The sequence below is a fragment of the Micromonospora sp. NPDC005194 genome (assembly GCF_040608335.1).
Classification (GTDB): Bacteria; Actinomycetota; Actinomycetes; order Mycobacteriales; family Micromonosporaceae; genus Micromonospora.
The window spans coordinates 1-56,695 of sequence record NZ_JBEXIA010000012.1 but is presented as its reverse complement, the minus strand read 5'-3'; the positions used below and the strand labels follow the sequence as shown (position 1 = coordinate 56,695).

Annotated in this window: 55 protein-coding genes and 5 pseudogenes (1 of these 60 cut by a window edge); 36 read left to right on the top strand and 24 right to left on the bottom strand. The window is 70.1% G+C overall.

The features are described from left to right. Window positions 1–249, bottom strand: partial view of a sigma-70 family RNA polymerase sigma factor gene (locus ABZU53_RS13035; protein ID WP_354863117.1) — the start only. Its footprint begins 318 nt before the window's first position; only the first 249 of its 567 coding nucleotides appear in the window; it begins with the start codon at window positions 247–249; its stop codon lies off the left edge, out of view. Window positions 250–668: 419 nt separating this feature from the next. Between ABZU53_RS13035 and ABZU53_RS13030 the strand changes: the two genes are divergently transcribed. Continuing rightward, window positions 669–2,258, top strand: coding sequence for a ricin-type beta-trefoil lectin domain protein (locus ABZU53_RS13030; protein WP_355065864.1), 1,590 nt, complete (start codon window positions 669–671; stop codon window positions 2,256–2,258). 56 nt (window positions 2,259–2,314) lie between these two features. Here ABZU53_RS13030 and ABZU53_RS13025 read toward each other — a convergent pair whose 3' ends face one another. Further along, a complete protein-coding gene (locus ABZU53_RS13025) occupies window positions 2,315–3,805 on the bottom strand; it encodes a S8 family serine peptidase (protein ID WP_354863121.1) in 1,491 nt (496 codons plus the stop codon). A gap of 140 nt (window positions 3,806–3,945) precedes the next feature. Here ABZU53_RS13025 and ABZU53_RS13020 point away from each other — a divergent pair, with 140 nt between their 5' ends. Further along, window positions 3,946–6,060 (top strand): hypothetical protein, encoded by a 2,115-nt coding sequence (locus ABZU53_RS13020; protein ID WP_355065862.1) that lies wholly within the window; start codon window positions 3,946–3,948, stop codon window positions 6,058–6,060. Here the strand turns inward: ABZU53_RS13020 and ABZU53_RS13015 are convergent. Continuing rightward, entirely contained in the window at window positions 5,985–7,640 is a 1,656-nt protein-coding gene (locus ABZU53_RS13015; RefSeq protein ID WP_355065860.1) for a hypothetical protein, read from the bottom strand. The genes ABZU53_RS13020 and ABZU53_RS13015 overlap by 76 nt on opposite strands. Window positions 7,641–8,472: 832 nt before the next feature. Here ABZU53_RS13015 and ABZU53_RS13010 point away from each other — a divergent pair. Next, window positions 8,473–9,237, top strand: a complete 765-nt coding sequence (locus tag ABZU53_RS13010; protein ID WP_355065858.1) for a hypothetical protein — start codon at window positions 8,473–8,475, stop codon at window positions 9,235–9,237. Window positions 9,238–9,366: 129 nt separating this feature from the next. On the opposite strand, the gene ABZU53_RS13005 is transcribed toward ABZU53_RS13010, so the two are convergent. After that, the gene (locus ABZU53_RS13005; protein WP_355065856.1) at window positions 9,367–9,957 is read right to left on the bottom strand and encodes a hypothetical protein; all 591 of its coding nucleotides are present in this window, start codon (window positions 9,955–9,957) and stop codon (window positions 9,367–9,369) included. A 202-nt stretch (window positions 9,958–10,159) separates the two neighbouring features. Here ABZU53_RS13005 and ABZU53_RS13000 point away from each other — a divergent pair. The 7 genes and pseudogenes from ABZU53_RS13000 to ABZU53_RS12970 all read left to right on the top strand — a co-directional run. Beyond that, a pseudogene (locus ABZU53_RS13000) lies at window positions 10,160–10,414 on the top strand (RNA ligase RtcB family protein); the annotation flags it as partial. Between the two features lie 135 nt (window positions 10,415–10,549). Next, window positions 10,550–10,810, top strand: coding sequence for a hypothetical protein (locus tag ABZU53_RS12995; protein WP_355065855.1), 261 nt, complete (start codon window positions 10,550–10,552; stop codon window positions 10,808–10,810). Continuing rightward, window positions 10,786–11,199, top strand: coding sequence for a tripartite tricarboxylate transporter permease (locus ABZU53_RS12990; protein WP_355065853.1), 414 nt, complete (start codon window positions 10,786–10,788; stop codon window positions 11,197–11,199). The genes ABZU53_RS12995 and ABZU53_RS12990 overlap by 25 nt, the downstream gene beginning before the upstream one ends. 49 nt (window positions 11,200–11,248) lie before the next feature. After that, window positions 11,249–11,476: a hypothetical protein gene (locus ABZU53_RS12985; RefSeq protein ID WP_355065851.1), complete on the top strand. Its 228-nt coding sequence runs from the start codon at window positions 11,249–11,251 to the stop codon at window positions 11,474–11,476. 26 nt (window positions 11,477–11,502) lie between these two features. After that, window positions 11,503–12,528, top strand: coding sequence for a hypothetical protein (locus ABZU53_RS12980; protein WP_354859665.1), 1,026 nt, complete (start codon window positions 11,503–11,505; stop codon window positions 12,526–12,528). 333 nt (window positions 12,529–12,861) lie between these two features. Continuing rightward, window positions 12,862–15,561: an RICIN domain-containing protein gene (locus tag ABZU53_RS12975; protein WP_355065849.1), complete on the top strand. Its 2,700-nt coding sequence runs from the start codon at window positions 12,862–12,864 to the stop codon at window positions 15,559–15,561. 135 nt (window positions 15,562–15,696) lie between these two features. Further along, window positions 15,697–18,507 (top strand): glycoside hydrolase N-terminal domain-containing protein, encoded by a 2,811-nt coding sequence (locus ABZU53_RS12970; RefSeq protein ID WP_355065847.1) that lies wholly within the window; start codon window positions 15,697–15,699, stop codon window positions 18,505–18,507. Window positions 18,508–18,516: 9 nt separating this feature from the next. On the opposite strand, the gene ABZU53_RS12965 is transcribed toward ABZU53_RS12970, so the two are convergent. Continuing rightward, a complete protein-coding gene (locus ABZU53_RS12965) occupies window positions 18,517–18,732 on the bottom strand; it encodes a hypothetical protein (protein ID WP_354859672.1) in 216 nt (71 codons plus the stop codon). A 210-nt stretch (window positions 18,733–18,942) separates the two neighbouring features. Here ABZU53_RS12965 and ABZU53_RS12960 point away from each other — a divergent pair. The 5 genes and pseudogenes from ABZU53_RS12960 to ABZU53_RS12940 all read left to right on the top strand — a co-directional run. Continuing rightward, window positions 18,943–19,092, top strand: a pseudogene (locus tag ABZU53_RS12960) (IS6 family transposase); the annotation flags it as partial. A gap of 71 nt (window positions 19,093–19,163) precedes the next feature. Continuing rightward, window positions 19,164–19,316 (top strand): annotated as a pseudogene (locus tag ABZU53_RS12955) (IS5/IS1182 family transposase); the annotation flags it as partial. Next, window positions 19,313–19,648, top strand: a complete 336-nt coding sequence (locus ABZU53_RS12950) for a hypothetical protein (protein WP_355065845.1) — start codon at window positions 19,313–19,315, stop codon at window positions 19,646–19,648. The pseudogene ABZU53_RS12955 and the gene ABZU53_RS12950, both read left to right, overlap by 4 nt. A gap of 388 nt (window positions 19,649–20,036) precedes the next feature. After that, a pseudogene (locus ABZU53_RS12945) lies at window positions 20,037–20,309 on the top strand (transposase family protein); the annotation flags it as partial. 377 nt (window positions 20,310–20,686) lie between these two features. Then, entirely contained in the window at window positions 20,687–21,073 is a 387-nt protein-coding gene (locus ABZU53_RS12940) for a hypothetical protein (RefSeq protein WP_355066035.1), read from the top strand. Here the strand turns inward: ABZU53_RS12940 and ABZU53_RS12935 are convergent. Next, entirely contained in the window at window positions 21,063–21,803 is a 741-nt protein-coding gene (locus ABZU53_RS12935) for an MIP family channel protein (protein WP_355065843.1), read from the bottom strand. The genes ABZU53_RS12940 and ABZU53_RS12935 overlap by 11 nt on opposite strands. A 560-nt stretch (window positions 21,804–22,363) precedes the next feature. On the opposite strand from ABZU53_RS12935, the gene ABZU53_RS12930 reads away from it, so the two are divergent. Both ABZU53_RS12930 and ABZU53_RS12925 read left to right on the top strand, forming a co-directional pair. Then, entirely contained in the window at window positions 22,364–22,582 is a 219-nt protein-coding gene (locus tag ABZU53_RS12930) for an IS3 family transposase (RefSeq protein WP_355066032.1), read from the top strand. Between the two features lies 1 nt (window position 22,583). Next, window positions 22,584–22,757, top strand: a complete 174-nt coding sequence (locus tag ABZU53_RS12925) for a hypothetical protein (RefSeq protein WP_354859676.1) — start codon at window positions 22,584–22,586, stop codon at window positions 22,755–22,757. A 132-nt stretch (window positions 22,758–22,889) separates the two neighbouring features. On the opposite strand, the gene ABZU53_RS12920 is transcribed toward ABZU53_RS12925, so the two are convergent. After that, window positions 22,890–23,798 (bottom strand): oxidoreductase, encoded by a 909-nt coding sequence (locus tag ABZU53_RS12920; protein ID WP_355065841.1) that lies wholly within the window; start codon window positions 23,796–23,798, stop codon window positions 22,890–22,892. 217 nt (window positions 23,799–24,015) lie between these two features. On the opposite strand from ABZU53_RS12920, the gene ABZU53_RS12915 reads away from it, so the two are divergent. Further along, on the top strand, window positions 24,016–25,089 hold the full coding sequence (locus ABZU53_RS12915) for an alkene reductase (protein WP_355065840.1): 1,074 nt from the start codon (window positions 24,016–24,018) through the stop codon (window positions 25,087–25,089). Between the two features lie 98 nt (window positions 25,090–25,187). Here ABZU53_RS12915 and ABZU53_RS12910 read toward each other — a convergent pair whose 3' ends face one another. Then, window positions 25,188–25,373 carry a hypothetical protein gene (locus ABZU53_RS12910; RefSeq protein ID WP_354859720.1) on the bottom strand — a complete coding sequence of 62 codons (186 nt, stop codon included), beginning with the start codon at window positions 25,371–25,373 and terminating at the stop codon, window positions 25,188–25,190. Between the two features lie 725 nt (window positions 25,374–26,098). Here ABZU53_RS12910 and ABZU53_RS12905 point away from each other — a divergent pair. Then, window positions 26,099–26,402, top strand: a pseudogene (locus ABZU53_RS12905) (transposase); the annotation flags it as partial. A 7-nt stretch (window positions 26,403–26,409) separates the two neighbouring features. On the opposite strand, the gene ABZU53_RS12900 reads toward ABZU53_RS12905, so the two are convergent. Further along, window positions 26,410–26,745 (bottom strand): hypothetical protein, encoded by a 336-nt coding sequence (locus ABZU53_RS12900; protein ID WP_355065838.1) that lies wholly within the window; start codon window positions 26,743–26,745, stop codon window positions 26,410–26,412. Beyond that, window positions 26,742–27,752, bottom strand: a complete 1,011-nt coding sequence (locus ABZU53_RS12895; protein WP_355065836.1) for a hypothetical protein — start codon at window positions 27,750–27,752, stop codon at window positions 26,742–26,744. Before ABZU53_RS12895 ends, ABZU53_RS12900 begins: the two co-directional genes overlap by 4 nt. Before the next feature lie 32 nt (window positions 27,753–27,784). Between ABZU53_RS12895 and ABZU53_RS12890 the strand changes: the two genes are divergently transcribed. From ABZU53_RS12890 to ABZU53_RS12880, 3 genes are all read left to right on the top strand, one after another. Further along, the gene (locus ABZU53_RS12890; protein WP_355065834.1) at window positions 27,785–28,108 is read left to right on the top strand and encodes a transposase; all 324 of its coding nucleotides are present in this window, start codon (window positions 27,785–27,787) and stop codon (window positions 28,106–28,108) included. Then, a complete protein-coding gene (locus ABZU53_RS12885; protein ID WP_354863382.1) occupies window positions 28,105–29,001 on the top strand; it encodes an IS3 family transposase in 897 nt (298 codons plus the stop codon). Before ABZU53_RS12890 ends, ABZU53_RS12885 begins: the two co-directional genes overlap by 4 nt. Window positions 29,002–29,075: 74 nt before the next feature. Further along, the gene (locus ABZU53_RS12880; protein ID WP_355065832.1) at window positions 29,076–29,954 is read left to right on the top strand and encodes a hypothetical protein; all 879 of its coding nucleotides are present in this window, start codon (window positions 29,076–29,078) and stop codon (window positions 29,952–29,954) included. Here ABZU53_RS12880 and ABZU53_RS12875 read toward each other — a convergent pair. Continuing rightward, window positions 29,937–30,509, bottom strand: a complete 573-nt coding sequence (locus tag ABZU53_RS12875) for a GNAT family N-acetyltransferase (protein WP_355065830.1) — start codon at window positions 30,507–30,509, stop codon at window positions 29,937–29,939. The two genes, ABZU53_RS12880 and ABZU53_RS12875, sit on opposite strands and share 18 nt — an antisense overlap. A 310-nt stretch (window positions 30,510–30,819) precedes the next feature. On the opposite strand from ABZU53_RS12875, the gene ABZU53_RS12870 reads away from it, so the two are divergent. Then, the gene (locus ABZU53_RS12870; protein ID WP_355065828.1) at window positions 30,820–31,209 is read left to right on the top strand and encodes an OsmC family protein; all 390 of its coding nucleotides are present in this window, start codon (window positions 30,820–30,822) and stop codon (window positions 31,207–31,209) included. Between the two features lie 408 nt (window positions 31,210–31,617). Here the strand turns inward: ABZU53_RS12870 and ABZU53_RS12865 are convergent, their stop codons facing one another. From ABZU53_RS12865 to ABZU53_RS12810, 12 genes are all read right to left on the bottom strand, one after another. Beyond that, window positions 31,618–32,034: a hypothetical protein gene (locus ABZU53_RS12865; protein ID WP_355065826.1), complete on the bottom strand. Its 417-nt coding sequence runs from the start codon at window positions 32,032–32,034 to the stop codon at window positions 31,618–31,620. A gap of 729 nt (window positions 32,035–32,763) precedes the next feature. Then, on the bottom strand, window positions 32,764–33,216 hold the full coding sequence (locus tag ABZU53_RS12860) for a hypothetical protein (protein ID WP_355065824.1): 453 nt from the start codon (window positions 33,214–33,216) through the stop codon (window positions 32,764–32,766). Between the two features lie 107 nt (window positions 33,217–33,323). After that, the gene (locus ABZU53_RS12855; RefSeq protein WP_355065822.1) at window positions 33,324–34,406 is read right to left on the bottom strand and encodes a DUF4192 domain-containing protein; all 1,083 of its coding nucleotides are present in this window, start codon (window positions 34,404–34,406) and stop codon (window positions 33,324–33,326) included. Window positions 34,407–34,581: 175 nt separating this feature from the next. Next, window positions 34,582–35,760, bottom strand: a complete 1,179-nt coding sequence (locus ABZU53_RS12850; protein WP_355065820.1) for a hypothetical protein — start codon at window positions 35,758–35,760, stop codon at window positions 34,582–34,584. Next, window positions 35,757–36,002, bottom strand: a complete 246-nt coding sequence (locus ABZU53_RS12845; protein ID WP_355065818.1) for a hypothetical protein — start codon at window positions 36,000–36,002, stop codon at window positions 35,757–35,759. Before ABZU53_RS12845 ends, ABZU53_RS12850 begins: the two co-directional genes overlap by 4 nt. Window positions 36,003–36,270: 268 nt before the next feature. Then, window positions 36,271–37,572 (bottom strand): hypothetical protein, encoded by a 1,302-nt coding sequence (locus tag ABZU53_RS12840; RefSeq protein ID WP_355065816.1) that lies wholly within the window; start codon window positions 37,570–37,572, stop codon window positions 36,271–36,273. Beyond that, entirely contained in the window at window positions 37,569–38,273 is a 705-nt protein-coding gene (locus ABZU53_RS12835; RefSeq protein ID WP_355065814.1) for a GGDEF domain-containing protein, read from the bottom strand. Before ABZU53_RS12835 ends, ABZU53_RS12840 begins: the two co-directional genes overlap by 4 nt. A gap of 157 nt (window positions 38,274–38,430) precedes the next feature. Then, a complete protein-coding gene (locus tag ABZU53_RS12830) occupies window positions 38,431–39,045 on the bottom strand; it encodes a hypothetical protein (RefSeq protein ID WP_355065812.1) in 615 nt (204 codons plus the stop codon). Continuing rightward, window positions 39,038–39,454 (bottom strand): hypothetical protein, encoded by a 417-nt coding sequence (locus ABZU53_RS12825; RefSeq protein ID WP_355065810.1) that lies wholly within the window; start codon window positions 39,452–39,454, stop codon window positions 39,038–39,040. Before ABZU53_RS12825 ends, ABZU53_RS12830 begins: the two co-directional genes overlap by 8 nt. A gap of 110 nt (window positions 39,455–39,564) precedes the next feature. Continuing rightward, complete coding sequence (locus tag ABZU53_RS12820) at window positions 39,565–39,753, bottom strand: hypothetical protein (RefSeq protein WP_355065808.1); 189 nt, start codon at window positions 39,751–39,753, stop codon at window positions 39,565–39,567. 188 nt (window positions 39,754–39,941) lie between these two features. Further along, on the bottom strand, window positions 39,942–40,403 hold the full coding sequence (locus ABZU53_RS12815; protein WP_355065806.1) for a hypothetical protein: 462 nt from the start codon (window positions 40,401–40,403) through the stop codon (window positions 39,942–39,944). Window positions 40,404–41,051: 648 nt separating this feature from the next. Next, on the bottom strand, window positions 41,052–41,897 hold the full coding sequence (locus tag ABZU53_RS12810; RefSeq protein WP_355065804.1) for a DNA methyltransferase: 846 nt from the start codon (window positions 41,895–41,897) through the stop codon (window positions 41,052–41,054). Between the two features lie 152 nt (window positions 41,898–42,049). Between ABZU53_RS12810 and ABZU53_RS12805 the strand changes: the two genes are divergently transcribed. After that, complete coding sequence (locus ABZU53_RS12805) at window positions 42,050–42,958, top strand: alpha/beta hydrolase (protein ID WP_355065802.1); 909 nt, start codon at window positions 42,050–42,052, stop codon at window positions 42,956–42,958. Here ABZU53_RS12805 and ABZU53_RS12800 read toward each other — a convergent pair. Further along, entirely contained in the window at window positions 42,901–43,536 is a 636-nt protein-coding gene (locus ABZU53_RS12800) for a hypothetical protein (protein WP_355065800.1), read from the bottom strand. The genes ABZU53_RS12805 and ABZU53_RS12800 overlap by 58 nt on opposite strands. A 271-nt stretch (window positions 43,537–43,807) precedes the next feature. Here ABZU53_RS12800 and ABZU53_RS12795 point away from each other — a divergent pair, with 271 nt between their 5' ends. The 12 genes from ABZU53_RS12795 to ABZU53_RS12740 all read left to right on the top strand — a co-directional run bounded on the left by ABZU53_RS12795 (window position 43,808) and on the right by ABZU53_RS12740 (window position 56,586). After that, window positions 43,808–44,584 (top strand): hypothetical protein, encoded by a 777-nt coding sequence (locus ABZU53_RS12795; RefSeq protein ID WP_355065798.1) that lies wholly within the window; start codon window positions 43,808–43,810, stop codon window positions 44,582–44,584. Window positions 44,585–44,952: 368 nt separating this feature from the next. Next, window positions 44,953–45,255, top strand: a complete 303-nt coding sequence (locus ABZU53_RS12790; RefSeq protein WP_355065796.1) for a pilin — start codon at window positions 44,953–44,955, stop codon at window positions 45,253–45,255. A 29-nt stretch (window positions 45,256–45,284) separates the two neighbouring features. After that, the gene (locus ABZU53_RS12785) at window positions 45,285–46,187 is read left to right on the top strand and encodes a type IV secretion system protein (protein WP_355065794.1); all 903 of its coding nucleotides are present in this window, start codon (window positions 45,285–45,287) and stop codon (window positions 46,185–46,187) included. Further along, on the top strand, window positions 46,184–47,074 hold the full coding sequence (locus tag ABZU53_RS12780; protein WP_355065792.1) for a PrgI family protein: 891 nt from the start codon (window positions 46,184–46,186) through the stop codon (window positions 47,072–47,074). Before ABZU53_RS12785 ends, ABZU53_RS12780 begins: the two co-directional genes overlap by 4 nt. After that, on the top strand, window positions 47,071–48,819 hold the full coding sequence (locus tag ABZU53_RS12775; RefSeq protein WP_355065790.1) for a DUF87 domain-containing protein: 1,749 nt from the start codon (window positions 47,071–47,073) through the stop codon (window positions 48,817–48,819). The genes ABZU53_RS12780 and ABZU53_RS12775 overlap by 4 nt, the downstream gene beginning before the upstream one ends. Beyond that, window positions 48,816–51,278, top strand: a complete 2,463-nt coding sequence (locus ABZU53_RS12770) for a type IV secretion system DNA-binding domain-containing protein (RefSeq protein ID WP_355065788.1) — start codon at window positions 48,816–48,818, stop codon at window positions 51,276–51,278. Before ABZU53_RS12775 ends, ABZU53_RS12770 begins: the two co-directional genes overlap by 4 nt. A gap of 205 nt (window positions 51,279–51,483) precedes the next feature. After that, window positions 51,484–52,332, top strand: a complete 849-nt coding sequence (locus ABZU53_RS12765; protein ID WP_355065786.1) for a replication-relaxation family protein — start codon at window positions 51,484–51,486, stop codon at window positions 52,330–52,332. Between the two features lie 331 nt (window positions 52,333–52,663). Then, the gene (locus tag ABZU53_RS12760) at window positions 52,664–53,353 is read left to right on the top strand and encodes a hypothetical protein (RefSeq protein ID WP_355065784.1); all 690 of its coding nucleotides are present in this window, start codon (window positions 52,664–52,666) and stop codon (window positions 53,351–53,353) included. A 97-nt stretch (window positions 53,354–53,450) separates the two neighbouring features. Next, window positions 53,451–54,182, top strand: a complete 732-nt coding sequence (locus tag ABZU53_RS12755; RefSeq protein WP_355065782.1) for a hypothetical protein — start codon at window positions 53,451–53,453, stop codon at window positions 54,180–54,182. 13 nt (window positions 54,183–54,195) lie between these two features. Beyond that, the gene (locus ABZU53_RS12750; RefSeq protein ID WP_355065780.1) at window positions 54,196–54,786 is read left to right on the top strand and encodes a hypothetical protein; all 591 of its coding nucleotides are present in this window, start codon (window positions 54,196–54,198) and stop codon (window positions 54,784–54,786) included. 154 nt (window positions 54,787–54,940) lie between these two features. Continuing rightward, window positions 54,941–56,248, top strand: a complete 1,308-nt coding sequence (locus tag ABZU53_RS12745; protein ID WP_355065778.1) for a MarR family transcriptional regulator — start codon at window positions 54,941–54,943, stop codon at window positions 56,246–56,248. Between the two features lie 77 nt (window positions 56,249–56,325). Next, on the top strand, window positions 56,326–56,586 hold the full coding sequence (locus tag ABZU53_RS12740) for a hypothetical protein (RefSeq protein ID WP_355065776.1): 261 nt from the start codon (window positions 56,326–56,328) through the stop codon (window positions 56,584–56,586). Window positions 56,587–56,695: the final 109 nt, after the last annotated feature.

Here is a 56,695-nt window from a genome sequence, read left to right as displayed (position 1 = left end):
GTAGAGCCAGGGTGCGATCCGGCGCGGCTCCTCCGCCAACGTCCCCAGGTTCCGCCAGGCCCGCAGGAAGGTCTCCTGGACCAGGTCCTCGGCCAACTCCTGGCGGCCGAGGACGAGCCGGGTGATGAAGCGCAGCAGCGGTTCACGGTACTGCTCGTGGATCCAGCGCATGAGGCTCTCCGGCGAGCCCTGCCCGACGGTCTCGCCCGGCACTCCGGGTTCCACCGCCTCGTTGGGCACCGCCGACACGGAACGCCTCCCCCTGACGTGTGGGGCGTGCCCGCCCGCCCGGCCCGGCACGTCGGCGCCGAGCCCCTCTGAGGGAAAACAATAGCCGTACTGATCGGACGGTGCCGTGGGCCGGCGGACGGCGACCAGCGTGCCGGCGCTCATCGGACGCGGCCCGACCGGCGGCCCGAGGTCACCGTGCCCACGACGGCGCTGGTCGGGCCCGCGCCGGGCGGGTGGTGGCGAGTCGACATCGAACACTCCGATCGGCGATCCGGCAGCCGCGGATCGGTGCGCCCGGCGGCGGTCACGTTGACGGCTCGGTGTGCCGGTCGGTTCAATGGCGGCCGGACTGGAATCGGATCCGATTCCGGTCGGGTGAACCGAGGACGTCGCGCATCCGTCACGCCTGGCGACGTCATCACCGGAAGGGAAGTCCCGTGACACCCGATCTTCCTGGCCTCCGATCCCGGCTCGCTCGGATCCCGCGTCGTGTCGTCGCCGCCATCGCGGCCGGCCTCGCGGTGCTGTGCATGGTGGTCGCCTCCGTGAGCTGGGGCATCGCCACCGCCCGGGATGACAAGCTGACCGGCCGTACCGTCTCCGCCGAGCACCTGACCGCGATCCGGGCCGCGGCTCGGTCCTGCCCCACGCTGACCCCGGCCCGCCTGGCCGGGCAGCTGATGACCGAGTCCGGCCTGGACGGACGCGTGAAGAAGACCACCTCGGGCGGTCGCGGCTTCGCCGGGCTCGACGACGACCGGTGGAAGTCGTGGGCGCCGTGGCCGGGAGCGGACCGCACCGACACCGCCGCGAACATCCTCGCGCTGGCCCACCAGATGTGCGACCTCAGCGGGCAACTGCGGCTGGCCGGGATCCCCGGTGACCCGTGGCGGCTGTCCCTGGCCGCGTTCCACACCGGACTCGACCAGGTACGCGAGGCCAAGGGCGTGCCGTCGGCCGCGGTCGCGTACGTCGACGACGTCAGCCGCTACGCGGCGTACTACGGCGAGCTGACCGCGTTCGGCGGCGCCGGCACCGCCCGCCCGGACCCGGAGCGCCAGCAGCCCCGGGCGGTGCCGTCGAGCTACGTACGCCTGGTGGTGCGCGCCGGCTCGGTGTGCCCGGAGGTGCCGCCCGCGGCGGTGGCGGCGCAGCTCATGGCGATGTCCGGCTTCGACCCGAACCTGCTCGGCGACGACGGCCGGCGGGGAATCGCCCAGTTCCTGCCCGAGGTGTGGCGGGCGCACGGGCCGGCGGGCGCCTCGCCGTGGGACCCGCAGGTGGCCGTGCCGGCGGTCGGCGCCGCGGTCTGCGCGTTGCGGCGTGACCTCGCCGGCCTCGACGGCGACCCGGGCCTGCTGGCGCTGGCCGCCTACCGGAACGGACCTACCGCGGTCCGGCAGACCGGCGGCGAGCTGGACGACGCGACGCAGGCGTTCCTGCGGCAGGTGCGGGAGTTCACCGACTTCTACGCCCTCGACGGCCGGCTCCGGGTTCCCTCGGCCAGCCCGAGCCCGTCGCCCAAGCCCTCGTCGCCGTCGCCGACGCCGACGCCGACGGCCGCGTCCCCCGCGCCCCGGCCCAGCGCGACGCCGTCGGCCCGCCCGTCCGCCGAGCCGGAGAAGCCGGCCCCGCCGAAGCGCCCGAGCGGCGCGAAGCAGCTCGTCGGCAAGGAGACCGGTCTCTGTGCCACCGGCGGCACCGGCGATGGCGTACCCGTGGTCCTGCGGCCGTGCAAGGAGGACCGGCTGCAGTGGTGGACGTTCGGGTCCGACAAGACCGTCCGGGTCAACGGCCTCTGCCTCGATGTGGCCTGGGGCGAGAAGCGCGACGGCGCGCCGGTGCAGACCGCCAACTGCAGCGGCAACCCGGCCCAGAAGTGGGAGTGGATCGAGTATCAGGGCATCCGGTCGCTGTTCAACCGGGAGACCGACCGCTGCCTGGACGTGGACGGGCACGGCGACGGCGCTCCGCTGAACGCGTGGACCTGCGTGTTCAATCCGAAGCAGACCTGGTCGCTGCGGTAGCCGCCCGCCCCCGGTCACCCGCTCGGGATGACCGGGGGCGCCGGCCGTCGTGCGGGTCAGCCGGCGTACCGGCGGCGGCGCATCCGGAACACCAGGAAGCCGCCCGCGCCGAACGCCAGGGCGAGACCCAGGAGTACGGCGAACAGCGTGCCCCCGCCACCGCGGTTCGCCTGGGCGGCGGCCGGGTCCCGACCGCCCACGGAGGGCGCCACCGAGGCAGCGGGGTTGATCATGCCGGAGCCGTACCGGGAATCACCCTCGGCCACCTGCCCGCCGACCGGGTCGGCGGTGCCGCGGATGCGCTCCTTCACCTGCGCGGCGGTGAGATCGGGCTGGGCGGCCCGGATCAGCGCGGCCTCGCCGGCCACGAACGCCACCGCGAACTCGGTGCCGGTGTTGCCGACGACCTTGCCGCCGCCCACGCCGAGCGTCGCCACCTCGATGCCGGGGGCGACCACCTCGACCGAGCCGTCGAGATACTTCTCGGCGAGCTGGCCGCCCGCGCCGACGCCGCCGGTGAGCACCAACGCCCCGCCGCCGGATCCGCCGCGCGGCGACGGAAGCGTGGTGGGTTTGACCGGCGCACCCGCCACCACCACTACGTCGTGCTCCAGCGCGGTGGCCAGCGACGCCGCGACCGCCGGATCGGCCAGGTCGACCCGGGAGCCGAGCGCGACCACCGAGGCACCCGTGCTGACCGCCACCTCGATGGCCGTCGCCGCGTCGGCCGGCCGGGCGTCGCCCGAGGAGCGGACCATCCGCACCGGCACGATGGTCGCGTCCGGCGCGAGGCCCACCGGGCTGCCCTCGACGCTGTCGTCGGCGGCGATGATGCCGGCCATCGCCGTACCGGAACCCAGGCAGTCCTCGTCACCGCGCCCGTTGCCGACGGTGACGTCCGCGCCCACCGCGACCCGGCCGCTGAGCTGCTGGAGCCCGGCGTCGACCCCGCTGTCGACGACGGCGACCTTGACCCCGTTGCCACGGGTCAGGGTCCACGCGCTGTCGGCCGCCATCCGCAGTTGCGCCCACTCCGACCGGCCGCTCGACGCGGTCGTGGCGGTGCACCGCGCGGCCGGGCCGCCGCCACCGGGAGAGCGCGAGGCCGTGTGACTGGGGCTCGGCGACGGGCTGCCGTCCGGCCGTACGCTCGGCGAACGCGCCGGGGTGGGGCCGGCGGACGGCTTGCGGGGGGCCGGCAGCTGTCCGTACTCGACGCCCTGGCCGGCGGCGTCCCACGGCAGCACCAGGTACCACCCGGCCTTCAGGGCGGCCGGGTCGGTCAGCCGGCCCCCGTCCGGCTGGACCCGACCGGTGTTGAGCTGGTAGATCTCGGCGGACCGCTCGCCGCTGCCGAGGAAGCGCCGGGCGATCTCGGTGAGATTCTCCGGCTGGCCCTGGTAGCGCGCCGTGACCAGGTAGTACTTCACGTACGGCTCGGTGTCCGGCGCGGACCCGGCGGCCGAGGGCCGTGGCGCGGCCAGGATCGCGCAGCCGACCATCACCACCACGAGCAGTCGAGCAAGGATGGAGTGCTTCGCCAGCACCGGGTTCCCCTTCCGTCACCGCGGCCCAGACCGATCAGCCGTCACCGTCTATTGCGGATCAGCGGCGACTTCGTTCAAATCAATCTGAACCAGATTTCCATGGCGCCCGTCATGGAGAACGCCGAGGGTACCGGCCCTCGATGTCGGGCAGCTCCGGCCGCCGGTGGGGCGTCGGTGGAACGAAGGCGGGGACGGTGGTGACAGAGCTGGCGCAGGCCATGGACGGCCGGGGGATCGACCGGGTGCCGAGCACCCGCCGCTTCGACCCGCGCCGGCACCGGCGGGTGCCCGGCCTGCTGGATCTCTGGCTGGTCTGCGGTCCCCGGGGGCGGCCGGCGTTGCCGGGCGAACCGGACCGCCCGCTGGACGCGCCCGCCGTGGCGGACCTGGTGCGGCGCACCGGGGACGTCGCGGACGACGTGCGGATCCTCGCTGACGACGGCGCCCGCCACGCCGAACTGTTCACCGAGGTGGCCGGCCTGCTGGGGCACGACGTGCTGGTCAGCCCCGACGGCGCGGACATCCGGCAGGTGCTGGCCGGGCGCGCCCCCGACGCCGACGACGGCCCGCTGCACGCGCTGCCCCTGGACCGGGTCACCCGCCAACCGATGGACTGGCTGGTGCTGCAACCACCCGACCTGGCAACCCCGCTGCCCGGCTGGTTCGCCATGAAGGACGGTCTGGTCCGGCCCCGGACCGGGGTGGTCAACCTGCCGTTGGCTACCGGTGTGGCGTTGGCCACCCGGGCGGACTTCGTGGCCCGCCGAGCCACCGCCCACCGGCTCGGCGCCACCATGTCCGAGCTGGTCACGGTCTCGGTCACGGCCCGCTCCGGCGGCTTCCTGATCGGCGACTACAGCGGCACCCAGCAGGTACGCGACGCCGGGCACCTAGCCGCGCTCCTCGGCGACCTGCCGCTCTACGGCGCCGACCTGCGGCTGTGGCTCACCTGGCCGTCCGAGCCGGACGAGCAGGCGAAGCTCGTCACCCAGGCCGCCGAGCTGGCCGAAACCACCGGCGCCACGGTCTGGACCCCACCGCCGGGCGGCCGGGCGGAACTCGTCGGCGACCACCACGACCTGCGCGCGCTCGACGCGGCGGGTGGCGTGACGCAGTGGCAGGCCCACCGACCGCGCTACGCAGACAGCCCGCCGGCCGTCGACGCGACCCCCGACGGCCTGCTGGTGCCCCGCTCGTTGCGACAGCGCATCGTGGTGGCCGACGCTCCGGACGGCGACCGGCCGGTGGACACCGCGTCGGACGACACCGCTCCGTCCAGGGCCACGCGGGCCGGCACCCCGCCGGAACGACACGAGGCCGCCCGGCCGGCGCCCTCGGCCCGCCCGACGCTGGCCGCCGAGACCCGCCGCGCGGGCCGGTACGGGCCACCGTGGCTGCGCCCCGGCCAGCAGGTCAACGTCACCGCGTTCGAGGCGTTCGTGCCGGTCACCGGCGACCTGGAACGGGCGGCGACCGACGGCGTACCCAGCGCGGAGCTGTTCCTGGTCGCCCACCTCGACCCGCGGTCCGCGCCGCACCGGTCGGACCTCCTGCGCGTCCGGATCTCCCCGGGCGGCGCGATCCCGGTGCAGGTGCTGCGCTCCCACGTCCCGGCGCGCCTGCAGTATCTGCTCGGTGCCCCGGACACTTATCTGCTGCCGGCCGGCCGGCTGGAGCGGGCGCGCGTGCGGGACGGATTCCGGGCCACCGACGACGGCGGGCTCCAACCCGTCGACGGGCTGGACTGCGGGTCGCTGCGGATTCGGTCTGCGCCGGCGAGCGCGTCGAGCGGTGGGCTGCCGCACGACGTCAGCCGGTGGCCGGCGCACGGCACCCGGCGGGCGTACGCGCTGTTGCCGGCGCGGTCCCGCGGCCTGGCGCCGGGCTGGTTGCCGCTGTCCCGGCGGCGGCCGGCGGCGCGGGCCGGGCGGCTGCTCGTGGAGGTGCGGGTGCCGCGCGGCCGGACGGTCGACGTCGAGGCCACCGCCGACGCCCTCGCCGCCCTGCCGCTGGCCCGCGGTCGCGCGGAGCGGCTGCGGCAGGCGGGGGTCGACCTGATCCTCACCAGCCGCTCCTACGACCGGGTCCAGGTGGACCGGGTCCACCGGGCCCGGGACGGGGTCTGGGAGGCGGTGTCCGGGCTGGCGGGTGGACCGCTGCCGGTGGTGCTGCGGGGCGTTCAGTCCCCACCGCCCGCCTCCCCGTCCCCGTCCCCGTCCCCGTCCCCGTCCCCGTTGTCGTCCACGTCGAGCTGAAGCGACCAGCGGCCGGCCGGGACCGGACCGACCACCACCGGCACGCACCGCCCCCCGGTGGCGGCGGCGAGACCACGCGCCCCGGCCGGCGACGGGCCCTCGACGAACACCACGGACGGCTCCGGCAGCTCCTCGCCCGGCCCCGGCGGCTCGGGCAGGCCGGGCAGCCGGCGGCAGCCGGCTGCCATCCCGCCGCCGAGCGTCTCCCCCACGACCGCCACGCCGATTCCGGCGGCGGAGAGCCCTCCGGCCAGGGCTGCGGCCGCGCGGCCGCAGACCGCCACCGGACCGACGAGCGTGAACACGTCCGGCACCCGGGCGAGATCCACGTGCAGCCGCCACGGCCCACTGCGTCCCAGCACCAGCGGCAGCACCGCCGGCGGCGCCACCTCCCCCGGACCCAACCAGGCGTACGGCGGCGCGCCGCGCCCGGCCGCCACGCCGACCAGCCGGACCCGGGCCGGGCCGACGTCGGTGTCCAGGTCGGCGGTGAGGTACGGCGCCTCGTCCCCGGCCGGCAGCGGCGGGCGCGGCACATCCGTCGAGGCCTCCATCCGGGCCGGCGTGCCGGCCGGACGCGCCACGTCCGCCTCCGCCGGCGTGGCGCGCCGCTCGTTGTCGGAGGCCTGGACGACCCGTCCGCCCACCGATCGTCCGGTCGCGGCGGAGGGCCCAGGCGACTCGGCTACGGAGGCCGGCCGGGTTCGCGTGGCCACGGACGACGCCTCCACCGGGGACGGCTGCGGCGCCTCGTTCGCCGGGCCGGACGCCGTCGTGTCGTCCTGAAGGAATGAGGTGGCTGCTCCGTCCGTCGAGGACGGCGCGTTCGCGGGAAGCCCGTCCGGTGTCGCGGGCATGTCCGTGGCCGGCGCGGCAAGCGGCGCCCTCGCGGCGTCGGCGGGAGCGGGCGTGTGGTGCCGCTCAGGCGGCCACGGCCCGTCGTCGCCGGCCACCGGCAGGCCACGACCGGAGCGGCCCGGTCGCAGCAGCACGATCGCCGCCACCGCGAGCAGCACCGACAGGACGCCCGCGCCGACCCGGATCACCAGCGGGTCGAGGCCGGCCGGGGTCGTGGGTTCCTGCCGCCGGGGCGCGGCGACCTCCGTGGTGGCCGGAGGCCGGGCGGGCGCGGACGGCGGCACACTGCTCGGCGCGGCCGTGATACGGGGCGGCGCGGCCGTGGTGGGCGCCGAGGCGGACCGCTGGGCGGGCGGCGTCCTGGTCACCGGCGGGGTGGGGCGGGCCCGGGGCCGGGGCAGCGGGCCGATGCGTACCCCCTGGCCCTTGGCGTCCGGGGGCAGGACGAGCACCCAGCCCGGGTTGAGCACCAGGCCGTCGGTGAACGTCTCACCATCCGGCTGGGCCCGACCGGTGTTGAGGTCAACGATCTCCCGGTACCGGTTGCCGTTGCCGAGCGTACGCAACGCTATGGCATAAAGGTATTCCCGTTGCCCGTCGACCGGCGGGCCGACCACGTAGTACCGACCGGTCTCCGTCGGCGCGGCATGCGCCGGACCGGTCGGCACCAGCCAGATCCCGACCAGCACCAGCACCGCCTGAACGGCCCACCGCATCCGCACCCGTCGCCCTCCCTCTCCACCGACACCTCATCCTGCCGTCCCGGCTCACTACGGACCTGGCCGCCGGCGGTTCAACGGTGATCGCGCCCGGGCCGGCGGGCCGCCGTCACGGGGAGGTAGAGAAGCAGGTATCAACCCGAGCCAGCGACTGTTCACCGTCTGGCCCACGATCCTCGACCGTCTTCTCCCCGGAGCCCGGCACGTCCCAGGACCAGGTAAGGACAGGTCTTTCCGGCGCGACGAGGCGGACCTCGACAAGGCGCTGCTGCCCAAGCGGCCGGATGTGGCGCTCTGGCCAGGCCGGGAGTGGTTGCGCGGCCTGAGTCGGTGGTTGGACGCGTACGCCCCGCGCCCCAGCCTCTGCGATCGACTCATCTTGTGTCTGGGCTCCATGAGGCTGACTTTCACTCCCGCCGGGGCAGTCCAGCAGCGGTTTCGGGCACGGTGACATCCGGCGCGCTGGACACAGACGAGATCAGCGATGATGACAGGGCGGGCAGGTTCGCTTCGGACGATCAACAAGGCGTAGAGGAAGATCGAGGATCATCCGAGCTGTCATGCCAACCCCATCAAGCCGGACACGCCGCGACTTTGCCGGGGCCCTGGGTCCTACTTCGACCGCTTGCGGCGTCCGGGCCCACCGCGGTGATCCGGCGAACACGGCGGTGCCCACTGCGGCAGCGTCGACGTGGATGTGGACGCGGCCGGCCGTGCGAGTGTCACCCTCCTTCGCATGACACGACTGTAGGCGTCGAACAGGGTCGACCACAGACCCCAGGCCGTCGTCCGGGTCGACCACTGCACCCGGCTGGTGGCAATGCACACTGGAGTTATGTTGACATTCGTGGCGGCCATTGCGGCGTTCGCTGGCGGCGCGATAGCCGGCGTCATCGCCGACGCCGTGGTGGACAAAGCCCATCGCATGAGACGCTACGTGGCCGCGTTGATCGTGGCTCTCGTTGTCTTCGGCGGTATCCAGGCGGTAGCGCAGCTTCGGTCCCAACCGGATGCCGGCACTCCCCCCCAGGACGCGGGTCGGGCGATCCCACGGGGATCGACCACCCCACCTGCCAGCGCGACATCGACGCAGGCGACGCCATCTACGCCGGCGACCACGGAACCACCTCCGGTGATGGCTACCTCCCTGCTCGACTTGCCCGCCGTCGACGAAGACACCAACAGCAGCATCGACCTCGACGAGCCCGGCACGGTGGAAATCAACGGCACGACGTACGGCCACGCACTCATCTATCAATGCTCGCTCTACTGCGACGGATCTTCTCCGCAAGTACGCGAGGTGACTCTGGGTAAGAAATTCAGCCGATTCAGAACCACGGCGGCCGTCCTGGACACCAGCACCGGCAAGTACCGAATCGACATCACGCTGGACCGGCACCCGCCCAAGACGTATACCATCACGCCCGGGAACCCCGCATCGATCAACATCAGCGTGGCCGGCATCTCGCGATTGCGGATCCAGTTGTACGCCCCGGGAAAACTAAAAAGCCCGTTACAGGCGGGCGTCGACGTCGCTGGCGGCAATAACGGCGGCGGTCTGCCCGGCATCGGCCTCGGCGACCCGATTCTGCTCCCCTGAGCGCACCTACCGGGTACCCGGCGGCCCGACGTTCCGGCCGCCGTGGGCGAGCAGACCTGGTAGGCCCCTCAGCGCACGCTCGTGGCCGACGAGACGCATTACCCTCTGGGTCGTATCCCGGCGCTATGGCTACCTCTCGGGGGTCTCCCAGACCGTCACGTCGGCCAGATACGTGCCGCTCGCCCGGTCGAACTTCTTGACGGCGAGGTAGGCGAGTCGATCCGCCGCCGTCCTGACGCAGAAGCGGCTGTCGTCGGCGATCGGGAGCGTTTCGTTCCCCTGCGTGGAGATGAGGTCGGCGCACTGCTGGCGGGTGGGCCGCGGCGCTTCCTGCCAGGCGGCGATGCTGGGCTTCGTGGTGAAGAAGCCGCCGTTGAGGCCGTAGAGCACGTTTTCCGAGGTGCCGTAGTTGACCCAGACGCTCGCCTTGTCGTTGCCGCTCAGCACCTGGGCCGGGACCGAGTCGAGGTCGACAAAGGTCATCCGCACCGGATGCGCCCAGCGAACCTTGTCCGTCGAGGAGGAAGGTGCCCCACCCGGATCGGAGGGAGCGGAGCTTCCGCTGACGGTTCCCGCTCTGGGACCGGCCGGCAAACCTGCCGACGGGCTAGCGGTGTCCACCTTGGGTGCCGAGGCATTATCCGGAGGGGTGACGAGGGCGAACACACCGGCGATGACGGCGGCCACGATGGTGAAAACACCAGTGATGACGGCCGGCAACACCCCTGCCCGGTGCCCCTGTCGCCCTCCAGGTGCCGGCACTGGTGGGACGGACGTTTCCCCTCGTGGTAACTTCCCCATGGATCCTCCGGTCTGGCCCGATCGACGGGCGTCAGTGTATCGACCAGGCGCCCCTCGTTGTCCGGCGAACCGGTGCGGCTCGCGGCGACCGTGCGGCCGAAACTCGCTTGCCGCGCACCGTAGGCTCCGGTTCGCCGCCGACGACCTCCTCCTCGTCGTCCACAGTGGTCGCGGACTGGGCGAGCGGATCCTGCGGGCGCACACCGAGGTCCAGAGCGTGGGCACCACTCCCGATCCCGTCGCCTATCTGGCGATGCACGGCGCCGCCGTACGCTGGGGATCGCTCAACCGGCGGCTGATGACCGCCCGGGTCGCCCACGCACTGTCTGCCGAGCCCACCGAGCCGACCGTCAACCAGTGTCACGACCTGGTCGAAGCTGTAAAGACACACCGAGACGTGCTGCGGTTAGTACTCCAGCCGGGGTTGTTGACCTTGGCTGCGCTGCGGTTGGATGCGATGCGGGACTGAGGGCCAGCCGCCGTCGATCATGGATGGTTGTGTGGACTGACCATGATGCAGCGAGAATTGATCAAAAACCGGGAGGACCGCGAGTCGCTGGCCGTGCTGTCCTGGTTCGACTGCAGCCACGACCTGCTCGACCTGGCCCTGCTGGAGGCCGGCGAACTGGAGCAGGCGCGCGCCGCCGTCGATCCGCTCGACGAAGCCACGGTGGATTCGGGCCACCATGAAGTCGTCGTCGACCACCAGTACGTCGATCACCGGCTCGCCTCCAGCGCAGCCTCTTCGTGGGCAACCTGCTGCTGGTGTTGAACCTGCCGCTCGCGCCCGCGTGGGCGCGGCTGCTGCGGATCCCGCGACCGTACCTCTACGCCGGCATTCTCTTCTTCGCCTCGATGGGCGCGTACGCGGTCAACGCCCAGCCGTTCGACCTGTTCCTGCTGCTCACCCTCGGCCTACTCGGGCTCGGGATGCGCCGTTTCGGGCTGCCGATCCTGCCGCTGATCGTCGGGGTGATCCTCGGTCCACGTGCCGAGTTGCAGGGCCGGCGGGCGTTGCAGCTCTCCGGTGGCGAGCTGCACGGCCTGATCGGCGGCTGGGTCTCCTGGACCATCTACGCCACAATTCTGGTGGTAGTGCTCTGGCCGGTACTCCGCCGCTTCGTCGTGAGCGGAGTTCGGGGAAGGCTGATGCCGAGATGAGCGGCCGGGGCCGACCGTGGTCGGCCTGTCGCTGGGCTCCGCCTGTCTAATGCGCTTTCAACGCGGCACGGCCGAGAAACGCCGGGTGTACGAGGTGGAGCTGGCGCCACGGTCGGCGTACGTGCTGTGCGGGGCCGCCCGCTCCAACTGGCAGCACAGCATCCCGCCGGTGCCGGAGCTGCGGTACTCGGTCACCTTCCGGCAAGTTCGCCAGGGGGCAGGCAGAGGCAGGGGTGCCGAGGCCGGCGGCCTTCCCGGCGGAACCGGCCCGGGGTGACGGACAGCACCGCTAGCGTCGGGACCATGCCCGCCCGTCCGTCCCGCTGGTCGAGGCCGCTCCGGGTGCTGGAGGCGCCGTCGTACCTGCAGGCGTTCGTCCTCTCCGGCGCGGTCACGGTGCTGGTCACCCGCGCGTTCCTCCAGGCGGCCGGCTATCCGCAACTCGGCGAAGGTGGGCTGCACATCGCGCACGTGCTCTGGGGTGGTGTCCTGATGACCGCCGGCCTGGGGGTCGCGCTGGTCTTCCTCGGTAGCGCGGCGCGGATCCTCGGCGCGGTTCTGGGCGGGATCGGGTTCGGGCTGTTCATCGACGAGGTGGGCAAGTTCGTCACCGCCGGAACCGACTACTTCTACGCCCCGGCCGCCGGCATCATCTACGGCGCCTTCGCCCTGCTGGTGGTGATCACTCAGGCCCTCCGGGGGCGGGCCCGGCTCTCCGGCCCCGAGCGTACGGCGAACGCCCTGTACGGGGTGGTTGGTGGGCTCCGCACCGGCCTCACCGATGATCGTCGCGCGGCGGTCGCCCGGCTGGTCCGTGGGTGCGGTCCGGACGTCGAGGAGGGAGTGGCCCGGCTGCTCGACGCGGTGCCTCGACGCGAGCCAGCCGGCTCCCGGTTCTGGCAGCCGTGGCTCAGGTGGGGCCGCCGGGCCGTGGTCTGGCTGACCACCCAGCGGTGGGTGGTGGCGCTGGTGGTGCTCTATCTGGTCGGCGAGCCGTTCGTGGTCGTGGGGAACGTCTTTCTGGACGCGGTCACCGGCCAGCTCGACCACCAGCGGGAATGGCGCGCGGTGCTGGGGATCTCGGCCTCGGCGCTGATCACCGTGGTGCTCAGCATCCGTGGGGCGTCGCTGCTGCCCCGCGACCGGGTGCGGGCCTTCCGGCTGTTCAAGCTCGCGCTCCTGGTGGACCTGCTGTTCGGGCAGATCTTCAGTTTCACCGTCAACCAGTTCGGGGCGCTCTCCGCGCTCGCGGTGGACCTCTTCCTGCTCGCCGTGGTGACCGCCGAGTACCGCCGGCTCTGCCGGCAGGCTCCGTCGCCCGGCCGATGACGTCCGCTGACCATGGCGCCGGACGTAATCATCCCGCAGGCGCCTCAGTCGGAGGCCGGTGCGTCGACGGTGGCACCGACGGGTCTTTCGTCCTACCTTTGCTGCGGCTTTAGTCGGGATTGATGGAGTTTCAGACTTCGGCATAAGATAGATGAGTCCAAATCCTTGACTCAACTACCCGTGTTGCCGGTTAATCACATCTACGTGTCGACTGTGTTTACCCTCCCGGGCGGTCGACGACGTCGGCGCATCGTCGAATCGATTCGACCACGGCCGGCACATACGCCATGGCTCGGAGTCATACGGCTGTCGGGCGAGTCGCAGGAGGTTACCGTGCATCGTACGAACGTCCGCTGGGGTGGCCGATTGTCGGCGTGGGCCAGAGGGTTGGCCGCGACCGTGGCGCTCGCCCTGCCCCTGACGCTGGGCGGCCTGACCCTGGCGACCTCCGGGTTGGCCCTGGCCGCGCCCGTCACGACGCAGAGCGTCGCGGCCGCCGGACCTGACGGCGTGGCGGCCGGTAACGCCGCGATCGCCTCGGTCGATCTGAGCGGAACGTGGAGCTTCACGCCCGCGGGCCGGGCGGCGACCACGATCACGGTGCCCGGTGGCGGCTGGTACAAACAGGGCTTCACCGACGTGAACGAGGCGGTGTACTCGCGCAGCATCACCGTGCCGGACTCGGGGCAGCCGCAGTCGACCTGGATCGAGTTCGGCGCCGTCAACCACCAGGCGACACTCTCCGTCGACGGCCGCGTGGTCGCCACCCAGACGACGGCGTTCACCCCGTCGAACTTCGACATCAGTAGCTACGCCGCACCGGGCACCACCCATACGATCAGCGTGCAGGTGAAGGGCCGCGGTGCGTTGAAGTCGTCCGACGGCAAGTACCTGGTCCCGGTGGCGGCCGACTGGTCCGAGGCGATACCGCAGGGCATCTACCGGTCCGCGTCCCTGCGGGTGTACCCGGCGGTGTATGTCAGCGACGCGTTCGTCCGTACCTCGGTGGCGAACCGCACCCTCAGCTACGACGTGTCGGTGACCAACTCCTCGGCCGCGACCAGAACGGTCACCCTCAGCGGGTCGCTCGCGTCCGACGGCGCGGGCTCTTTCAGCTACCCGCAGCTGCCGCAGCGGACCGTGACGGTGGCGGCCCGTTCGACGGCGAAGGTCACGGTGGGCCCCGTGGCGTGGGACCTCGGCACCACCTCGTACTGGTGGCCCAATGTGCCGTACCGGTCCGGATACCGGCCCCAACTGCACCGCCTGGCGATCCACGCCACCGTTGACGACGGCCGCACCAGTGACGCCACGTACCGCTTCGGGTTCCGGGAGAGCACGCAGAACGGCGAGTACTACTACCTCAACGGCGTGCGGGTGAACTTCCGAGGCGACAGCCTGCAGGGCGCCGACTACGACCGGGTCAACTACGGCGGGAAGGGCGACGCGTACGACACCCTGCCCGGCTTCCTGCCGCCGTCGTCTGGCAACGGCGGCTGGCCCGAGGCGGTGAACAACTACCAGCGTCTCAACTACAACGTGGTACGCATGCACATGGAACCGGCCAGCCCGTACATGCTCGACGTGGCCGACGAGATGGGCCTGATGGTCATCGACGAGACCGCCATCCGCAGCGGTGCCCAGGACTTCGTGTCCGGACGCAACAACATGGTGGCCCACGCTCGTGCGCTGACCCTGCGCGACCGCAACCATCCGGCGATCATCCGCTGGAGCCAGATCAACGAGCCCAGCTTCAACAACAACGACTCGCAGCAGTTCCAACAGGACCTGTACGCGGCGATGAACGGCAACGACGGCACCCGGCCGATCAGCATCGACGCCGCTCCGGGCGCGGACTCGGCCAGCCGGTACCCGGCCATGAACTACTCCAACTTCGCCATCTTCGCGCACTACCTGGACGGTGTCGGCCGGTACGGCGAGGCCCTGAATCGCAATTCCGGGCGTCCGGACGGCGAAGGCGAGTACATCTGGCCCGCCTGCAGCACCAGGCAGGGCTTCACGTGGTTCGCCACCGCAACTGCTGCCAAGCGCGGCAAGGACGCCAGCGACCTGCGCCCCTACACGCTGCTGTCTGCCTGGGCCAGCGTGGTGCCGGGCGTGCGAACCACCGACTTCACCACGGAGGAGGGCACTCGCCCGGTCTACGGCGCGGACAATCTGACCGACCCGTGGAGCAACCCGCAGATCCAGCGCGTGCAGGCGGCGTTCAACCCGGTGGCCGCGGTCGACCTCCCCTACTGGTCCGCCTCCGGCAATTCGGACTCGAACGGCACCTTCCCGCTGCCGCAGGCGGTACCCAGCTACACCCGAAACGCCACTGTGACCCGCAACATCACCGTCTTCAACGACGACCTCACCAACACCTCGGTGGACTTCGCCTGGACCGCCCGACTCGACAGCCCGACCGGCACCCTCGTCGCGTCCGGCAACAGCAGCCTGACCATCCCACTCGGCTCGCGGGTGACCCAGCCGGTGTCCTTCACCACCCCCGCCACCGGTAGCCGCGTGTACCTGCAGCTGTCGACCGCCAAGTCCGGCAGCACCCTCTTCACCGACTCGGCCGAATACCTGAACCTCGGCGGAGGCGGCGGAACCGGGCCCACTCCCGGCACCTACCGCATCGTCAACCGCAACAGCGGAAAGCCCCTCGCCATCGCCGGCAACTCCACCGCCGACGGCGCCAAGGCGGTCCAGCAGAGCGGCACCCCCACCTGGACGATCAGCACCACGCAGGACGCCTACACCCTGCGCTACACCGCCTCCGGAAAGGTGCTGGACGTCAACGGCGGCAGCACCACGGCGGGCCTGCAACTGCAGCAGTGGTCGGCGAATGGCGGTACCAACCAGTCGTGGTACCTGCGACCCACCGGTGACGGCTACTACACCATCGTCAGCCAGGCCAGCGGACTGGTGGCCGACGTCTACGCCGCAGCGACAAGTGACGGCGCGCAGGTCGTGCAGTGGACCGCCAACAGCGGGACCAACCAACAGTGGCAGTTCGTGCCCGCCTGACCAGCGCCGACATGACGCACAACCCTCCAGCCTCGGTGTCGAGAGGAACTTCTGATGACAGACCTACCCGTGAGCCGTAGGCGCCTCCTCGCCACCGCCGCGCTGACCGCCGGCTCCGCGGCCCTGATCCCGGCCGTGGGCACCGGACGGGCCGCCGCCGCTGCGCCTCAGGTCACGCTGCCCGAGCGCGGGATCTACGACGCGACCGCAGCGACAAACTGGACGGACGGGTTCCTCGTCGGGAACGGCGAGTACGGCGCCGTCCTGTACGGAACGCCGACCCTCGAGAAGGTAATCTTCAATTACCACCGCTTCGTGCTGCCCAACGGCAGCCGGGGTGTGACCCCGCCAGTAATCTCAGGGCGGCTGGCCGGCGTGCGGGACAAGGCGCTGGCCGGGAACTACGGCGGAGCCAACACGGACTTCGCGGCTGGCTGGAGCCTGCGCTGGACCCAGACCTACCACCCCGGCTTCGAGTTGCAGATCAGCACGCCAGGCATGACCACGGCCAACGGATACGCCCGCATCACCGACTTCCGGACCGGGGAGGTCACCTCCACCTGGGCCGACAGCAACGGCACCTGGACCCGCTGCGCCTTCGCCTCCCGAGCCGACAACGTCGTCGTACACGAACTGACCCCGGCATCCGGCCGATCGATCGACGCGACGCTGGGCGCCAACACTTCCCTCGCGGGCGTCCCCGGCTCGGTCCGTTTCACCACCCTGGCCAGCGTCATTGACGGCTCCGGCTACCTGAACCTGCGCGGCACCTACCCGTCCGGGCAGGGCGCGTTCGGTTTCGAGGGCGTCACCCGGATCGTCGCCAGCGGTGGCACGGTAGCCGCGAACGGGTCGACAATCGTCGTGACCGCGGCAACCAGGCTCCTCCTGCTGACCAAACTCGACCGTTACGAGTCACCCACGGCCTGGGACAGCAAGCCGTTGCACGCGGCGCTGGCCGCGGTGCGCGCCGACTATGCCGAGCTGCGGACCCGGCACGTCACCCTGCACGCGGCGATGTACGACCGCTCCCGCCTGGACTTGAACGTCTCCGCCGCCGACCGGCAGCTGTCGACCACCGAGCTGATCGCCCGGCAGAACGCCAATCGCAACACCATCGATGTGGCCCTGCTGGAGCGCCTCTACGACAGCGGCCGTTACCTGTTCATCAGCTCCAGCGGCGTGCTGCCGCCGCGGTTGACCGGAATCTGGGCCGGCACCTGGAACGGCGCCTGGGCCGACGATTTCACCACCGATGCCTACATCAACCTGCAGGTCGCCGGCGGCAACATTCTCGACCTCACCGATGTCATGCAGGGCTACTTCAACCTGATCCTCGGTCAACTCGCTCACTGGCGCACGAACGCTCGCAACCTGTACGGCGCCCGCGGCTTCCTGGCCCCATCGCGAACCGACGGCGAGTACGGGTACATGCTGCACTTCGACCCCGGCTTCCCGGGCCAGTGCTGGACCGGTGGCGCGGACTGGCTGCTCTATCCGCTACTGGAGTATTACCAGGTCACCGGGGACCGGACGTTTCTGGCTGAAAAGCTGGGACCGGCGCTGATGGAGCTAGCACTGTTCTACGAGGACTTCCTCACCCGCACCGATTCGGCCGGCCGGGTGGTGTTCGTGCCGTCGTTCTCGATGGAGAACTCGCCGGCCAGCACGAACGTCCTGCTGGCGATTAACGCCACCGGCGACATCCAGGCCGGCAGACACGCCCTGCGGGCGGCTGTCGAGGCTGCCAACGCGCTCGGTGTCGAGCAGGGTGCCGGTCAAGGTGTCGCACGCTGGACGGCCCTGCTGGCGAGGATCCCGCCCTACACGGTCAACGGCAGCGGCGCCCTCGCCGAATGGTCCTGGCCGGGACTCACGGATCGCTACAACCATCGGCACGTCCATCACCTGTACGGCGCGTGGCCCCTGCACGAGATCAATCCCGAGGAGGCGCCCGGCCTGGTCACCGCCGCACTCAGGGCCCTGGCGCTGCGCGGTGACGAGAACACCTCCGCGCACGGCAGCCTGCATCGAGCCCTTGCCTCCGCTCGGCTGAAGGACGCCGCCGGCGTCTACAACAACCTCCGGAAGATCATCGGCAACAACATGATCTTCCGGTCGCTGATGACAGCACACAACCCGAACCTGGAGACCTACAACGCCGATGCGGCCAACACGCTGCCGGCCGTGCTCAGCGAAGCGCTTGTCTACACCAGGCCCGGCGTCCTCGAGCTGCTGCCCGCCGTGCCCGGCCAGCTCGCCAGGGGCACCATCACCGGGGTCCGCGGACGCAACCAGGTCCGCATTCACAGCCTCTCCTGGGATCTTCCTGGTCGCTCGGTGACCGTGGCACTCACCTCGACGATCACCCAGGCGATCACCCTCCTCAGCCGCCGCGGGATAGCATCCATCACCACGTCCGCGACGGTCACCCCCTCGCCGCTCGGCCCGCATGCCCGGGTGATCTCGTTGACGGCCGGACAACAGATACAGGTTGTCGTAGGTCTGCCAGCCGCCGCCGGCGGCGGCGTCGTTCGACTGGTCAACCGGCGCAGCGCAAAGGTGTTGGACATCAACGGCGGCTCCACCACGGACGGGGCAGCTGTCATCCAGTGGCCGTGGACTGGCGCGGCCAACCAGCAGTGGCGGCTGCTGCCCAACAGCGATGACTCATTCCGGCTGTCCGGTGTCAGGAGCGGGAAAGTCCTGGACAGTCCAGGTGGCTCGGGCCAGGGCGCGGCACTCGTTCAATGGGCCGACAACGGCGGACGTAACCAGTGGTGGAATCTCGTCCCGGCGACAACCAGCGGGTACTACCGGTTCGTCAACGTGAGCAATGGCTGGTGTGTCGGGGTCGAGGGCGGCTCCACCGCGGACGGCGCCATGGCGGTCCAGCAAACGGTCAGCGGCGAGATCAGCCAGGAATGGCAGATCGTTGATGCCTGAGGCGGGAGGTCAGAGGCACTGGTCGCAGCGGCTCCGGGGCGATGGGTCGCCAGACTTCCGGCCGGCGCCCACGACGTGCGCGCCGTCTGGCGTCGGGGTGATGAGCACGGCGGCGTGCACGACGTCGACGTGCAGGGCGAGGCCGGAAGTCCAGCCCAGGGCGCGCAGCAGCGGTCGGGCGGTAACCCGCCCGACGGCATCGGGACGCGCCAGGTCGAACAACACGCCATCGGGCGCCTGACCCGCAGGTGGAGGCAACGTCGGCAGTGGCGCCGGCCCCGGCGGCACGACCGGAAGCCCTCGCCCCTGTCCGGTGTCGGTGAGCGGGCCTGTTGTGTTGCCCGTGTCCGGGGACCCAGGCACGCTTGACGGGTGCAGCTGTCGAGCCGTCGTCGCCGTTGGTCGCCGCCGAAGTCGGCGTTCACCGGGTTCCGGATCCCCGCGGAGGTGATCGTCGTCGCGGTCCGCTGGTACCTGCGCTACAACCTCTCCTACCGGGACGTGGAGGAGCTCCTGGCTGAGCGCGGTGTCGAGGTTGACCACGTCACCGTCTTCCGGTGGGTGCAACGGTTCACCCCGTTGCTGGCAGACGTGGCCCGGTTCGCTCGCCACTCGCCCGGTGACCGGTGGTTCGTCGACGAGACTTACGTCAAGGTCAAGTCAACGGCACCCTGATGCTGCACCGCCGCCTCGTGCGCGAGTACGAGAGCCGACCAGAATCCTCGGTGTCACGCACCCTGTGGGCGTCAACGGCGAACATCGTGCGCCGGCTGACCGGAACCAGCACACCCTCCTGGCGGCACCGGTGAACCTTCCCACCGTCCTCGACCTGATCGCCGACCGCGAAACCACCGCACGCCAGCACACCGACCAACTCCGCGAGCAGATCACCACCCTCACCGGCGAACTCGCCCGCCTCGACAGCGAACTGGCCGACCTGGCCACCACCCGCACCACCCTGCGCACCCTCGCCACCACCGAGTTCACCGCCGACGATCCGACGATCGCCAGCGCCCCCCCTACCAGCAGATCCTGCATGTCCTCGGCACCGCACCCACGGGCATGCGCGCCAAAGGCATCTGCCTCGCCCTCGGCGTCGAGCCCTCACCGAAACACGTCGAAGGCACCCGCGCGAAGCTAAAACGCATGCTCAACCGCCAGATCCTCACCGAAGACGAACCCGGAGTATTCACCCTCGCCGAGAAACGGACCTAACACTCCGAACCGCCCTCTGACACCGGACGTGTGGGGCGTGCTCACCGAGGAGCAGCGGCTCTCATGGTCGTACATCCCCTTTGAGCGTCGGCCCGCTGAAATTCGGCATGACACGCAACCAGGTGGAAACGGCAGTGGGTGGCACCCTCGGCCTTACCCTAGGCTCGCACGCCTCGACGCAAGCTGGCGGCTGGGCGAAACTCCGGCTCGACCGAGACGGCGACCTGAGGGTCAGCGGGCCTGCGGTCACCACCTACTACGACGAGTCCATCGGCCTAACGACCTCGTGCACAGTAGCGAATCCTTGAGCATCGATGATCGTTGTTCGCGTTATGGTGGGCGCTGCGATCATGACCAACCGGCGTTTGACGGGCCTGTCCCGCTCAGTGATTGAGGGCCTGGTCAGCGAGTTGAGGCCGCGGTGGCGGGCTCAGCACCGTGACCGGCTCGCCTCGCGGATACGCCGTCGCCGGATCGGAGCAGGTGCCAGGCACCGGTCCGGGTTCGTGGATCGGCTGCTGGCCACGCTGGTCCATCTCCGTCACGGGCTCACCCACGACGTGATCGCGGCCTGGTTCGGGGTGCATCGCTCGACGATCAGCCGCAGCATCGCCGAGATCAGCCCCCTGCTGGCCGAGCGCGGCTGCCGGGTACGCGACGGTGTCCGGCTCCGGACCCTCTCCGACGTGGTGGCCCACCTCGGACACCACCCGCAGGCGTTGATGGACGCCACCGAAGTGCGGGTGCGCCGTCCGGTCGCGGGCCGAGCGGGCCGGGACCGGTTCGTGTCCGGCAAGGCCCGGCTGAACACCATGAAAGCCCTGGTGATCTGTGATCCGCTCGGGCGGTTGCTGTTCTGCGGCGAGACACGCCCCCGGGTCGATGCACGACATCACCCAGGCCCGCACCGCCGGACTGGTCGACCTTCTCCTGAACGCGCCACTGGACGCACAGATCCTCGCCGATGCCGGCTACCAGGGCCTCGCCCACCGACACCAACGGCGCGGTCATCACCCCCAGACCCAAGCCACGCAAACGTCAAACCTCCCTGCCACCGAGTGTCATCGCCGCCCACGACGCGGCCCGCAAACGGCACTCCTCCCAGCGCATCCGGGTCGAGCACGCCATCGGACACCTCAAGAACTGGCGAATCCTCAGCCGCTACCACGGCCGGCGGGAGTCCTTCGACACCACCATCCGCGCGATCGCCGGCCTCCTGTCCGACCACCAACACACCGGCCGCAGCGAGAACACCACCCGGCGGCGTAGGGCACTACCCGCCGCACCTTACGTTCGCCGAGACGCGCTCATCATCGCGCCACCAACTGTGCACGAGGTCGTTAGTGAGTGACCTGTTCGAGCTGCCCCTTGGATAGGACGAACTTCCACAAGACTGCTCCGGCCACCGCGCCCACTACCGGGCCGACCAGGTACACCCACCAGTAGGGGAAGGAGGCCGCGGCGATGTCGGGGCCCAGGGTCCGGGCCGGGTTCAACGAACCTCCCGAGACCGGAAGGGCCAGGAAGATCGCTGCCCCGATCCAGAACGCGATGGCCAGCCCGGCGGGCAGCGCCCCTCCGGGAGAGCGATGATAAACCGCGGTGGCCATGACGACCACCAACAGCACGGCAGTGATCACGATCTCGGTGAACAGTGCCGTGCCCCACCCGACGCCCGGGCCGGGCTTGGTGGCTCCAAGGACCAGGGCCGTCCGGAGCCAACTCCCGAACATGAACCAGTTCATCAGCCCGGCCAAGGTCCCGCCGATCAACTGAGCGACGATATAGACCGGTACCATCCGCCAGGGAAACTCCCTCACCGTGGCGAGGGCCACGGTGACGGCCGGGTTGATGTGAGCGCCCGAGACCGTGGCGAACACGTAGATGGCCGCCACAGTGCCCAGGGCGAAGGCCAGGCTGATGGCCACCTCGTTCATCCCCGCGAGGGGGTGAAGCTTGTGGGTGGCAAGCAGGGTGGCGGTACCGGAGAAGGTGAGCATGAATGTCCCCACCACCTCGGCGACGGCGGCTCCCGCCACTGCCTGGGGGCGTGTGGGGGTGACCTCTCCTCGTGGTGGCATGCTCTTCCTCCTCAGGCCGTCCCTTGGCCGAAGCTGGATCGGACCAAAGTGGCGATGCTGGTTTGCTGCTCACATTCACTGATCCACAAGCCGATGATCACGTCGCTGATCTTCGCCAGCAGATAGCTGGTGGTCCCTGGTCATCGGCGGCCGAGATCGTGGCCCTGAGGCCGCGCAGCTCATCCGTCACGGTGGGCTTGCCTCGCTGATTGCGGTCCGCACGCTCGAAACCCTGCATACAGACATTGTCCCAGGCAATCGAACGCTAAGCCGCCAAAACTCACGGACCTGCCAACCCCACCAGCCGGTCACCGACCTTGTGGTTCCGACGACGACCAGCCCATCTCCCGAGCCGACGCCCTCCGCGCTCTCACCCTGCTGCGACTCGTACGCCGGGCTGCTTAGGCGGCGAAACCACCGCGACTGAGGTTCCCCCGGTTTGCCGGAGGGGTTGGTTACCTTGTGTTTTAAGAAGGGCCGCCGAAGGCGTTCCGGTAGAGGTGGCGTGTCGGGTGGACGACGTGTCGACGTCGGGCTACTACGAGTGGCTGACCCGGCCGATGTCGGCGCGTGCGGTGCGGCACGCCTGGCTTACCGGGCTGATTACCGAGATCCATCAGCAGTCGCGAGCCAACTACGGTGCCCGACGAGTGCACGCTGAGCTGCGTCTGGGGCGAGGGATCGTAGTCGGTCACGGTGCCGTGGAGATGCTCCATTCGCCGTGCCGGACTGGTGGGCGCCATGGGCCGGCCGAAATGGCGGCGAGCCAAACGCGATGACGTGGCACTCGACCTGGTCAACCGGCAGTTCACCCGCAACGGGCCGAACCAGTTGTGGGTCACCGACATCACCGAGCACCAGTCCTCGGTTGAGGAAGTGCTACTGGCCATCGGGGCGATAGGACTAGCAATGCTCATCGCTGCCATCATCGCCGCTCGATCCAATAAGCGCTAGTCAACTCCGTGCGACGAGAGGCCACAGACCGATTCCGTACCGGGACCGGATGCCGCGACGTGCGGTCCCGGTGCGCCTTGGCTTTATCGGCAACCCTTGCCACGTCTACCGCTGACCGGAAGATCGAACCGATCAACAGCATCGATCCATCGGGTAAGTGCTCGGTACGGCCCGGATCACCCGCACCGCGTCCAGTGCGGCGAGCGCGTCGGCGGGCAGGTCCAGGGCCGCGCCGGCGATGTTCTCTCGCAGGTGCGCGACCGAGGACGTGCCGGGGATGAGCAGGATGTTCGGCGAGCGGTGCAGCAGCCACGCCAGCGCGACGGACATCGGCGTGCTCCCGAGGCCCTCCGCGACCCGTTCCAGGACGTCCGACTGCAAGCGGGAGAAGCCGCCCAGCGGGAAGTACGGCACGAAGGCGACGCCCTGCCGGGCGGTGCCGTCGACCAGCTCGTCGTCGTGCCGGTTGGCCAGGTTGTAGAAGTTCTGCACGCACACCACCGGGGCGATCGACTGCGCCTCGGCGAGCTGCTCGGCGGTGACCGTGCTCAGCCCCAGGTGCCGAATCAGGCCCCGCTCGCGCAGCTCGGCGGGCGTGCCGAACTGCTCGGCGATCGAGCCCGGCTCGGGCGAGTTCATGCCGCCGACCCGCAGGTTGACCACGTCGAGCGCGTCCAGGCCGAGGCGGCGCAGGTTGTCGTGCACCTGCTGGGTGAGCTCGGCCGGCGTCCGCGCTGGCGGCCAGCCGCCCTGCTCGTCGCGGCGGGCACCGACCTTGGTGACGATGTGCAGGTCGTCGGGGTACGGCGCGAGCGCCTCCCGGATGCTCTCGTTGGTGACGTACGGGCCGCAGTAGTCCGACGTGTCGATGTGCCGGATGCCCAACTCGACGGCCGCGCGCAGCACGTCGACGGCGGCGGCCCGGTCCTTGGGTGGCCCGAAGACGCCAGGGCCGGCCAGTTGCATGGCGCCGTAGCCGAACCGGGTGACGGTGAGGTCACCCATCCGGTAGGTGCCACCGGGCAGCTTGTCGCCGATCATGGTTCTTCCTCCGCCGGTCGGAGCGCCCGCCGGCACCTCGTACGGTGCCCGCCTCGGGCGGGCGCAACCAGGTCCCACCCATCCTGGGACCGACGGGGCCAGGGTCCGAGACGTGCGTCACGGCGCGTCCGGGAATCGTCGGCCGAGCTATCCAGTTGATCAGTGCCGGGACGCCAGCGTACCCAAGACGTCCGTTCGACGACGAAGCGGAGACACGATGACAGCCCTGTTCAGCCCGTTCACCCTGGGCAAGCTGGAACTGACCAACCGGATCGTGATGGCACCGTTGACGCGCAACCGCGCGGGCGAGGGTCAGGTGCCGCAGGAGATCTCCGCGACCTACTACGGCCAACGCGCCTCGGCCGGCCTGATCATCACCGAGGGCACCCAGCCCAGTGCCGTCGGCCAGGGCTACGCGGACACGCCGGGCATCCACTCTGCCGAGCAGGTCGAGGGCTGGCGGGCCGTCGCCGACGCCGTGCACGCGGGCGGCGGAAAGATCGTCATGCAGCTGATGCACGTGGGTCGGATCGGCCACCCCGACAACAAGGGCGGCCTGGAGTCGGTGGCGCCCAGTGCCATCGCCGCCCCGGGCGAGATCTTCACCCGCGACGGGATGAAGGCGTACCCGGTGCCGCGGGAGTTGCGCGGCGACGAGCTGCCGGGGATCGTCGAGGAGTTCGTCCGGGCGGCGCGCAACGCCGTCGATGCCGGCCTGGACGGGGTGGAGCTGCACGCCGCCAACGGCTACCTGCTGCACCAGTTCCTGGCGCCGTCGAGCAACCTGCGGACCGACGGGTACGGCGGCTCCCCGGAGGCCCGCGCCCGGCTGGTGATCGAGGTGACCCGGGCCGTCGTCGAGGCGGTCGGCGCCGACCGGGTCGGCATCCGGATCTCGCCCTCGCACAACATCCAGGGCGTGGTGGAGGAGGACGCGGCCGACGTGGCCGCCACCTATGGCGCGCTGGTCGACGCGATCGCGCCGCTCGGCCTGGCCTACCTGCACGCCCTGGCCGACCCGACGAGCGACCTGATCGTCGACCTGCGGCGCCGGTTCGGGGGTCCGTTCATCGCCAACGACGGCTTCGCCTCGGTGACCACCCGGGCGGACGCGGAGCGCATCGTCGACGGTGGCCTTGGCGACCTGGTCGCGGTCGGCCGGAATTTCCTGGCCAACCCGGACCTGCCCCGCCGGTGGGAGATCGGCGCGCCGCTGAACGAGCCGGACCAGAGCACCTTCTACACGCCTGGCCCGCGTGGCTACACCGACTACCCGACGCTGGAGCAGTAGGCCCGGCGGCGAACCGTCCGGGCCGGCCGGTGACCGCCGGCCCGGACGGTTCGCCGCGCGGTGGCCGAGGCACCCTGCCCGGCCCGGCCGGCGGTCGATCACGGCGACATGGCGGGCCTGGCCTTCTGCGGGTGGATCGTCTCCTGCCGGGCGAGCATCGCGACGAACTCGCCGATCTTCCGCTGGCGGGTCTCCGCCCGTTTGACGGCGGGCAGGAAAGCTAGTACTCCCAGCAGGACATCCGTTCTGACCTGCTGTGGCGGTGTGGTTTTGTCCGTGGGCATGGAGCAGCCACCGCTGAGTCTCGTGGTTGTGTGGACCAAAGATGCGGCGGTGGCCAGTCTCAACCACCTTCGAAGACGACCCACCGAGATTGCTCGCTACGTCGGCAGTACAGCACCTGAACCGCCTCCCGGCGGCCCATCTAAGCTGGGCCGCGGCGTTCGCTCGCTGCAGTGCGCTGCGGCCAAGCTCGTCGCGACGCGCCTTCCGCGGCGCCGACCCGGCATCAAACGAGTGACTTGAACCCAAGACAACCTCTTGTCGAGCCTCGTTCAGGGCTTGTCATTGCTTGTCAGAACCCCTTGTTACCATCCGTAACCAAATCGAGCCTGTCGTTGATTGTCAAAAATAGGCTTTGGGCTGCACATACGCGATCAAACACTGGTCACTTCTTGTCACTGATTGTCAACGGCAGACGGGGGTTTTCGGGGGGTAAACGGGGGCCCGGCAAACAGGACAGTGCTGGGTCCCACCGCGCCCCGCTCCCCCACCATCGGGGACGTGCCGTCACCAGGAAGCAGCGTGCGCCTGCCCGTCGCGACTCGCCTACCCCGGGCAAGGGGCTCGTGTCGGTGGACCGCCGCGGAGTAAGCGGCACGGCCACCCGTTCGCGCTAAAGGTGTTGGACCTCGCCGTTGACGTGAACCTACTCGAGCAGCCGATCAAGCGTCTGTTCGATCCGTCGGACGACGCGGTCGACGTGCTGGTATGACCGGCCGGGCGAGCGGCATTGGCCGTGGCGTTGGAGTCGGGCCGAAGTTCGTGGACGGCGCCCTTGGACGCGCAGCGGCTGGCGCCTGGTGATGACGCGGCCACCGTCACCGCTGGGGCAGCTGCGAGACATCGTGGGGCGGCTGATCGCGCCCGGGCAGTGGCGGCCCGGGTAGCTGGAGATCCTGGTCGTGGCCGACGCCGGCTACGACGCGCCCCGGCTGGCGTTCCTCTTGCGTGAATTGCCCGTGCAGATCCTCGCGAGGATGCGCTCAGACCGGGTACTGCGCCGGGCCGTGCCACCTCGGCAGCCCGGGACGATCGGCTTCAGACAGGCGGCCGAGGCATCTCCCAGACCCGCTCGAACTCCCCGGCCACCTGCGGCCACACCAGCGCAAGACCGTCCGCTACCGAACGGATCTCTGCGGCCTGCGGTCCGCAGATGACGAACTCGTGCGGGATCAGGCGGCCCGACTGGTCCTTACGCCCCAGCGGATCTGCGATGCGTAACGCCACCCTGTCCCCGACAGGGTGGCAGATCTCCGGCGCATCGCCGGTGCCCGCGAAAGCGGCTTCGTACTCCGGAAGAGGGTCCGGGAACCCGCCGGTGAGCAGGAAACGAAAACCCCACGCTCGGCCGCGGGTGGCCCAGATGAGGCTCATCGCACGCTCCGGAGCAGGATCTGGTTCTCCTCTCCCTTCTCCAGGTCTATCCGGAAGCCCGTCAGTGTGGCCGAGAGAAACTCTTTCTTGGACAGCGCCTCGGCATTGACTGCCCGGAGCTTGTCCCCGGCCAGTTTCGCCGCGCTGCTCATGAGGTCCGGGCCGACGAGATTCATCAGCAGACCCAGCGGGCCGGGCAGTTTGGTCTTGGCCAACAGCGCGAGTGCCAGATCGTCGGCACGACCGAGTAAGCCCTCGAACAAGCGTGCTGGGAGCTCTGTCAACTCGTGCCACCGGTGATGCCGCTCGAACGGCAGGACGGCGGCCAGCGGCAGGATCAGATCCAACCCGACACGCTCGGTCACCGCGATTTTTCCCGGCTCGAACTTCGCCGACGAGAGCAGCACGAAGTCCTCGCCCACCGACAGTGCCTCGCGGCCCTCTACCAGCCCGGCGATCGCCTCGCGCAGCTGCTCGAGGTCGTCGCATGCCTTGGCTACGAGCAGATCACGGAACCTGTACACGTCCATGTCCGGCAGGAGGTCGGCCTTGGACAGCGCCATCACCCAAATCCGAGGGAACTGGGCGAGCGGCTTGCCGTCCTCCAGCAGCTCGTCACGTAGCGACAGCACGCCGTTGCGGAGATTGCCGAACAGAGACTTGAGGTACCGATCCTCCTCGCCCGCGTTGTCGAGCAGCCTCTGGCCGTCGACCAGCAGCAGGGCGACATCCGAGCTCAGCAAGGACCGGAAGGTGTCGGCGCGACGCTGGGCCTCCTCCGGGCTCTGCACGGACTGCTCGAACCACTCCCCCGGATAGTCGTGCCAGACCACCCGCAGCACGTCGAACGGCCGGGACTTCGCCGCCGCGGGATCTGATCCGTCCTTCATCTGCACCTTGAAGGCGTACGACGTGGCGGCAAAGCGTGTGGTGAGCGGCAGCGTTCCCTCGTCCTTCATGCCGAGGTAGTTCTTGTGCAGCTGGGCCTGCCCCGTTTTGACGGACATCCGAGAACAGGGGACCTGGGGTCTCCGGGAGGATGTCCATCATCATGGAGAGCATGGGGAAGAAGCGGCCGCGGCCTCGGCGTTCGTGCACGCCGGAGTTCAAGGCTGAGATCGTCGAGTTGTGCCAGCGCGGTGACCGCACGCTTCGACAGGTCAGCCAGGATTTCGACCTGACCGAGACCGCGGTGCGTGACTGGGTCAAGCAGGCCGACCTTGACACCGGTGCCCGCACCGACGGTCTGACCAGCAGCGAACGAGACGAGCTTGCGCAGCTGAGGCGGGAGAACCGCAGGCTGCGCGAGGACGTGGACATCCTCAAGCGGGCGACGGCTTTCTTCGCGAAGGAGACCCGGTGAACGTGCACCCGTTCATCGAGGCGGAGCAAGCCGGCGAACACAACGTCAAGCGTGCGTGTGAGCTGCTCGAGGTCTCCAGGTCCGCCTACTACCAGCGCAAATCCGGTGTCCAGTCCGTTCGTGGGCGCGTTGATGCCCAGCTCACCGAGAAGATCATCCAGATTCATGCGGTGTCGAAGGGCACCTACGGGGCGCCACGGATTCACGCCGACCTCGCCGACGCCGGCATGCGGCACGGCCGTAAACGCGTCGCCCGGCTGATGCGCGCCGCTGAACTGGCCGGGAAGAGCCCTCGCCGGTGGCGGGCCACGACGATCCCGGACCCGAACGCCGGCAGACGCCCCGACCTGGTCGGACGTGACTTCACCACCGATCCGGGCGCCCTCAATTCCCGCTGGTGCGGGGACATCACCTACATCAACACCTGGCAGGGCTGGCTCTACCTGGCCACCGTTATCGACCTGGCCTCACGCCGCATCGTCGGCTGGGCCATCGCCGAGCACCTCAAAACCGACCTGATCGACGCCGCTCTCACCGACGCCCTCGTGCGGCGCCGACCCAAGTCCGGGCTGGTCTTCCACTCAGATCGCGGCTGTCAATACACCAGCGCCCAGCACGCCCGCCTCGCGCAACGTCACGGCATCCGCCTGTCCGTCGGACGGCGCGGGCAGTGCTGGGACAACGCGGTCGCCGAATCGTTCTTCTCCACCATCAAGACAGAACTGCTACACCGCCAGCCATGGCCCACCCACCAAGCCGCCCGCCAGGCCATATTCGAGTACATCGAAGGGTGGTACAACACCCGCCGCCGGCACTCGACCCTGGGCTACCTCAGCCCCGCCGCCTTCGAATCCACCGGTTCGCACCTCCTACCAGCGGCCCAGGCAGCCTGACTAAGATCAACACATCGACCCTGTCCGTCGAAACGGGTCAAGCCCACCTCGCCACGCTCGCGCACTGCGAGGCCATGATGCCCAACCTGCGGAAGCAGGGCGACGTCCTCGGGGCAGGCTCAACCCTGCCCAGCGCGTTGGCCTACCGGCACATCGCCGAACAGCAAGCTAAAGCCGCACCCAACGGCCACCACCGTGACCGCGCAGTCGCCGCCTACGCCGAGCTGACACAACTGGCCGGCTGGCTGTGCTTCAACATGGGCGACTACAACTCCGCACAGCGGTTCTACGACGACGCGCGCAGCGCAGCGCACGAAGCGCGGGCAGTGGAGTTGGTGACCTACATCCTCTGCACGATGAGCCACCTGGCGACCTGGCAGGGCCAACCTCGCGTCGGATTCGACCATGCCGTCGCCGCCGCTGCCTGGGCCGACCAGAGCGGCAGCCCCTACGCCCGCGCTTACGCCGCCGACGTGGCCGTGCGCGCCCTCACCGCCGACGGCCAGGCCGATCGGTCGAAAGAAACCCTCGACCGCGAGTACGTGGCCCTGCAAGCGGCGCTGAGCGACCAAGGCCCCCGCCAGTCGTGGTGGTACTTCTACGACGAGTCGTTCTTCTGGAGCACCAGCGCACAGAGTGCATTGAAGTTCCAGGGCGCCGACCAAGTTCTCGCTGCGACCGAAAAGGCATTGGACCTCACCGACGACGGCAACTTACATAACCGCTCGTTCCGGCTGCTGTATCGCGCTGAGGCATTCGCACGCCAGCAGAACATCGGCCTGGCCTGCCAGACCATCACCGAAGTAGTGGAGCTGACATCGCTGAACTCGACGCGCCGCATCGAGCAGCGACTCCAGGAACTACGCCGCGGACTCGACCCGTGGAAGCGGACCCGCGCCGTCAAGCAACTTGATCAGTCGATCGACGCCTACCGTTCACCGTCGATCAAGTAGTGGAAGTCGGCGCACGAACACTGCGTACTCGCGGTAGTAGGCACCCGGCCGGCCGGGCTTAGTGCCCACCCGCTGCCAGCCCCATCCCTCATACAGCGCATGAGTTGCGGTGGCGTCCGGGTTGGCCGACAGCGTGGCACGCTCCTCAAGACGCCCTCCCAAGAACGTGTCGTGCAAGCTGCGTCCAACCCCCTGACCTTGCCAAGCTTTGCGCACCTCGATCTCGGCCAGGACGACGGTGCGTTCGCCGCCGCGCTCGTCGGTGAAACCTGCCTCGGGAGCCGGATCCAGGCCGGCGAACCAGTCGCGCTCCTGCCGCAAGCTGTAGCCAAACACGAAGCCAACCAGCTCACCATCCGCTCGCGCCGTGACCAGCTCGTAGTTGCGCGCACTCAACGCACCGGTGGCACGGTCACGAAACGCGTCGGCCTTGACCGTCGTGTCCTCACCAGCGACTTGGCCGTAGGCGTCTGCGTAGACCGTGCACAACTCATCCATCAACCCGGCGGCGGCCTCGGCACTGTGGCGGGTGTACGTCACATCGGTCACGGCCATCACCATACGGCCGTGCAGCCGTCCGTTCTTCCCCGTGCCACTGGGAAACACGCTCAGCAGTCAGCTCTCCGCCTCGCGGTTCTGACGGTCCCACCTGGCCACACCGGACGGCTCAAAGCGGCCCGCCCTACGACCCCGGCCGTCTCACAGAATGTGACGCTCCGCTACTTTGGCTTGATCCAAGCCGCGCTGGGCCGAGCGACTCACCGCGCGCTATGCGGCAGAAGCGGATGCCTCGGTATCTAGTGGTGATGCGGGTGACGGATCACAATGAGCCGATCGGGTGAGGCCAAGCGGACGGGGGCAACCGGTGGAGCGATTTGCAGTCGTGGTCGGTGCTGGCTCGTTCAGATCAGCTGATGGTGATGCGATCCGGTTCCCACACCGGTGGACCCCTGAGGGCGTCACGGTCGAGGCGGGCTTCACCGGGGCCCACCTGTTGCACCTCGCTGCGGCTGGATGCGTCCTGAACGATGTATACCGGGAGGCAGGCGAGCTCGGCATCCGCATCCATGGGGTACGTGTATCGGCTGAGGGGGGTTTCGACACGCAGACGTGGATATCGCGCGGCATCACCTACCAGGTCGAGCTGAGCTCACCCGCGTCCGCCGAGGAACTTGCCCTGCTGCTGAATCGTGTCGACGATGTCGCCGAGATCCCGCGGGCAATTCGAGCCGGGACCACGGTACGGAGAAGTTGACTCGTCCCTTGCCCGCGAAGCTCACACCGATCGCGCCTCCAGCAGTGGCAAGCCGATCGCGCCAGCTTAACCGTCCGCGAAGCGGCGGTGCGCCCGGTCGGCGGCAGATCCGGTAACCCTCCGCGCGACGATCGCGTCGAGCCGAATGTCCCGCTGAGCTGACCGCACTGAGCGTGACAGGACGGTCGAAGGGCCGACGCGGCCTGAGACGCAGACGGCTACGCGGTTATCGACAGCGCTTGAGGGCCCTGGCGATGGACCACTTCGACGAGGTCCGGCAGTTGCGCAAGGGCATCGGCCTTACTGCGCACGCGACGTCTGCCGACCACCGTGCGTCGATGCGGCCATCTGGTGCCGGTCCGGCTGACCTTCACTTGCCAGCCGAGTGCGGCAGAAGCCGGATCCCCACTATGCGACGCCGGGGGTGGGGACACCGGTCCGAACCGCTTCGATGAAGCCATCAGGTGGCAGGTAGCGATGCTCTTCAACGTAGTGGCCGATCAGCGCCGGTGCAGCGAAGTTCGTCCCGTCCACCCCGGTGAGCCAGATCTCGCCGTTCCCGTGCGCAACATCGGGAGCTTCGTAGAGCCGAATGTCGGCCCGAATCACGCGCGGAGGCTCGACCGCGGCCTGGCAGAACTGGCAGTAGTGGTACCCACGCATGAGCCGTACTGGTTTGGCGCCGAGGCTCACCAAGCGATCTCGAACGTCTTGCGGGCAGGCTCCTGTAGTAAAGGGCATGCTCGAATCCAGCCAACCAATGGCGATGGCGTCCGGGGCGCCCGGGTAGTAGTCATAGGGCGCCAGGTCCGGGATGTGCGTCACGCGTCGATCATCGCAGTCAGGCACGGGCCTACCGCGCTCTCTACGCATACGCGCTCATCGGCAGTTGAGGGCGCCTGGATTGCTGCAGCACGGGAAGTCCGCCATGATTTTTCTAACTGAACGTAATCGGACTCGGCGTCGGGTGCCTTCCGTACTGGGGCCACCTCGAGCCGTCTGGGTGGGGCCACGGGGAGACCGTCAGAAGCAGCTCGCGTGACTCGCCGTCCACATGGTGCCCAGCGCGACCGAGGGCTTGGCCATCGGCTCCGGACGTGGAGTCCGGCCATCCGAGAACAGCCGACGCAGGACCGGTCGGGGTACCCGTGGGACGTGTCGCGGCCGGTGGGGTGGAGAGCAACTTCCAGCCGGGGGTGTCAACCGGATCGCCGGACCAGTTGAAGGCGGACAGCGTGGTTGTGCCCATCCGGGGAACGTCGCCGACCGGCCCGCAGGAGGGTAGCGGCGTGGCATCGACCAGTTCGAAGCGTCCCTGGTGTCGGGTTACATCGACAGCGTCGAGCCACCGTCCCGCGCGAGGAATTTGGATTGGTGGGATCCGGGCACGGCCGTGTTGGCCGTGCCCGGATGGTGCGCAGGGTTCGCGCGGAGACGGCCGGGTGACGACCGGCGATTCAGAGGGTGCACTGATGCGGTGCGGCTGCAACCCCCCGCTGCTTGCGCCCCGATGGGTGATGGTTGGGCAGGGCGACTATTCGGCCTGGTAGGTAATCACGCTTTCGGGTGGCGGGCGTGCTCCTCGGCCAAGTCGAGAATCTTGTCGCGGCGGGCTACGGGAAGGCTGGCGAGGATGTCGATGTACTGCTGCTCTTGTTCGTTGACCGGCTCGGCGAATGCCGACTTGTAGGCCAGGCGGGCTGCCTCGTGTTCGGCCTCGATTGCGCTGCGGCGGTCGTAGGTGAGGACGATCTCGCGGAGTTGCTGGGCTGCGACGAGGGAGTCTCGGGACAGCGTGATGTCGTGGACGCGGAAGGTGGCCGGAAGGTCCGCCGCGTCGATCGCGGCGGTCAGGCACAGGTTGGCCTGGATGTGGTGGGCGAATGCCTCGGTCCGGCTGGGCGTTTCACCGCGAGCGCGGACGGCGGCACGGCCTGCCTGCCAGTCCAGTCGGGCCTGTTCGGCATGCTTCGCGAGGGCGAGCAGAATGTTGCGTACGGGATCCATTGTGGTTACTCCTCCTACACGGGTGTTTCCGGCGTCGGTGCCGAGGATGTGCCGGGTTGGTTGCGGTGTGTCGCCGCGCAGCTGCGGGTGCCGGCTTGGAGGGCCCGTCACGGCAACTCCGGGCCGGGGTCGTCGTGGTTAGGTTCATGGCGTGGCTGTTCGAGGGTGGGCCGCCGGCCAGGTCGGGTTTCGTCTTCGGTCAGCGCCTGCTCGAACACGGAGGGAGGCATTCCGGCTTGTAGTGCCTGCAGAAGCAGGCCGGCGAGCTGGTACGCAGGGTCGACTTGCAGGGCTCGCTCTGCTGCCATGAGGGCCAGGGGGCCGCTGCCGCAGCGCCACGCGGTGAGCGCGAGCAGGGTCGCGGGTGCCGGCACGAGCCGTTGGTCGGCGCGGCGAGTGACGTCGACCCAGAACGTGACGTGCTGCTCGTGTGGCTCGGTGAGGTCGATGGCGAGGTCCCGCACGGCTGTCCGTGTGAGGAGCAAGGTGAGCCAGGCCAGGTCGTTGTCGGCGATGCGCCTGCCGCTGTCGTGCTGTCGCAGTGCATCGTGAAGTGCGTGGGCGCCAGCCTCGTACACCGCGGTGCTTCCGGTGGTGGCCAATGCCTTGAGGCGGGTAGCGGCCCCGCTGGTGGCGCGGCGCATGCTGTCCTGGGCGGTGCCGGTTACGGGCGCGATTCGGGCGGCAAGGGCTGCCCGGGTCGGCAGCGCGACCTGCCCGGCGGCGGTTGCCTGCACGGCTACGAGGCTGGTAGTCGGGTCGAACGGGGTCCCCTGCGCAGGACAGCAGGCCGGGTTGTTGCAGGTGAGGTTGAAGATCCGGGAGGCGCTGACGCGTAGCAGTTCCCGGACGCGGATACCGCTGGCCGTGAACGCGTGGCCGTACGTGCGCAACGCTGGGTCGACCTGTCCGGCCTCGCCGTAGCCGATGATCATGAGGTCGGTGATGGGTTGCTGCCGCCGCACGATCGGCACCAGGTGCTCGGCGCGGTCGGTGAGCTCCCGTGCCGGCGCGCCGGGGGCGGGGAAGTCTTCCCGGGTGGCGAAGATGATCCGGCTGCCACTGCGGGCGAGCACGACGATGCTGCCGTCGCTGGGATGGAATCCGATGAGGTACGGCACGGCGGTCACCAGATCGCCCGGGGACCGGACGGTGAGCTTGTTTTCGGAAAACGACATGGTGCTCTCCACATCTGTGCTGGTGTGAGCGGCAGAAGTCAGACGAGGACGATGTCCTACTCGCCCGCTGCTGCCGGTGGTTGATGAAACGCAGTGCGTACGGCGGAGGGTTAGTGGCACCAAGCTGGGCTGCCGCTCACCCTCGGAGAAACCGGCGGGGTGCCCCGCTGGTCGGCGCCCCGGCAGCTCAGTCGGTGTCGGGGTTGAGGTTCACGTCGATGCCCGCACCCTCGACGCTGGCGGTGACCGTCATCAGGTCGTGGCCGACGCCGGCCAGCGCCCGTAGCAGGTCCGCGCGGGCAAGGGATTCGGCCACCGTGGCGGCATCGTCGGGGCCACCGTGCCCGCGTAACCACATCTCGTACTCGTGCCGCCACCGGACTCGCCAGCGGTTCTGGTCCGCGGTGGCGTACTCGGTGTTGACCCAGCCGTAGGCGGTCCACGGCCGCGACTCGTCCGGACTGCTGGTCGTGATCGCCCGCATGGTTGCCCATGCCGTGTCGCCCGCTTCCGAGGCGGTGGCCGCGGCGACCATCAGCATCACGTCGGCCGTCACGGTGACCTGATGTGCCCGGGGCAGACGGTCGAGGCCGAGATCGACCAGGAACCGACCGACCCGTTCCGCGGCGTGCTCGTAGCGGCCCCCGAACTCGTCGTCGACCAGGGCGCGGATCGCCCGGACGCGGATGCGGTGCCGCAGGTCAGCGAGTGCCTGTACCGCGGCGTCACGTACCGCGGTCACGGCGGCGATGTCGTCGCTGGCGGCGGCCAACTCCCCCGCGCCGACCACCCTGCCTGCGCTATCCGGCGTGACGTCGTCAGGTTCGTCGGCGACCTGCCATGTCAGCCGGGTCAGGCTGATCCCGGCGTCGGCGAGCATCGGCAGGTGAGTCTCCAGCGTCGTACGCGCGATGGTGTGCGCGATCGCCTCACGGGTCGCCGTGACCCATTGCTGCACCATGACCTGCACCGTGATGCGGTAACGCTTGGCCCCGGGATGGTCGTCGTTCCCGTCGAGAGCGGGCGTCACGTCGACGACCTGCCTCGTATAGATCGCCATTCCCGGCAACAGTTGGCGTAGCTCGTCCGGTACTTCCCAACGGCTCTGCTCGCGGGCTTCATCCGCGTCGGTGTGTCCTCGCGTGTACGACAACTCGCCGTCGGCGGAGACGGGCCAGCGTTGCGATAGTGGTTCCAACCCCCAGGTGGCGATGGCGTCCTCGCAACCAGGCCGACAGATCACCCCGGAGTGCAAGGCGTCGATGAGTTCATGGCGGGCCTGCGCGGCGAGCAGGTCCCGCTGCTCGATAGCGGCGATCGTTTCGGTGCGCAGCGCCCGGAGTTCCTCTGAGTTCGTGGTGGTCATCGCGGCACCGACCGGCTGCCGGGGCGCTCGCCGCAAATCTCGCTGCGGGCAGCGGCGGCGCAGAGCCTGTCGCTCACGGCCGGCAGCACGGCGGTGAGGCTCTGGGCCACGCTGAACCTGGCGGCATCGCCGATGAGCTCGACGACGCCGCACAGGGCAGCGAGCCCGTAACCGAGGCGGACCGTTTCGGGTGATGCGGCAAGGTAGTCGCCGCCTGTCAGGTGGGGGGTAGGACTGTGCATGTGTCCTCCAAGGAGACAGCAGGACGGCCGCCACCTGGTGGTGACCGCCGCTGGGCGAGGTGAGCCGCACCCGGCACACGCCCTGCTGCGGGAAGGGGCGCGGACGGTACGGGTGGTGATCTGGCCAAGGGGGCGAGGACGCTCAGCGATGTCGCGCGACCGATGACAGCGACATCGGCGGCGATCGGCGCGATGAGGACAAACGGACCGTTTACGGACCGTGCTCTCGTGCGAGGCGGCGGCGAGCCCACCGCCTCGCACGCCGGCCTTACCTGTTGTCGGTGTTCGGGTTCTTGCCGGTGCCTCGGCTGCCGAGTACGCGGACGGTGGTGCTCAGCTTGATCGGCAGGTCTTCATCGCCCTTGAGGAACGGCTGGATGTCGACTGGTCGGCGCAGGCTTCGGCCGGGGCCGTACGCCTGCTGTCGTTCGTGGCCCGAGACCCAGAATCGGTGGTCGGGCGTGGCCCGGCTACGAGGACTGCCAGGCTCTGTCCGTTCCGGCCTGGGGTCGGCGCCTTGCGGTTTGATCCGCACGATCCTGACCTCGGGGGCGGGGCGCTGGCTGCGCTCGTAGGCCCTGGTGGTGCCCTTGGGCAGCCTCGCCGGTACGGCTTCGGCCATCTGCTGGTTGATCAGCAGCCAGGTCGTGATGAGAGGTCCGAGCGGGTGGCGACCGTCGAGCGTGGTGCCGCGGGCGACGTACTGGGTGTGGATCGGTACGAGCCAGCCGATCTCGTGTCGCAGCGTGGGCATCAGGTCGTCGTCCAGTGCGCTGCCGACGCTGCGGTATCCGACGAGGTGCCACCCGTCGGCGTGGGGTGTCCAGGAGGCGGCGGCGAGTTGCCGGGAACGGCCGACCGGTTCGGGCCAGGTGATCAGCCCGGCCGGCGCGGACGCGATGTCGTCGGTGACCGTCGCCGAGGGCTGGTCGTCGGTGACCGCGTTGACCAGGTCGGTGAACTCCTGGTTGATCCAGTACAGGGGTGCAAGGTCGAGGTGGTTGGCCAGGGTCCGGCGCTGCCCGAGGTCGTTGAGGGGCTCGGGCAGGTTCGCCGGGCCGCGGAGGAGCCTGGTGAACCGGTCGCGGATCTTCGGCAGCATCTCGGCGGTGATCCGGGCCGGTGGCCAGTCGGTGGTGGTGAGGAGCGTTCTGCTGCCGTCGCGGCCGATGATGATGCCGCGGTGCAGCGTGCGCAGGATCGTGTACTCGTCGCTGTGCGGCAGCCAGCGCATGAGGGCGGCGCAGTGAGCGGTGAGGCCGTCGGAGTCGTCGGCCTCGATGAACTGTGCGCACCGGCAGCAGACATGCCACTGGTCGTTGTAGGTCTCGACTGCGCCCGCTGCGAGTGCCCCGATCTGGATGAGGCCGGTGCGGTAGTTCCAGACCGGGGGCGCACCGGTGCACGTGTGGCAGCGGTTGAAGACCCGCGATAGCTGTCCGGCGTCGACCGGGGCGACATCGTGTCGTCCTTCCGTGACGGGATGCCGGTAGACGATGCTGTCCCCGTCCGGGCGCTCGGTCAGCGCCAGGCGGCAGGTCGCGCAGGCGGTGAGAGTCGCGAGGTTCACTCGGCACCCCCACGCTGGTCACGGCGCAGATCGCGCAAGCGCCGCCCTCGGCGGCGCCCACGCTCGGGCATGGTCATCCCAGGCGTGTAGAGGATGTGCCGGTCGCCGCCCTGGTACTTCGCGTGGTACATGGCGGTGTCGGCGCGGTGCAGCGCGACGTCCTCCAACTGGTCGGAGCTGGCCACGATCGCGATACCGACGCTGGCCGTGACGGTGACCGCGACCGGGCCGCTGTCGGCCTGGACCTTGACCGGCGTGGCGATCACGGTGGTGAACCTGTCAGCGATGTCGGCGATCGGGTGGTGGCGTATGGGTAGGACGGCGGCGAACTCGTCGCCGGACAGCCGGGCGACGATGCCGCCGAAGGAATCGGCGAGCTGCCCGAGCCGGTCTGCGGTCTCCATGAGGAGGTCGTCGCCGACGTCGTGGCTGTGGACGTCGTTGACCTCTTTAAACTGGTCGAGGTCGATGAGCATGAGGATGATCGGCTGCGGGTCGCCGGATGCGGCGATGGCGGTGTGGATGGTCCGCAGGCCGGTGCGGTTGAGCAGGCCGGTGAGCGGGTCGTGGGTCAGCTGCCAGGCGGCGTCAGCCAGCTCGGCGCGCAGCCGAGTGGCGGTCGGCCGGGTGGCGAGGTAGCCGACACCGACACCGAGCATGGCCGCCACGATGGTGGCGATCACGAGGAGTGTGGTGAACACTGGGTTCCTCCATCTCGATGGAGAACCCGCGACGCGTACGTTTCCTAGGCGAGGCGTCGCGGGTCCATGGATACGACGACGGCCCGCCATAGGCGGGCCGTTGTTTCTGTGTGCGTCGCCGTACGGCGGCGCGCCTTCGATGCGGCGGGTCGAGAGGTCAGTGGGTGGCGGCCAGCGGGACCGGCCCGTCGAGGCTCCAGGCCGCGCCGACGCGGGCCGGGTAGCGTCCAGCGCTGACCGGGCCACCCGGGCGCGACGGGTAGGGCTCGTCGGTACGGGGCCGCCGGTCGATGAGCCGGTCGGGCGCGGGCGGGGTGCCCTTGGGTGGGTACTCGTACCGCTCGGAGCGAAGGGTGACGTAGTCGACGTGGGAGGCGTAGGACACGTAGAGGCCGCCCTGGATGGTGCCGCCGAGCCGGTCGCAGCAGGCCACCGACACCGGGTACCAGCCGGTCAGGGCGACGGTGACGAGGTGCCCGCAGGACAGGGCCAGCTCGAACACGCACAAACGGTGCAGCTCGTCACCGTTCAGCGGGTTGGAGCTGGCCGGGGTTTGGCCGGCGCCGTCGCGCGGCTGGGCGCAGGCGCGGCAGATAGGCCCGAGGTCGGGCTGATATCCGGCGTCGCACGCGTCGCACACGATGCGTTGGCAGGACCGGCATCCTCCGGAGGCGGTGGTGTGCAGGTTGGTGCCGCAGAACCCGCAGGGGCCGGTCAGGCAGGTGTCGGTGTGCCTGCCGGGTTGGTGCTGCTCGCAAGGGTGCTCACGCATGCCGGCCTCGCCGCAGGTGCTGGTAGACCGCCTCGGCGGTGAGCGGTTGTCCGGTGATGGTGGTCGGCGGGGCGATGTGCTTCCAGCCGATGAACTCGCACGCGAGCCAGGTGGTGTGGCCGTCGGCGGTGACGGCGATGACGTCGCCGGTCGACAGGGAGCGCAGCCGCAGCAGCCGGTACGTGCAGGCGATGAGGAAGTCCGCCTCCCCGGCTGGCGTCGCCCGTCCGGTCTCCAGGTGGTCGAGGTCGACGTTGAACAGCCCGTAGATCCAGTCGGCGGTCTGCTCCGGGGTGGTGGTGGGCAGGTGCCGCCAGTGGGAGATGATCTGGGTGAGCGTGTGGCCGGGCTCGTAGGGGAAGAACCGGCTGTCGGTGTTGTGGTACACGGCGATGACGTGCAGGTTCATGGCAGAACTCCGTTCGGTCAGGTGTGGGAGTCGGGGTCGGCCGCGGTGTCTCGGCCGTGGCTGGCACGGCTGCGCAGTACGAGCGGACCGGCCGGTCGGGCGCGCAGGATCTACTCGGGCAGCACCATCGCGGCGGGCTGACCGGTGAGCGAGTGGATCGTGGGCCGGTAGCCGGTGGCCCGACGAGGTTCCAGCGCTCGGCGGGTGCCGGTGGGGTCGCCGTGGTGGGTGACGGCGAGGTCGGCCAGTCGCGCGGCGGGCGAGGTCGCGCGGTAGTGGCTCAGGCGGCCGGCGAGCATGGGGCAGCCGGTCGCGCAGTAGGCGGCACAGACCGGGGTGCATGCCCGGTTCGTGGATGATGAAGGCCCGTAGGTCGCTGTCGCGCATCGGGGTTCGCGCGGTCGGCCGGGCATCGGCCGTGTCGTGCGGGTTGGCCGAGCAGCGCGTGTCCGTCGCCGGATCACGCGCCTCCTGGGTGGAGTTGGACTTACGTGGTCACGGTGCGCAGGGCCAGGTGGGCCTCCTTGAGGTGGCCGGCGAACACCTCGCCGTTGGCGCCGGCGGTACTGAGGCTTTCGGTGACGGCTCGCACGGTTGCGGCCGGCGCCTCATCGAGACCCACGAACGCGCGAGCGTTGACGCGCTCGGCGATTCGGTGAACGGCTTGGGTCAGGTGGGCCTGAACGAGGTTGAGGCCACACAGCAGCCGGGCCAATTCGGTCAGGTCGTGAGTCTGGACGCCGTAGGTCATGGTCCCGCCGAGGTGCTCGACAGCCAGCAGCATCACGCGCGTCGCGGCGACGGTCATGGCCGGGTCGAAGTAGGACTCGTCGTTGAAGAGTTGGGTGACCTGACCGAGGACGGCTTCATCGTCGGAGTCGAGGCGAGGTGCACCGGGCAGGTCGGTGAACCAGTCGGCGTCAGCCAGGTACCAGGTGTTCTGGAGCATGTCGTCCTCCACAGGAAAGCAGGAAGGCGGCCACCGGGTGGTGACCGCCTGAGGGAATGGGGATACCGCGCCCCGATCGCATAAGCGAGGGGCGTTGCATGTGTGGTGCCCGATCCGAGGCTGGCGGCGGCGGCCGACCAGAAGTGGTGGGCGCGATGCCGTCGCGCGGGGCATCAGATCAGCGGCACATAAGGAGTAAGGAGAACCCTCAGGTTAGCCGGGCGGGACGTGCCGTCGGCCCGGCTGTCAGGTGCGGCCTCCTGGCGGAATCTGACAGCCCGGCCGGGCCCGCGCAGCTGTCAGGTCTGCCCGTGGGAGCGGGACCCGGCGGGACCGCATCCCGCCGGGCGAACTCCGGCAGCCGCCGGGTCCAGCTGCCCAGCCAGCGGCGGGACGCGGGACTCATCGCTCTCGAGCGTCGCACCGGTCCCGCTGCCCGGCCAGGGCTCGCCCCACCGGTTAGCGGTTGCCCTGAGTTCCCAGTGAGGCGCGACCGGCCAGCGGGACCCGGCCGTCATGTGCCGTCGCCGCGGCGGACCGGACATGCCCGGTGTCGAAGATGGCCGGAGCCATCGCCTCGGCCAAGCCGGTCGGCGGCGGCCGTGTCGGACGTGTTCGTCCAGGAGCCCTGAATGTGTCGAGCGGTGGTCAGCATCGGCGCAGGATCAATACGTCCTCATGCGCCAGGAGGTGCACAGGTATGCCGTCGTCACGGGAGCGACGTACCGCCATCAGTGCGAACATGTTGGCCCGGTGCACGATCTGTCCGTCGTCGCGGACGGCGGCGAGCATCGCCGCGCACCGCTGCACGGCAGTCAACCCGACCGACCGGGCGGTGGTGAGTAGTTCGCCGGGTAGGTCGATCAGGTCGTCGCGTTCGCGGCGTACCGGCCGGCAGGTGATCACGACGGTCCCGCCGGGCCGTAGAAGGTGGTAGCTGGCGGCCAGGATCGAGGCGAACCCGTCGAGCAAGCGGGACCATCCCGCGTAGGCAAGGTTGCCGCTTTCCCGGTCCCCATAGTGGTGGTTCCGCTTGCGCATCCCGGTACTCGTTGTCTGCACGAGGCCGTGGGTCCCGCGCCCGTACGGCGGTGAGGTCAGCACGAGTCCTACCCGGCCGACCACAGACGCGGGTACCAGGTCGAGCAGACCGGTGGCGTCCCCGGTGATTACCGCCGCCGTGCCGGTCGCCCCTTTCGACGCGGCGAAGGCGATGTTGGCCTCGGCCAATGCGGCGTAGCGGGGCTCGATGTCGATCCCGATGCCCCGCCGGCCGAGGTGCATGGCCTCGACCAGCGTGGTGCCCGCCCCGCACATCGGGTCGAACACCAGATCACCCGGCTCGCTGTACGAGCTGATTGCGTGTGCGGCCAGGTGAGGCAGCATCTTGGCTGGGTGGCTGGAGGTCTGGCGGACGTAGCGGCCCCGCCGCTGGTCACGGGCGGGTATCTGGCAGGTCAGCCAGACCGAGGTGATCGGTAGGGCATCAGTCATCGGTGCCGCCGGTGTGCGTCTTGTGTGACATCCAGCGAGTTCGCTTTGACCTCGGTGACGGGCGCTGTTGCTGGGTGCGGGGACTCGCTGGTTCGAGCTGGCAATCCCTCGCCGCAATGTCGACGGCCATAATCACGGTTATGAGTGCTCACGTGATCACCGACGACCGCTGTCGCTTGTGGGCAGAAGAAGCCGGAAGCGGGCCGCCGCTTGTCCTCTGCCACGGTGGGCCTGGGCTGTGGGACTACTTCGACGACGTCACCGACCTGCTCCGCGACCACGCGCGGACCGTACGATGGGACCAGCGCGGCTGCGGCCGGTCGGAGCGACGCGGCCCTTACTCGGTCGCCCGATCCATCGCCGATCTCGACGCGGTACGCGACCAACTGGCCGGACCGCGCATGCACCTGCTGGGCCACTCCTGGGGAGCGCACCTGGCGTTGCGGTACGCCCTCGAACACCCCGACCGGGTCAACGGCCTGATCTACGTCTCCGGAACCGGCATCGACCCCGACCGAGGCTGGCACCCGCACTACGAACAGAACCTGAGGCTGCGGCTCGGGAAGCACCGGGACCGGTGGGAGACACTCGGCGCCCACGCCCGCACGCCCGCCGAGGACCACGAACGGGCGATCCTGCAATGGTCCGCCGACTTCGCCAACCCCGGCACCGCACTGCAACACGCCGAACACATGGCAACGCCATGGCTCGGCATCAACTACGACTGCAACGCCGCAATCAACGCTGAGGTCAAGCAAGAACTCGGCAACAACGACCTCGCGAGGCGGTGCCGGGAGCTCGAACTGCCCGTGCTGATCGTCGACGGCACCGAGGACATCCGCCCCCGCTGGGCCGTCGACTCGCTGCACCAAGCGCTGCCCAACGCCCAACGCGTCAGCCTTGCCGGCGCCGGTCACCTGCCCTGGGTCGAGAACCCTGACGAGTTCCGTCGAGCGGTGAGCAGGTTCCTGGCGCGACACAGTCGCGACACCGATGGCTGGATTCACCGCGAACCCCCGGATCGATCGCGTGACGGCGACGCATCCTTGGGTTCCCGCTGAGAACCCGTCAGCTTCTCTAAACTCGCGGGGAACGCGCTCTTGGCGAAAAGCAGCACGTCAGTGTGGATGTTCAGCTGTGCCTGCTGGCCACGGCGGGGTGGCCGGTCGGCCGCCACGATGTGCTGCAGGTACGCCAGTCCGGCCCGCTTGGCGGCGATGACGACGTCGACGGGCAGGGTGACGTCGCCGTGTGGAAGTAGCACCGCCACGCAGCCGCCCGGTGCGAGGGTGGCGCGGCAGCGGCCGAAGAACTCGACCGGCGAGGTGTCGTCGACCGGCCAGCCAGTGACGATCAGCGTCGCGGGCTCGCGGCCCCAGCCGACCGGGCGGGCGATCTGAAGGTGACTGCGGCGGTGAGCCGCGATGACCGCGCGGGCCAGCTGCGGCCCCTCGGCAAGGTCGATGACCAGATCGGATGGGTGGGTGAGGTTATGCACCAGCCGCACGCCCATCGCGTTGGACATGGTCTCACCCTGATCTGGGGCGGGGACCGGCCAGAGGGTGATCGGCACGGGCAGGTCGCCATCCACCACGTCCCCCACGGGGACCGGCGCGCGGCGATGGATTCTGTCGGTCATGGGATCGGTGGCCCCCGGACCGGCGGAGCGTACTGACGATTCCCAGTGCGCCGGTGACAGGCCGATCGAACCCGCCCCCGCCCTGACAGGACCGGTCAGCCTGGCCTGGTTGACAGGCGCGTGGGCAGTCGGCGCGGCGGCGCACCCTGACACGACCGGACACGACCTGTCTCGTTCTGACAACCGCTCGTGCTGTCAGGTCGAGCTGTCCCAATCGGATGCCTCGGGGCCGTCGCAGCGGGCGAAGGCCCCTGTCGAGGGGGACACCACCATGGCAACGACCACCCGCACGACAAGGGCCGTCTCGGCGCTGACCAGCGCCGAGACGGCGTTCGAGCTACTGACCTGCAAGCCCGCGCCATTGGTGTTCGACGCCCGGCCGGTGCCGGGCCTGCCGGACGCGACGATGCCGCTGGACGCGCTGCGCAAGCTGCTGGTGTTCGAGCGCTATGACAGCGACACCACCAACGAGTTGTGGCGGCAGTTGGCCCGCCATGCCCGCGAATGGGGACCGGCGTGGGTCGTCGGCGCGATCGGCGTGGCGCTGCCCGCGTTGACGCACCTCGCAGCGAAGATCAGCCGCGGCTACGCCCGGCACGCCGATGACGTGGACTCCGAAGTCCTGGCCGGGTTCCTACACGCACTGCGCACGACGGATCTGGCCCCGCCCCGGCTGTGGCTGCGGCTGTGCTGGGCGGCCTGGCGCGCAGGAGCCGCTGTCGTGAAAGCCGACGACGGCGAGGAGTTGCCGCTGGACCTGTCCACCGGTTCACGGTTACCGCAGATGCCCTACGGTCACCCGGATCTGCTGCTCGGCCGGGCGGTCGCCGCCGGCCTCATCCCCGCCGATGCCGCCGAGGTGATCAGCGCGACCCGCTTCGGCGACGCGTTGATCGAGCACCTGGCCGCCGAGCGGGGTGTTACCGCGTCGGTGCTGCGAATGCGTCGCCGTCGCGCCGAGCGGGTGGTGGCCGCCGCCGTCACCCGAGGGGACCTCTCCGGCGCGGCCCGCTCCCCCAGCCGCCGGGAAGCCGCCGTGGCGGCCTGACCACATCCCAGCCCTTACCGGGACACGACCGCCCCAGGTTTGCCCTGGGGCGGTCGTTCGTATGCGCGGCACACGTCTCGCTGAGGCGGCGGCGAAGGGCGCTGACGGGTGGTGACAGCACGTGACAGGTGCGCGGCGGGTTCGATCGGCCTGACAGCCGGGATCTGAGCGGTGCATGTCATCCACGGCATGCCCGCCCGGTGGGGACCACTCCTTCCGGCGAGGTCCACGGTCCGGCACGACTGGCGCGGCGTACTGACACCGCAACCCCTTCGCTATCCGCGAGGAGGAGCGCCCCCACCGGACCACACCGGTTTCGTCGCTTTGGTCCCCACCTCGGCGGCCCGCAGATCCTGTGGAGCGCCGCAATGCACACGATTCTTCCATTTCTGTCCGACCTCGCCGCCGCCACACCCGCGGCCGCGCCAACACCGACGCCCAAGAACATCAACGAGGTCATTTCCGGCATCACCGGTTGGATCATGGGCATCATCGCGTTGGTCGCGACGATGTTCCTGGTCATCGGCGGCCTGCGCTACATGGCCGCCGGTGGCGACCCGGCGCAGGTCGAGCAGGCCAAGGGCAACTTCAAGTCCGCGCTGATCGGGTACGCCCTCGCAGTGTTGTCCCCGGTGATCCTGCAGGTGCTGCAGGACATCATCGGCGGCTGAGGCAGTCACCGGTCATGGTCATCTGGCTGATGAACGACTTGGTCACCTGGCTCGCCGAGAGGGTCGTGGACCTTCTCGGCGCGCTGTTGGCATTCCTGACATCCTCGATCTTCCTGTCACCGGACGTCACCGTCCTGCCACAGGTGCAAGCGATCGCCGAGAAGAGCGCGCTGGTCGTCAGCGCCTGCTTCATCCTGACCATCATCGCCGCGGGCATCGCCACGATGCTCGGCGACTCGGTGCAAGCCCGCTACGGGGTCAAGGAGTTGCTTCCCCGGATCGTCGTCGGGTTCGTCCTGTCCGCGTCCGCGGTCCCCTTGACGGCCGCTGTCATCGACATCGCCAACGCGCTGACGGTATCGCTGGTCGGCGCGGACGCACCGACCAGCGAGGCAGTCACCTTCACCCAGCTTCGCGTCCGCTCGGCGATGAGCGACGAGGGTGCCGCGCTCCTGGTGGCCATCATCGGACTGCTCATCGTCGTGCTGATGTTCATGCTGGTCGGCAATTGGCTGGTGCGAATCGGGATACTGGTCGTCCTGGCCGGGATCGCCCCGGTGGCGCTGGCCTGCTACGCCACCCCGTGGACGCAGGGTGCCGCCGATCTGTGGTGCCGCACCCTGCTGGGGTGCCTCGCCACACCCACACTGCAGGCGGTCACGTTCTCCGTCGGCATCAACCTGCTGACCGACCCGCAGCAGAACCTGCCGATCCTGCTCGGCCGGCCCGGCTCGGACACGCTGAACCTGATGTTCGTCATCGTCGTGCTCTGGGTCACGATCAAGATCCCCGGCATGATGGCCCGGTACACGCAGGGCAACCGCTCGCCGAACATCGGCGGGGTCCTGCTACGCGCGGTGCTCATCCAAGGCCTCACCCGCCACCTGCCGCTCGGTCGCTTCGGGCGTACCGCGATGCGAGGTGGGCGATGAGCAACCAGGACAGTCCCCCGCGCGCCGTGGTCCCGGCCAACGTCAACGAGCCCGACCGTATCGCTTTCGGTCTGACGTTCCGGCAGCTCGGCATCGTCGGCGGTGCCGGCCTGACCGGGTTCGGTTGCTACCGCACGGTCGGGCATCTGCTGCCGGAGGCGGTGTGGATCGTCGCCGGGGTCATCGTATTCGCCGTCGCGATCGTGGTGGCGCTCGGCCGACGTGACGGCCTACCCCTGGACGTGTGGCTGCGGCATGGGTTCGCGCTCAGCCGTGCTCCGCGCACGCTGACGCCGGGTACGGCGCGGGCCAGCACGATCGCGGTCGTGGCCGGCACGCCGAGCGTCCCGGCACCGCTGCGCTCTCCGGTGACGGCCGTCAACTCGACCGGGGTGCTCACCAGCGAGGGCCGCGACAAGGTGCTGATCGCCTGCGGCACCACGAACATCCACCTGCGCACCGGCAGCGAACAGGGTGCGCTGTTGGACGGCTTCGGCCGGTTCCTCAACAGCCTGACCGGGCCGGCGCAGATCGTCGTCGCCGCGCAACGGCACGACCTGAGCGCCTACGCGCAGGCGACTGTCGAGCACGCGCCGCGCCTGGCGCACCCGGCGTTGCAGGCCGCCGCCGACGACTACGCCGAGTTCCTGCTCGACCTCGACGCCGAGCGTGATCCGCTGCACCGGCAGGTCCTCGCGGTCATCACCGGGGCGCACGCGGCGGATACCGCCGTGCGGGCCCTGTCCGGGCTCGGCGTCGAAGCCACCGCCCTGGACGGCCCGGCCGTCGCCTCCGCCCTCGCCAGCGCAGTCGACCCCTTCTGCCCACCGGTGCCCGGACCGCGAGCGGTGCCCGGCGCCCCGATCACCCTACGGAGCACATCATGAAGCTGCTGAAACCCGCGAAGAGTCTCGCGGCTGGGGAGGGCATGCCTTCCCCGGCCGCCCTGTCGATCACGCCCTGGCACGTGCAGGTCGGCGACGGGTACGCCGCCACCTACGCAGTGTGCGGCTACCCGGCCGAGGTTGGCCCCGCCTGGCTCGACCCGCTGCTGTCCTACCCCGGACGGGTCGACGTGGCGGTGCACCTGGACCCGGTGGCGCCGCAACTGGCCGCGCCGATGCTCAAGCGCCAGCGCGCCCGCCTCGAATCCTCCCGCCGCCTCGATGCCGACCAGGGCCGTCTGAGTGACCCGATGGTCGAGGCTGCGGCGGCCGACGCCGCGGACCTCGCCGAGCGGGTCGCCCGCGGCGCGGCGAAGCTTTTCGACGTCGGCATCTACGTCACCATCCACGCCCGCACCCTCGACGAGCTGCGCACCGTGACCGCCGGGGTGAAGTCGGCCGCCGCCTCCGTCCTGCTGGACCTGCAACCGGCGACGTTTCGCCACCAGCAGGGTTGGATCTGCACGCTGCCGGTCGGTGTGGATCCGCTGCGGATGCGCCGCATCCTCGACACCACCGCCCTCGCGGCGGCGTTTCCCCTCGCCTCGGCCGACCTCGCCGCCCCCGTCCCGGGCACCGTCGCCCCACCCGAGGGAGTGCTCTACGGGGTCAACACGACCAGCAACGGAGTCGTCATCTGGAACCGGTGGGCGCAGGACAACCACAACTCCGTCGTGCTGGCCCGATCCGGCGCAGGCAAGAGCTACTTCGTCAAGCTCGAAGTGCTGCGCAACCTGTACCAGGGCACCACCGTGTCGGTCATCGACCCCGAGGACGAGTATGGGCCCCTCGCCGAGCACGTCGGCGGCAGCGTCGTGCAGCTCGGCCAGCCCGGCGTCCGCATCAACCCCCTCGACCTGCCCACCGACAACCGGCCCGACACCCTGACCCGGCGCGGCCTGTTCCTGCACACGCTGATCTCGGTCATGCTCGGCGCACCGCCCCCGCCCAACGAACGGGCCGCCCTGGATCGGGCGATCACCGCCACCTACGCCCGCGCCGGAATCACCGGCGACCCGGCCACCTGGAGAACACCCGCGCCACTGCTACGGGACCTGACCGACGTGCTCACCGCCGATGCCGATTCGGCCGCCGGCCAGCTCGCCGCCAGGCTCGCCCCGTGGACGGTCGGGAACTTCGCCAGCCTCTTCGACGCTCCGACCAGCACCGCCCCGCGCGGGCACCTGGTGGTGTGGTCGCTGCGGCACCTGCCCGACGAGCTACGCACGGTCGGGACACTCCTGGCGCTGGACTCGATCTGGTCGAGCATCGACACAGCACCCACCGGCGCCCGCCGGCGGCGGCAACTCGTCGTCGTGGACGAAGCGTGGCTGCTGATGCGCGACGGCGAGGGCAGCCGGTTCCTGTTCCGGATGGCCAAGGCCGCCCGCAAACGCTCCGCCGGGCTGTGCGTCATCACCCAGGACGCCGCCGACGTGCTCTCCACCGACCTCGGCCTCGCCGTGGTGTCCAACGCCGCGACCCAGGTCCTGATGCGCCAGAGCACCCAGTCCATCGACGCGGTGAACGAGGCGTTCAACCTGACCGCTGGGGAATCGAGGCTGCTGCTGTCGGCGCCCCGAGGTGAGGGTCTCCTTGTTGCGGGGCGGTCGCGACTTCCTTTTCGCAGCGTCGGGTCGGCCGCAGAGCACAAGATCGCCATTACGGGCATCGGGGAGGCCGAGTGACGAGCACCCCGACCTGGCCAGCTGAGTTAGGGCATTGGGTCATCGCCCGGCCGTGGCTCGGCCTGCTCGCCGCAGTGGTCGTCGCCGTCGTGTTCGGCTACGACCAGCTTCTCGTCTGGCGACACCAACGGTTCGTCAGCGGTGCGCGGTGGCTGACCATCGCCGCCCCGCCGGAGGTCACACCGGAGGCCGCCGCCGCGTTCTGGACCACCCTCATGGGGGTGCTGACGCCGTCGGTGTGGCGGCGCAGGGTGTACGGCTACCCGCACGTCGGGTGGGAGTACACCTGGACCGGCCGCGCCCTGTCCATCCGGGTGTGGGTGCCCGGTACGGTGCCACCCGGCGCGGTCGAAGCTGCCGTCCGTGCGGCCTGGCCCGCCGCGACCCTGAGCACCGCCGACGCCGGCGCGCCGATCCCGGCCCAGGTGGGCGAGGAGGTCGGCGGGGCGCACTGGCCGCAGCGCACCGACGGGCTGCCGCTGCGCGCCGAGCACGATGCCGACCCGCTGCGGGCGCTGCTCGCCGCTGGGGCCGAGGTCCGCCACCGCGAACACGCGTGCGTGCAGGTCCTCGCCCGTCCGGCGCCCGCCCGCCGCGTCCGCGCCGCCCGGCGGGCGGCGGCGGCCACCAGCACCCACCCGCACGGGCGACCCGACCTGGCTGCCCGCGCGGTGTCCGGGGCGGCGCGGCTGGCCATCGAGCCCCTGCTGTGGATCCTCGAGGTGTTCACGCCCGGCCCGTCCCGACCGGCGCGTACGCCGGTCGCAGCGGGGCGGGTGGCCGTGCGGGACCCGGTGGCCACCGCCGACGCCCGCACCGTTGTGGACAAGGCGGTGCGAGTGCCGCACTTCGAGATCGCGGTCCGCTTCGCCGTCGCCGCCGACCCCGACCGCACCGCGCCGAACAAGCAGCGGGCCACGCAGATCCGCGAACGCCTCGTCGGGCTCGGGCACACCATCGCCTCGGCCGCCGCGGCCTACACCGGCCCGAACCGGCTACGTCGGATGAAGATGCCCCACCCGGTCGCTACCCTCTCCGGACGCCGGCTGCGGCGGGGGTTCCTGGCCACCGTGCCGGAACTCGCGGCCCTCGCGGCGCTGCCGCAAGACCTCGCCGTGCCGGGACTCGATCGGGCGCGGGCCAAGGCCGTGCCGGCCCCCGTGCAGGTGCCCTCCGGCGGACGGGGCGTGAAGGTGCTGGGCCGCTCGCAGATCGGGCAGCACAGCATCGGACTGACCGTCACCGACGCCCGCCAGCACGTGCACGTCGTGGGCAAGACCGGCGTCGGCAAGTCCACGCTGCTGCTGAACATGATCCTCGGCGACATCAAGGCCGGACGCGGCACCGTGGTCATCGACCCACGCGGGGACCTGATCACCGACATCCTCGACCGGCTCCCAGAGTCGTACGCCAAGAAGATCGTCATCATTGATCCGGACCAGGAGAATCCCGGCTGCTTCAACCCCCTTGATGACCGGGGCGATCCGCACCTGGCGGTGGACAACCTGGTGGGGATCTTCGCGAAGATCTTCCAGGGTCAGTGGGGGCCGCGCATGGACGACACGATGCGGGTGGCGTGCCTGACGCTGATGCGCCACGCCAAGCCCACGTTGAGTCTCGTACCGTCGCTGTTGCAGGACAAGGAGTTCCGGGCCAGGTTCACCCACGGTCTGGACGACCCGGACGGCCTGGGTGGGTTCTGGGTCTGGTACGACGGCATCAACGAGCAGTTCCGCGGGCAGGTCATCGCCCCCGTCCTCGCCCGGCTGCGAGCGTTCCTGCTGCGCGACTTCGTGAAGTCGGTCATCGGCAACGCGCACAGCTCATTCGACATGGGCACGGTCCTCGACGGCGGGGTGCTGCTGTGCCGGCTACCCAAGGGCATCCTCGGTGAGGAGACGACCCGAATCCTCGGCTCACTCATCGTCGCCCGCGTCTGGCAGGCCGCCATCGCCCGCGCCTCGATCCCCGAGGACCAGCGTAAAGACGCCGTGATGTACGTGGACGAGTGTCAGAACTTCCTGACGCTGCCCGGCAGCGTCGGGGACATGCTGGCTGAGGCGCGGGGGTTCCGGCTGGGACTGGTCCTGGCGCACCAGGACCTGGCCCAGCTACCCAAGGACGTCGCCGCGGCGGTGTCGGCCAACGCCCGGTCGAAGCTGTTCTTCAACGTCGACCCGGCCGACGCCCGCGAGCTGTCGCGGCACACCAAACCGGAGCTCGACGAGCACGACCTCGCCCACCTCGACGTCTACACCGCCTGCGCTCGGCTACTGGTCGGCAACCGGGAACTACCCGCGTTCACCTTCGTCACCAACCCGCCTTCACCAGCCGACGGGGCGCCGACCGCGATCCGGCAGGCATGTGCCGCCGCGAACGCCCCAGCAGGGGACGAGCCGCCAATGCAGCAGCTCGCCCGCACGGCGATGAAGCGCCGCATGGCCGAACGCGAACGCTGAGCACCGCGGCGCGTGCGAGGGCTCGGCCGGGTGCGGCATTGCGGGCTCGTCTGGGGGTGTCCGCGACACGAGACCCCATACGAGTCCCCCGCACCCGGCCTGTCAGGTCCCTGACCTGCCACAAGCCACCCGCCGGCGACGACGAACCCAAGATCAATCTATCCAGACTCCCTACGGGACTCTCTCTCCAGGGGTGACCTGACCTATGCCGCAATCATCTGGTCTGCTGGCCATCTATCCCCACATCACCAGCCGTGACCGTCGTCTGCTGCAACTCCTGGACGACCACCACGTCCTCACCACCGACCACGTCCACCGCATGCTGTTTCACGCCCGACGCACCTGCCAGATCCGCCTCGGTGAGCTGGGCGCCCTGGGCCTGCTGGAACGGTTCCGATTCGCCCGCGACGGCGGCGGCAGCCAACCGTGGCACTGGACTCTCGGCCACCACGGACACCGGTTCCAAGCCGCCGCCCACAACCGGCCCGAGCCCACCCTTCGCACCAGCCGCCAGAGCGTGCAACGGCTGTCGGCCAACCCGCACCTGACACACCTGCTCACCACCAACGAGTTCTTCGTCCGACTCACCGCGCACGCCCGCCAGCACCCCGAGGCGCGGCTGGACCGGTGGTGGTCCGAGACGACGACCACCCAGCAGTTCCGCACCATCACCGCTGACGGGCACGGCCTGTGGAGCGTCGCCGACGCCACGGTCGGGCTCTTCCTGGAAACCGACACCGGCACCGAACCGCTGCGGAGCCGAGTGGTAACCAAACTCGACCGGTACGCAAAGCTGATCCGCCGCGCAGGACCCCGCTACCCAGTGCTGTTCTGGCTGAACAACGAGCAACGCGAAGAGCACCTTCACCAACTCCTGCGCAGCCGACACGGCGACGTCCCGGTCGCGACCGCCACCCACAACGCCGACCCAGCCGAAGCCATCTGGCTCCCGGTAGGCGCCACCAGCCGGGTCCGGCTCATCGAGCTGCCCAGCGACCACGGGCAGCCCGTGGCGGACAACCCCAACTACGACGACGGTGTCTTCGTACCCTGACAGACCCTGTGCCCTGACAGACCCTGGCACGCCCACGGCGGATCCTGTCAGCGCAGCTCACAGGCATGGTCGAGGCTCCTGACACCGCTGGCGCTGTCAGGTCGCGCAGTTACGGTGCAGGTTCTTCTCTCCTTGCTCGCACCGCCGCCCCTCTGGTCCTCCTCGGATCTGCCCGCGCCAGCGGGATCACCCACAGCCCACCCCCGGTCGGCTCGTGATCCACGCCCCGCGCCTTCCACATGGCAGCTTCCCCGGTCCAGACGCCGCGCCCGGTGGCACTACCGCGCATCCCCACTCCACGCCCACTGCATCGCGAAGGGAGCACCCCGTCATGCCCACGCCCACCCCGCTCACCGCTTCGGTGATCACCGTCTGCTTCGCCCCCGGCGAGGACGCCGACTGGTTCGCCGCCTCGGAGAGGGTCAACGATCTCCTACACGCCAACGGCACCCCCGCACGCCGCTACCACGTCCGCCACCGCCGCCTCATCGGCTGGCTGACCCGCTTCCTCGGCTACTACCTCCTCGATGCCGCCCGCCGCTTCGGGGCGGTCACCATGGCCGCCGGAGGCCGCAAGGGTCGCCTCGACCTCACCGGCACCGCCGCCGCAGCCTCCCACTACGCCTCGCTGCGCTGGCGTGCCTGGAACACCCACGTCGCCGCGACGACCCGTCCGGCCCGCCCGTTCGAGGACTACCTCGCCCAGCACCACGCCGACCCGGCCAAGGTCAGCGTGGCCGAGGCCCGCCGCCGCTTCGAGCAGCAGCCCCGCGTCCTGGCGATGCTCGCCCTCTCCTTCGACCCGTACGAGCTGTCGGTCTACCAAGCCGGCGAAGCCACCTACGTCGGGCTGCACTGGCGCATCGCACTGATCGGCGACGCGCTGATCACCACCGAAGGCCGGCTCCTCACTCCGACCAGTGACTCCGTCGCCGACCGGTTCCGCTTCCTCAACGAAGCCTGCGCCTACCTGCGCGGCCTGCGCTCCAGCGCACGACTGTGCGCCGTCGCCATCGCCTAACTCCCCTACCGCCTGAAACACCCGAGGACCGGTCGCAGCCCCGCTGCGACCGGTCCTCGCCATGCCATAACCCGACCGCTGGCAAGGGAGAACCAACGTGTTCCTGACCGATCCCGCGCTGCGGCGCATCGCCGCCGACACCAATGACGTCCTACCCGAGCACCTGTGGCGCCACGACACCGCCACCCACGACCCACTCGGCGACCTCGCCCGCATCCTGCACAAGACCGCCCTCGACTTCACCAACAGCACCACCGGCCTCGACCAGGCCCTCGCCCGGGTGGGTGTGCTCGCCGAGACGGCCCGGCACGGGTTGGCCGCCCGCGCCGACCTGCACATCGCCAACTACCACCAGACCCTCACCGACGCGCTGGTCGCCCGCGAACGACACACCGTCCTCGGGGCCGCGCTCGTCACCTGCTACCACGCCTGGCGCAACCACCGGCCGACCGGCGACGGCGACGAGCGGCACCTGCTCCTGCGGCGCTGCGACCCGTCGCGCGGCGTGGCGACGCTACGGCGCACCGACCCGCACACCTGGCTGGTGGTGCCCGACGCCGAGGCCGCAACCGCGTTCGACATCCCCTACCCGGATCGCGTCGTCGGCGAGGTCACCGAGACCGAACACGGGTGGACGCCCACCGCCTACATCACCCAGCCGCATCACCACGCCCCGCTCGCCACGGTGTATCCGCTACCCGCAGGCGGTGACCTCGCCTCAGCCTGCCGGTCCCTGCTGCGCTGGTGGCATCTGCGCCACTCCGACGCCTGGCGCAACCGCACCCCGAACCAACTCGACCCCGCCGAACTCGCCCACCTCAGCGCCTGAAGCGGGGGACCTCATGCCGCACCTCGACACGATCGGCCGGTGGATCACCGCGACGACCGACCGCACCCTCGACCAACACGCCGCCGACCCCGTCCCCGCCGCCGCGCACCTGCCCGAAGCCGCCGACAATCTGCGCAACCTGCGCACCGAACTGCTGCTCGCGGTGGACCGGCTGCGCACCCTGCTGATCAACGAAGACGACCTGAACGGTTCCACCAGCACCGTCGCCGGCCCGGTGCAGACCATCCGGGAGTTGGCCGGCGAGTACCGGTACGCCCGCAACTGGGTCGACACCCTCATCGGCGACGAGGCGCGGGCCGCGTACGCGCAGGCGAACCCGGGCCGGTCGGTGCGGCGGCGCTACGTCAACCCCGGTGACACGGTCCTGGTCGTCCTGCCGCACACCGACTCCTGCCGCCGACAGAACCTCGCCGGACACGCCACCCACATCACGGTCGGCACGTCCGACGCCCGGCTCCGCCCACCCGGCAGCGTCAACCCGTTGTGGCTGTCCCACGCCGAGTCCGGGATCTACCGCGATCCGACCGAGGACCGCCTCTACATCCTGCAGGCCGACGCCGACCTCGCCGCTCCCGGCCGCTGACCGGCCGGCGCGGCATCACCCACCACCGGGACCGCCGGGCCACACCGCTCGGCAGCGCACTACGTCACGCGCTTGCCGCGCTGACCGCTGCCCCCGCAACCCGGCACAGCACCGTGCCGGGCCTACCCACCAATTCCCGAGGAGGGAAACCCTGATGGAACACCTGTCCTTGACGCCTGCGACGCAGGCCGTCCTCGACGCTCTGACCGATCTCGGCCAGAGCGACGTCCACGAGTTGGCCGACAAGTCCGGCAAGGCCCGCTCGACCACCGACAAGGCGATCAAGACCCTGGCCGACGCCGGTGTCATCGTCGCGGTGCACACCGACGCCGACCCCACCGAGGGCACCCCCACCCGGTGGATCCTTGCCACGCCGACCGACGCCACCGCCCTCACGCCCGCCGACACGGCGGACGAGACCGACCCCGGCAACCCGGACTCCGGCGACGCCGCCGACCACCCGGACTCCGAAATGGGCGACGAGCCCGCCGATGCGGTCCACGGCGCCGAGAGCGCGGGCGAGGGCGACCGACCCGACGACGCCGCCGCCACGCCGGACACCGAGACGACAGACCAGTCCGGCGGCCAGATCGACAGCGACGACACGACCGAGCCCGACGACATGACGGACCTCGACGACGTACCCGCCGACGACGCCGACACTGGCGAGGACGAGCAGGCACCGGCGGTCGTTGCCGTGCAGTCTGCTCGGCCCGGTGACCGCAAGGTCATGGCCATCAAGGGTGTCCTGGCCGACTACGGCGACGGCGGTGTGACTCTCGACGTGATCGTGGCTGAGAGCGGTATCAGTCACCCGACCGCCTCCCGGCTGCTGACCGCGATGGAGCAGGCCGACGCCGCCCGACGGCTTCCCGGCCTGCCGCAGCGGTGGATCGCCGGTCCGACGAAGGCCAGCGAGGTCGACCCGAACCCGGAGCCGCCCCGCTGCCCGCTGTGCTACCAGGTCATCCGCGGCCTGGCGACCGCGCCGAGCGCCACGGCGGCGGTGCTGCCCCTGATCCGAGCCGACGGCACGCTGCACGTCGTCGCGCCCGACGGCGAGACCCACGTCGTCACCCTGCCCCGTCACACGCCGCCGCGGGTGCTGGGCATCACCGGGAGCGTGGGCCGCCGCAGCGACGCGACCGCCAACGCCGACGGCAGCCAACCCTTCGGCCGGGGCGAGTTGGAGAGGCTCACCCTCGACGTCCTGGCCGCGAACCCAGGCCGGGCGATGAGCCCGCAGGACATCGCCACCGCCATCAGCGGACAACTCGGCCGCGCGGTCAGCTCCGGGGCGGTGCGCAACAACTGCACCAAGGCCGCCGCCGTCGGCCGGATCCTCCTGGTCTCCGACGCGCCGCTGACCTTCGCCTACCCCGCGCCGGCCGACCCCGGCACCACCGCCGAAGCCGACGCGGACGGCACCGGGCAGGCAAGCGCCGGCACCCCGCAGTCCTGACCCGGCACGGCCGACGTCACCCCCGGGGGTCGGGTCACCGCCCGGCCCCCGGGAACCCGCTCACAGGGAGAAACCCCATGCCCGATGTCCGGCCACTGTCTGACCTGGTTCTGGACTACCTCGCCGAGAGGCCAGGCCATCCGTTGAAGCCGCACGAGATTGCCCGCGGCATCAACGCCACCCTCGACGGCCGCCGCATCGGCACCAGCGCCGTCACCAACTGCTGCCTGCACGCCGCCGCCACCGGTCACCTCATTCAGGTCACCGAAGAACCGATGGCGTTCGCCTACCCCACCGGTCCCATCACGACCGGCGAAGGCCGCGCCGAACAGTCCTGACCCGCACCATCCCCAACCCATCGCGGGGGCCGACGCCGGGGTGCTGCACCTGGCCCGACGCGCCCAGCCGCTGCTCGCCGAGGGGGCGCTGCCCGCGCTACGCCGGCTC

Bases quoted from the DNA above. Each gene is read 5' to 3' on its own strand.
- ABZU53_RS12830 (WP_355065812.1), bottom strand. From the start codon at position 39,045: ATGCGTGAGCACCCTTGCGAGCAGCACCAACCCGGCAGGCACACCGAC.
- ABZU53_RS12895 (WP_355065836.1), bottom strand. From the start codon at position 27,752: ATGTCCGTCAAAACGGGGCAGGCCCAGCTGCACAAGAACTACCTCGGC.
- ABZU53_RS12775 (WP_355065790.1), top strand. From the start codon at position 47,071: ATGAAGCTGCTGAAACCCGCGAAGAGTCTCGCGGCTGGGGAGGGCATG.
- ABZU53_RS12995 (WP_355065855.1), top strand. From the start codon at position 10,550: ATGATGCAGCGAGAATTGATCAAAAACCGGGAGGACCGCGAGTCGCTG.
- ABZU53_RS12760 (WP_355065784.1), top strand. From the start codon at position 52,664: ATGCCCACGCCCACCCCGCTCACCGCTTCGGTGATCACCGTCTGCTTC.
- ABZU53_RS13010 (WP_355065858.1), top strand. From the start codon at position 8,473: ATGTTGACATTCGTGGCGGCCATTGCGGCGTTCGCTGGCGGCGCGATA.
- ABZU53_RS12785 (WP_355065794.1), top strand. From the start codon at position 45,285: ATGAACGACTTGGTCACCTGGCTCGCCGAGAGGGTCGTGGACCTTCTC.
- ABZU53_RS12980 (WP_354859665.1), top strand. From the start codon at position 11,503: ATGCCCGCCCGTCCGTCCCGCTGGTCGAGGCCGCTCCGGGTGCTGGAG.
- ABZU53_RS12790 (WP_355065796.1), top strand. From the start codon at position 44,953: ATGCACACGATTCTTCCATTTCTGTCCGACCTCGCCGCCGCCACACCC.
- ABZU53_RS13020 (WP_355065862.1), top strand. From the start codon at position 3,946: ATGTCGGGCAGCTCCGGCCGCCGGTGGGGCGTCGGTGGAACGAAGGCG.
- ABZU53_RS12820 (WP_355065808.1), bottom strand. From the start codon at position 39,753: ATGCTCGCCGGCCGCCTGAGCCACTACCGCGCGACCTCGCCCGCCGCG.
- ABZU53_RS12915 (WP_355065840.1), top strand. From the start codon at position 24,016: ATGACAGCCCTGTTCAGCCCGTTCACCCTGGGCAAGCTGGAACTGACC.
- ABZU53_RS12900 (WP_355065838.1), bottom strand. From the start codon at position 26,745: ATGAGCCTCATCTGGGCCACCCGCGGCCGAGCGTGGGGTTTTCGTTTC.
- ABZU53_RS12795 (WP_355065798.1), top strand. From the start codon at position 43,808: ATGGCAACGACCACCCGCACGACAAGGGCCGTCTCGGCGCTGACCAGC.
- ABZU53_RS12860 (WP_355065824.1), bottom strand. From the start codon at position 33,216: ATGGATCCCGTACGCAACATTCTGCTCGCCCTCGCGAAGCATGCCGAA.
- ABZU53_RS12910 (WP_354859720.1), bottom strand. From the start codon at position 25,373: ATGCCCACGGACAAAACCACACCGCCACAGCAGGTCAGAACGGATGTC.
- ABZU53_RS12800 (WP_355065800.1), bottom strand. From the start codon at position 43,536: ATGACCGACAGAATCCATCGCCGCGCGCCGGTCCCCGTGGGGGACGTG.
- ABZU53_RS12935 (WP_355065843.1), bottom strand. From the start codon at position 21,803: ATGCCACCACGAGGAGAGGTCACCCCCACACGCCCCCAGGCAGTGGCG.
- ABZU53_RS12880 (WP_355065832.1), top strand. From the start codon at position 29,076: ATGATGCCCAACCTGCGGAAGCAGGGCGACGTCCTCGGGGCAGGCTCA.
- ABZU53_RS12810 (WP_355065804.1), bottom strand. From the start codon at position 41,897: ATGACTGATGCCCTACCGATCACCTCGGTCTGGCTGACCTGCCAGATA.
- ABZU53_RS12930 (WP_355066032.1), top strand. From the start codon at position 22,364: ATGTCGGCGCGTGCGGTGCGGCACGCCTGGCTTACCGGGCTGATTACC.
- ABZU53_RS12940 (WP_355066035.1), top strand. From the start codon at position 20,687: ATGCCGGCTACCAGGGCCTCGCCCACCGACACCAACGGCGCGGTCATC.
- ABZU53_RS12845 (WP_355065818.1), bottom strand. From the start codon at position 36,002: ATGCACAGTCCTACCCCCCACCTGACAGGCGGCGACTACCTTGCCGCA.
- ABZU53_RS12780 (WP_355065792.1), top strand. From the start codon at position 46,184: ATGAGCAACCAGGACAGTCCCCCGCGCGCCGTGGTCCCGGCCAACGTC.
- ABZU53_RS12850 (WP_355065820.1), bottom strand. From the start codon at position 35,760: ATGACCACCACGAACTCAGAGGAACTCCGGGCGCTGCGCACCGAAACG.
- ABZU53_RS12890 (WP_355065834.1), top strand. From the start codon at position 27,785: ATGTCCATCATCATGGAGAGCATGGGGAAGAAGCGGCCGCGGCCTCGG.
- ABZU53_RS12740 (WP_355065776.1), top strand. From the start codon at position 56,326: ATGCCCGATGTCCGGCCACTGTCTGACCTGGTTCTGGACTACCTCGCC.
- ABZU53_RS12765 (WP_355065786.1), top strand. From the start codon at position 51,484: ATGCCGCAATCATCTGGTCTGCTGGCCATCTATCCCCACATCACCAGC.
- ABZU53_RS12745 (WP_355065778.1), top strand. From the start codon at position 54,941: ATGGAACACCTGTCCTTGACGCCTGCGACGCAGGCCGTCCTCGACGCT.
- ABZU53_RS12875 (WP_355065830.1), bottom strand. From the start codon at position 30,509: ATGGCCGTGACCGATGTGACGTACACCCGCCACAGTGCCGAGGCCGCC.
- ABZU53_RS12825 (WP_355065810.1), bottom strand. From the start codon at position 39,454: ATGAACCTGCACGTCATCGCCGTGTACCACAACACCGACAGCCGGTTC.
- ABZU53_RS12815 (WP_355065806.1), bottom strand. From the start codon at position 40,403: ATGCTCCAGAACACCTGGTACCTGGCTGACGCCGACTGGTTCACCGAC.
- ABZU53_RS12750 (WP_355065780.1), top strand. From the start codon at position 54,196: ATGCCGCACCTCGACACGATCGGCCGGTGGATCACCGCGACGACCGAC.
- ABZU53_RS12985 (WP_355065851.1), top strand. From the start codon at position 11,249: ATGCGCTTTCAACGCGGCACGGCCGAGAAACGCCGGGTGTACGAGGTG.
- ABZU53_RS12920 (WP_355065841.1), bottom strand. From the start codon at position 23,798: ATGATCGGCGACAAGCTGCCCGGTGGCACCTACCGGATGGGTGACCTC.